The organism is Serratia sp. 14-2641 (genome assembly GCF_001692375.1).
GTDB lineage: Bacteria > Pseudomonadota > Gammaproteobacteria > Enterobacterales > Enterobacteriaceae > Chania > Chania fonticola_C.
Genome location: NZ_LXKR01000021.1, coordinates 56482 through 114152 on the forward strand (window position 1 = coordinate 56482; position 57671 = coordinate 114152).

The 57671-nt window shown below is 52.5% G+C and carries 46 protein-coding genes and 1 pseudogene (1 of these 47 running past the window's edge); 33 read left to right on the forward strand and 14 right to left on the reverse strand.

Features of this window, described 5'->3' with window-relative positions; translation table 11 throughout:
• The 6 genes from efeU to A6U95_RS09045 form a co-directional block, all read left to right on the forward strand.
• Positions 1–396 carry the end of an iron uptake transporter permease EfeU gene (gene efeU, locus A6U95_RS09020; protein ID WP_065684221.1) on the forward strand. Its footprint begins 450 nt before the window's first position, so only the last 396 of its 846 coding nucleotides appear in the window; its start codon lies beyond the left edge, outside the window; the stop codon is at positions 394–396.
• 18 nt (positions 397–414) lie between these two features.
• Positions 415–1548, forward strand: a complete 1134-nt coding sequence (gene efeO, locus A6U95_RS09025) for an iron uptake system protein EfeO (protein ID WP_065684222.1) — start codon at positions 415–417, stop codon at positions 1546–1548.
• Between the two features lie 11 nt (positions 1549–1559).
• Positions 1560–2855 (forward strand): iron uptake transporter deferrochelatase/peroxidase subunit, encoded by a 1296-nt coding sequence (gene efeB, locus A6U95_RS09030; RefSeq protein ID WP_065684223.1) that lies wholly within the window; start codon positions 1560–1562, stop codon positions 2853–2855.
• Positions 2856–3488: 633 nt separating this feature from the next.
• The gene (gene phoH, locus A6U95_RS09035; protein WP_021180979.1) at positions 3489–4277 is read left to right on the forward strand and encodes a phosphate starvation-inducible protein PhoH; all 789 of its coding nucleotides are present in this window, start codon (positions 3489–3491) and stop codon (positions 4275–4277) included.
• A gap of 362 nt (positions 4278–4639) precedes the next feature.
• Positions 4640–5041: an SIR2 family protein gene (locus A6U95_RS09040; RefSeq protein ID WP_065684224.1), complete on the forward strand. Its 402-nt coding sequence runs from the start codon at positions 4640–4642 to the stop codon at positions 5039–5041.
• Positions 5042–5462: 421 nt separating this feature from the next.
• Positions 5463–6617 carry an IS30 family transposase gene (locus A6U95_RS09045; RefSeq protein ID WP_065684225.1) on the forward strand — a complete coding sequence of 385 codons (1155 nt, stop codon included), beginning with the start codon at positions 5463–5465 and terminating at the stop codon, positions 6615–6617.
• 180 nt (positions 6618–6797) lie between these two features.
• Here the strand turns inward: A6U95_RS09045 and A6U95_RS09050 are convergent, their stop codons facing one another.
• The 5 genes and pseudogenes from A6U95_RS09050 to A6U95_RS09070 all read right to left on the reverse strand — a co-directional run.
• Complete coding sequence (locus tag A6U95_RS09050) at positions 6798–8549, reverse strand: hypothetical protein (RefSeq protein ID WP_065684226.1); 1752 nt, start codon at positions 8547–8549, stop codon at positions 6798–6800.
• 215 nt (positions 8550–8764) lie between these two features.
• Complete coding sequence (locus tag A6U95_RS09055) at positions 8765–9367, reverse strand: site-specific integrase (protein ID WP_065684227.1); 603 nt, start codon at positions 9365–9367, stop codon at positions 8765–8767.
• Between the two features lie 265 nt (positions 9368–9632).
• Positions 9633–11306, reverse strand: coding sequence for a hypothetical protein (locus tag A6U95_RS09060; protein WP_139102348.1), 1674 nt, complete (start codon positions 11304–11306; stop codon positions 9633–9635).
• A 48-nt stretch (positions 11307–11354) separates the two neighbouring features.
• A complete protein-coding gene (locus A6U95_RS09065; RefSeq protein WP_065684229.1) occupies positions 11355–11558 on the reverse strand; it encodes a helix-turn-helix domain-containing protein in 204 nt (67 codons plus the stop codon).
• A 251-nt stretch (positions 11559–11809) separates the two neighbouring features.
• A pseudogene (locus A6U95_RS09070) lies at positions 11810–12225 on the reverse strand (Presumed portal vertex protein); the annotation flags it as partial.
• A 381-nt stretch (positions 12226–12606) separates the two neighbouring features.
• Here A6U95_RS09070 and A6U95_RS09075 point away from each other — a divergent pair.
• Positions 12607–13278: a hypothetical protein gene (locus tag A6U95_RS09075; RefSeq protein ID WP_065684230.1), complete on the forward strand. Its 672-nt coding sequence runs from the start codon at positions 12607–12609 to the stop codon at positions 13276–13278.
• A gap of 469 nt (positions 13279–13747) precedes the next feature.
• On the forward strand, positions 13748–14227 hold the full coding sequence (locus A6U95_RS09085) for an Hcp family type VI secretion system effector (RefSeq protein ID WP_065684232.1): 480 nt from the start codon (positions 13748–13750) through the stop codon (positions 14225–14227).
• A 203-nt stretch (positions 14228–14430) separates the two neighbouring features.
• On the opposite strand, the gene A6U95_RS09090 is transcribed toward A6U95_RS09085, so the two are convergent.
• Positions 14431–14904, reverse strand: a complete 474-nt coding sequence (locus A6U95_RS09090) for a GNAT family N-acetyltransferase (protein WP_065684233.1) — start codon at positions 14902–14904, stop codon at positions 14431–14433.
• Positions 14905–15038: 134 nt separating this feature from the next.
• On the opposite strand from A6U95_RS09090, the gene A6U95_RS09095 reads away from it, so the two are divergent.
• Positions 15039–15611 (forward strand): tyrosine-protein phosphatase, encoded by a 573-nt coding sequence (locus tag A6U95_RS09095; protein ID WP_065684234.1) that lies wholly within the window; start codon positions 15039–15041, stop codon positions 15609–15611.
• Between the two features lie 626 nt (positions 15612–16237).
• The gene (lpxO, locus tag A6U95_RS09100; RefSeq protein ID WP_065684265.1) at positions 16238–17140 is read left to right on the forward strand and encodes a lipid A hydroxylase LpxO; all 903 of its coding nucleotides are present in this window, start codon (positions 16238–16240) and stop codon (positions 17138–17140) included.
• Between the two features lie 53 nt (positions 17141–17193).
• Here the strand turns inward: lpxO and chaA are convergent, their stop codons facing one another.
• Both chaA and A6U95_RS09110 read right to left on the reverse strand, forming a co-directional pair.
• A complete protein-coding gene (gene chaA, locus A6U95_RS09105) occupies positions 17194–18294 on the reverse strand; it encodes a sodium-potassium/proton antiporter ChaA (protein ID WP_024529765.1) in 1101 nt (366 codons plus the stop codon).
• 309 nt (positions 18295–18603) lie between these two features.
• Complete coding sequence (locus tag A6U95_RS09110) at positions 18604–19422, reverse strand: siderophore-interacting protein (protein ID WP_065684235.1); 819 nt, start codon at positions 19420–19422, stop codon at positions 18604–18606.
• 506 nt (positions 19423–19928) lie between these two features.
• Here A6U95_RS09110 and A6U95_RS09115 point away from each other — a divergent pair.
• From A6U95_RS09115 to A6U95_RS09125, 3 genes are all read left to right on the forward strand, one after another.
• The gene (locus A6U95_RS09115; RefSeq protein ID WP_024529763.1) at positions 19929–20624 is read left to right on the forward strand and encodes a gamma-glutamylcyclotransferase; all 696 of its coding nucleotides are present in this window, start codon (positions 19929–19931) and stop codon (positions 20622–20624) included.
• A gap of 308 nt (positions 20625–20932) precedes the next feature.
• A complete protein-coding gene (gene cbl / locus A6U95_RS09120; RefSeq protein WP_065684236.1) occupies positions 20933–21886 on the forward strand; it encodes an HTH-type transcriptional regulator Cbl in 954 nt (317 codons plus the stop codon).
• Between the two features lie 419 nt (positions 21887–22305).
• The gene (locus tag A6U95_RS09125) at positions 22306–24150 is read left to right on the forward strand and encodes a YchO/YchP family invasin (RefSeq protein WP_241810634.1); all 1845 of its coding nucleotides are present in this window, start codon (positions 22306–22308) and stop codon (positions 24148–24150) included.
• On the opposite strand, the gene narL is transcribed toward A6U95_RS09125, so the two are convergent.
• On the reverse strand, positions 24147–24797 hold the full coding sequence (narL, locus tag A6U95_RS09130) for a two-component system response regulator NarL (RefSeq protein WP_065684237.1): 651 nt from the start codon (positions 24795–24797) through the stop codon (positions 24147–24149). The genes A6U95_RS09125 and narL overlap by 4 nt on opposite strands.
• A gap of 9 nt (positions 24798–24806) precedes the next feature.
• Positions 24807–26591: a nitrate/nitrite two-component system sensor histidine kinase NarX gene (gene narX / locus A6U95_RS09135; protein WP_065684266.1), complete on the reverse strand. Its 1785-nt coding sequence runs from the start codon at positions 26589–26591 to the stop codon at positions 24807–24809.
• A 353-nt stretch (positions 26592–26944) separates the two neighbouring features.
• Here narX and A6U95_RS09140 point away from each other — a divergent pair, with 353 nt between their 5' ends.
• The 14 genes from A6U95_RS09140 (at position 26945) to A6U95_RS09205 (ending at position 45106) form a co-directional block, all read left to right on the forward strand.
• Positions 26945–28342: a NarK family nitrate/nitrite MFS transporter gene (locus A6U95_RS09140; RefSeq protein WP_024529759.1), complete on the forward strand. Its 1398-nt coding sequence runs from the start codon at positions 26945–26947 to the stop codon at positions 28340–28342.
• 540 nt (positions 28343–28882) lie between these two features.
• Positions 28883–29629: a winged helix-turn-helix domain-containing protein gene (locus A6U95_RS09145; RefSeq protein WP_065684238.1), complete on the forward strand. Its 747-nt coding sequence runs from the start codon at positions 28883–28885 to the stop codon at positions 29627–29629.
• Between the two features lie 396 nt (positions 29630–30025).
• Entirely contained in the window at positions 30026–33787 is a 3762-nt protein-coding gene (locus A6U95_RS09150) for a nitrate reductase subunit alpha (RefSeq protein WP_065684239.1), read from the forward strand.
• On the forward strand, positions 33784–35328 hold the full coding sequence (gene narH, locus A6U95_RS09155; RefSeq protein ID WP_065684240.1) for a nitrate reductase subunit beta: 1545 nt from the start codon (positions 33784–33786) through the stop codon (positions 35326–35328). The genes A6U95_RS09150 and narH overlap by 4 nt, the downstream gene beginning before the upstream one ends.
• Entirely contained in the window at positions 35325–36047 is a 723-nt protein-coding gene (gene narJ / locus A6U95_RS09160) for a nitrate reductase molybdenum cofactor assembly chaperone (protein WP_065684241.1), read from the forward strand. The genes narH and narJ overlap by 4 nt, the downstream gene beginning before the upstream one ends.
• Before the next feature lie 2 nt (positions 36048–36049).
• A complete protein-coding gene (gene narI / locus A6U95_RS09165; protein ID WP_024485415.1) occupies positions 36050–36727 on the forward strand; it encodes a respiratory nitrate reductase subunit gamma in 678 nt (225 codons plus the stop codon).
• 369 nt (positions 36728–37096) lie between these two features.
• Positions 37097–38104 (forward strand): 3-oxoacyl-[acyl-carrier-protein] synthase III C-terminal domain-containing protein, encoded by a 1008-nt coding sequence (locus A6U95_RS09170; protein WP_065684242.1) that lies wholly within the window; start codon positions 37097–37099, stop codon positions 38102–38104.
• On the forward strand, positions 38101–39117 hold the full coding sequence (locus A6U95_RS09175; protein WP_065684243.1) for an NAD(P)-dependent oxidoreductase: 1017 nt from the start codon (positions 38101–38103) through the stop codon (positions 39115–39117). The genes A6U95_RS09170 and A6U95_RS09175 overlap by 4 nt, the downstream gene beginning before the upstream one ends.
• Complete coding sequence (locus A6U95_RS09180; RefSeq protein ID WP_065684244.1) at positions 39110–39916, forward strand: MBL fold metallo-hydrolase; 807 nt, start codon at positions 39110–39112, stop codon at positions 39914–39916. Before A6U95_RS09175 ends, A6U95_RS09180 begins: the two co-directional genes overlap by 8 nt.
• On the forward strand, positions 39913–41199 hold the full coding sequence (locus tag A6U95_RS09185) for a F390 synthetase-related protein (protein ID WP_065684245.1): 1287 nt from the start codon (positions 39913–39915) through the stop codon (positions 41197–41199). The genes A6U95_RS09180 and A6U95_RS09185 overlap by 4 nt, the downstream gene beginning before the upstream one ends.
• Positions 41196–41813: a phosphatase PAP2 family protein gene (locus tag A6U95_RS09190; protein WP_065684246.1), complete on the forward strand. Its 618-nt coding sequence runs from the start codon at positions 41196–41198 to the stop codon at positions 41811–41813. The genes A6U95_RS09185 and A6U95_RS09190 overlap by 4 nt, the downstream gene beginning before the upstream one ends.
• Entirely contained in the window at positions 41810–42928 is a 1119-nt protein-coding gene (locus A6U95_RS09195) for a sterol desaturase family protein (RefSeq protein WP_065684247.1), read from the forward strand. Before A6U95_RS09190 ends, A6U95_RS09195 begins: the two co-directional genes overlap by 4 nt.
• Positions 42921–44015 (forward strand): acyl-CoA desaturase, encoded by a 1095-nt coding sequence (locus tag A6U95_RS09200; RefSeq protein WP_065684248.1) that lies wholly within the window; start codon positions 42921–42923, stop codon positions 44013–44015. The genes A6U95_RS09195 and A6U95_RS09200 overlap by 8 nt, the downstream gene beginning before the upstream one ends.
• Entirely contained in the window at positions 44012–45106 is a 1095-nt protein-coding gene (locus A6U95_RS09205; protein WP_241810635.1) for an acyl-CoA desaturase, read from the forward strand. The genes A6U95_RS09200 and A6U95_RS09205 overlap by 4 nt, the downstream gene beginning before the upstream one ends.
• Before the next feature lie 2 nt (positions 45107–45108).
• Here A6U95_RS09205 and A6U95_RS29665 read toward each other — a convergent pair whose 3' ends face one another.
• From A6U95_RS29665 to A6U95_RS09215, 3 genes are read right to left on the reverse strand one after another with little or no spacing between them, the layout of a single operon-like run.
• A complete protein-coding gene (locus tag A6U95_RS29665; RefSeq protein WP_074028769.1) occupies positions 45109–45252 on the reverse strand; it encodes a DUF2474 domain-containing protein in 144 nt (47 codons plus the stop codon).
• 11 nt (positions 45253–45263) lie between these two features.
• Entirely contained in the window at positions 45264–46271 is a 1008-nt protein-coding gene (gene cydB, locus A6U95_RS09210) for a cytochrome d ubiquinol oxidase subunit II (protein WP_065684249.1), read from the reverse strand.
• Between the two features lie 2 nt (positions 46272–46273).
• Positions 46274–47674 (reverse strand): cytochrome ubiquinol oxidase subunit I, encoded by a 1401-nt coding sequence (locus A6U95_RS09215; RefSeq protein WP_059201082.1) that lies wholly within the window; start codon positions 47672–47674, stop codon positions 46274–46276.
• Positions 47675–47815: 141 nt separating this feature from the next.
• On the opposite strand from A6U95_RS09215, the gene A6U95_RS09220 reads away from it, so the two are divergent.
• Positions 47816–49225 (forward strand): PLP-dependent aminotransferase family protein, encoded by a 1410-nt coding sequence (locus A6U95_RS09220; protein ID WP_024529744.1) that lies wholly within the window; start codon positions 47816–47818, stop codon positions 49223–49225.
• On the opposite strand, the gene A6U95_RS09225 is transcribed toward A6U95_RS09220, so the two are convergent.
• The gene (locus A6U95_RS09225) at positions 49222–50196 is read right to left on the reverse strand and encodes an alpha/beta hydrolase (RefSeq protein WP_065684250.1); all 975 of its coding nucleotides are present in this window, start codon (positions 50194–50196) and stop codon (positions 49222–49224) included. The genes A6U95_RS09220 and A6U95_RS09225 overlap by 4 nt on opposite strands.
• 829 nt (positions 50197–51025) lie before the next feature.
• Between A6U95_RS09225 and A6U95_RS09230 the strand changes: the two genes are divergently transcribed.
• Genes A6U95_RS09230 through astE form a run of 5 tightly spaced genes read left to right on the forward strand, consistent with a single transcriptional unit; the run spans position 51026 to position 57176 of the window.
• Positions 51026–52240 (forward strand): aspartate aminotransferase family protein, encoded by a 1215-nt coding sequence (locus tag A6U95_RS09230; RefSeq protein WP_065684251.1) that lies wholly within the window; start codon positions 51026–51028, stop codon positions 52238–52240.
• A gap of 50 nt (positions 52241–52290) precedes the next feature.
• Positions 52291–53325, forward strand: coding sequence for an arginine N-succinyltransferase (gene astA, locus A6U95_RS09235; RefSeq protein ID WP_065684268.1), 1035 nt, complete (start codon positions 52291–52293; stop codon positions 53323–53325).
• On the forward strand, positions 53325–54797 hold the full coding sequence (astD, locus tag A6U95_RS09240; protein ID WP_065684252.1) for a succinylglutamate-semialdehyde dehydrogenase: 1473 nt from the start codon (positions 53325–53327) through the stop codon (positions 54795–54797). The genes astA and astD overlap by 1 nt, the downstream gene beginning before the upstream one ends.
• A gap of 42 nt (positions 54798–54839) precedes the next feature.
• On the forward strand, positions 54840–56180 hold the full coding sequence (gene astB / locus A6U95_RS09245) for an N-succinylarginine dihydrolase (RefSeq protein WP_065684253.1): 1341 nt from the start codon (positions 54840–54842) through the stop codon (positions 56178–56180).
• Between the two features lie 12 nt (positions 56181–56192).
• The gene (gene astE / locus A6U95_RS09250) at positions 56193–57176 is read left to right on the forward strand and encodes a succinylglutamate desuccinylase (RefSeq protein ID WP_065684254.1); all 984 of its coding nucleotides are present in this window, start codon (positions 56193–56195) and stop codon (positions 57174–57176) included.
• The last annotated feature ends 495 nt before the right edge of the window (positions 57177–57671 follow it).

Genomic DNA, 57671 nt, shown 5'->3' on the forward strand with positions numbered 1-57671 from the left:
CCAATCGGTGCCATGCTCGGCCTGGCGTGCGCCATCGTGGTGGGCATGCTGATCTATTGGGGCGGCATCAAACTGCATCTGGCCAAGTTCTTCAAATGGACCAGCCTGTTTATTCTGTTCGTGGCTGCGGGCTTGGCCGCCGGGGCGATCCGTGCCTTCCACGAGGCTGGATTATGGAACCACTTCCAGGATATCGCGTTCGACCTCAGCAACCAGCTATCCACGCATTCACTGCTGGGCACCCTGTTAGAGGGAATGTTTGGCTATCAGGAAGCGCCATCGGTCAGCGAAGTGGCGGTCTATTTCCTGTATCTGATCCCTGCTCTGATTTTCTTTTTCCTGCCGCAGCGTACGGAGTCCTCTGCGATCCCGGCGCAACGCAAGACACATCACTAATTTAATAGGGAATTCCGTATGTCTACTCCGTTATTTCGCCGCAAGGCATTGCACGCCGCATTACTGGCCGTTCCTGCTTTCGCGCTGAGTCTCAACGCGCTGGCTGCGGATATCCCTCGGGTTTTGGTGACCGTTAACGACAAACAGTGTGAGCCGATGCAGTTGACCCTGCCCGCCGGTAAAACCCAGTTTGTGGTGCATAACACCAGCCAAAAAAACCTGGAGTGGGAAATCCTCAAAGGCGTGATGGTGGTGGAAGAGCGTGAAAATATCGCGCCAGGTTTCACCCAGAAAATGACGGCAAACCTCGAGCCGGGCGAATATGACATGACCTGTGGGCTGTTGAGCAACCCGAAAGGCAAGCTTGTCGTCACGGCTGCGGGTGCGGTAGCTGATGGCAAACCAAATGTGATGGATTTGGTTGGCCCGATTGCCGAATATAAAGTCTATGTCACCAAGGAAGTTGAAGGGCTGGTCAAGCAGACCAAGCTGTTTACTGATGCGATCAAAGCCGGTGATGTGGCCCAGGCCCGCAAGCTTTATGCGCCAACCCGTCAGCACTACGAGCGTATCGAACCTATTGCCGAGCTGTTCTCCGATTTGGACGGCAGCATCGACGCCCGTGAAGACGACTATGAGAAAAAAGCCGAAGATCCAAAATTCACCGGTTTCCACCGTCTGGAGAAAGCGCTGTTCGCCGACAACACCACCAAGGGCATGAATGAGTATGCCGATGGTTTGTACAAAGACACGCTGGAGTTGCAAAAACGTATCGGTGAACTGACCTTCCCGCCAAGCAAAGTGGTGGGTGGTGCTGCTGGCCTGATTGAAGAAGTGGCGGCCAGCAAGATCAGCGGTGAAGAAGATCGCTACAGCCGGACCGACCTGTGGGATTTCCAGGCCAACGTTGATGGCGCCCAGAAGATTGTGAACCTGTTGCGTCCGCTGTTGGAAAAGGCCAACCAGCCGCTGCTGGCGAAGATCGACGCCAACTTTAAAACCGTCGATACCATCCTGGCTAAATACAAGACCGCAGAGGGTTATGAGTCTTACGAGAAGCTGACCACCGCGGATCGTAATGCGATGAAAGGGCCGATCACTACGCTGGCAGAAGACCTGTCACAGTTGCGTGGCGTACTGGGTCTGGATTAAGGCTGAGCATGATGAACTACAAGACCGGCCCGCAAAACGGGCCGTTTCCTCAAGATGAGCAGGCCGCTTCGCCTTCGCGCAGGCGGTTGTTGCAGGGTTTGGGCATGATGGGCGGTGCTCTGGCGTTGGCGGGGCCATCCCTGGCACGGGCTGCAGAAGAGCCGCTGGCTACCTCGCAGGACGAACGCTGGCAAAAACAACCGTTCTATGGCCAGCACCAAGCTGGTATTTTGACGCCACAGCAAGCGGCCATGATGCTGGTGGCTTTCGATGTGTTGGCGACCAACAAACAGGATCTTGAACGGTTATTTCGTCTGTTGACCAGCCGTATCGCGTTCCTCACCAGCGGCGGTAAGGCACCGGAGGTCGATCCCAAGCTGCCACCGTTGGATTCGGGCATCATGGGGCCGGAAATTTACCCTGATAACCTGACTATCACCGTTTCCGTTGGCACCTCGTTGTTTGATGAGCGCTTTGGCTTGCAGGCGCAGAAACCGCTGCACCTGCAAACCATGACGCGTTTCCCCAACGATTCACTTGATGCTGCCCTGTGTCATGGTGACTTGTTGCTGCAAATCTGTGCCAATACCAATGAAACGGTGATCCACGCGCTGCGCGATATCATCAAGCATTCGCCAGACTTGCTCAGCGTGCGCTGGAAGCGGGAAGGTTTTATCTCGGCACACTCGGCCCGCAGCCGGGGTAAAGAGACGCCGATTAACCTGCTGGGTTTCAAAGACGGCACCGCCAACCCAAAAACCAGCGATAAGCCGTTAATGGATCAGGTGGTGTGGGTCGGCGATAAGGTGGGGGAACCTGCGTGGGCCGTTGGCGGTAGCTATCAGGCCGCGCGTATCATTCGCTTCCACGTCGAATTTTGGGATCGGACTCCGTTGCAGGAGCAGCAAACCATCTTTGGCCGTGAAAAACACAGCGGCGCGCCGTTGGGGATGAAGCACGAGCATGACGAACCGGACTATGCCAAGGATCCGGAAGGTAAGCTGATCCGCATGGATGCCCATATTCGGCTGGCCAACCCTCGCACACCGCAAACCCAGAGCAGCCTGATGCTGCGCCGTGGCTACAGCTATTCGTTGGGCGTTTCCAATTCGGGGCAACTGGAGATGGGCCTGTTGTTTATCTGTTACCAGGCAGACTTGGAGCAGGGTTTCCTGACAGTGCAGAAACGGTTGAACGGTGAAGCGCTGGAGGAATACGTCAAGCCTATCGGCGGCGGCTATTTCTTTGTGTTACCGGGCGTCAAGACGAGTGGTGATTATTTGGCCAGCGGCTTGCTGCAGGTATGAACAGCTAAGTTTTTCAGCAAAACAGAGAAGCGCAGCGCAAAAGCTGCGCTTTTTTTATCTGCTCAATTTTTAATCCGGAAACCTAAATGTCATTCGCCGGGATTAATATCAATGCATTGATATTTAACATTAAAATAATTTAATGCCAAGTCGTTTTCGCTTTGATATAGTGGTGTTGCAGCGGGTTAAAACAAAAAATATTAAATTTTTTTACATTTTAGCAACGCGGCGCGGTTGAATGTCATTATACTGTAATCATCTGGCGGTAGTTTTCACACGGTGCACAGCTCAATGCTGTAAATATCACTGCGGGGATCGCTAATGGTAAAGTCCTTGGTTGGGCTACAAACAACAAATAACATACCTTCCCTGATTTCTCGTTGTAACGAGGGCTCTCTCTACGACTCTCAATTTCTGACCGACTCTTGGCTTTCCTTTCGCATTAATCCGGCTGACACACACTCTTGTTTTGTACCAACCTCGTTGTTCTGTGAAAAAGAGCCGCGCCTTTTGGCGGCTAGGTGTTCACGTCATTCAATGGCTTTAAAGGGGGCCACAACCTGATACGTGTGTAACATAATCGCTCGGTGTTAGCTGCCCTGCGGTAGGTGAAACAAACTGTAAGGTGCCACTATGGGAAGACAGAAAGCAGTGATCAAAGCACGTCGTGAAGCCAAACGCGTCATTCGTCGTGACGCTCGTAGTCATCGCCAGCGTGAAGAAGAAAGCGTGACCTCGCTGGTACAAATGGGTGGTGTGGAATCTATCGGCATGGCTCGTGACAGCCGGGATACTTCTACCATCGAGGCTAGAACCGAAGCTCAAGGTCATTACTTATCAGCCATAGAAAACAAGCTGTTGATATTTGCTACGGGTGAGGCCGGTTGTGGTAAAACCTTCATCAGTGCAGCCAAGGCAGCTGAAGCCCTGATACATAAAGAGGTGGATCGGATTATCGTCACTCGTCCGGTTCTGCAGGCGGATGAAGATCTTGGCTTTTTGCCGGGGGATATCTCTGAGAAGTTCGCCCCTTATTTCCGGCCGGTGTATGACATTCTGCTACGCCGTTTAGGATCGTCGTTCTTGCAATACTGCCTGCGCCCGGAAATTGGCAAGGTAGAGATCGCGCCTTTCGCCTATATGCGTGGGCGTACCTTCGAAAATGCGGTAGTCATCCTGGACGAGGCCCAGAACGTGACGGCCAGCCAGATGAAGATGTTTTTGACCCGTCTGGGCGAGAACGTCACGGTGATCGTGAACGGCGATATTACCCAGTGCGATTTGCCACGCGGCGTGAAATCCGGCCTTAGCGATGCGCTGGAGCGCTTCGAAGAGGACGAGATGGTCGGCATTATTCGTTTCGACAAACAGGACTGTGTGCGCTCTGCCTTGTGCCAACGCACGCTTAATGCTTACGATTAATTTGTCTGAAAGCTTGCAAAAGGCCACTTCGGTGGCCTTTTTTATGCCATGAATGACATGGAATATAATGTAAAACAATGAGTTAAATTCCACCGTAGGTGCCTGTAAGACCTTAAAAACGACTCAAGTGTGGACACTATGTGGATGCTCTATTCTTGACTGAGGTGTTTAGTGCTGCCGTTGATGAAGGTGGTTTAGCGGCGTACAACGTTGGGCAAGTTGGAGCACAGACGTGCTGCGTGATGTTCGGCTCGTGCTTGTTGTGCGTTGATTAGGCTCTTTTGAAGTTAAAAAGTGCCTTTGGCATGACTCGGAGTTCTGTCAATAACTGTGGGAAGGTTCAGCGAGAACCGAGACCAGATATGCAGGTAGCAACGCCTGAGTACGTCACGGTGGTGATGAAATTGATTGGGGGCGGGGATGTTAGTTGGAATGACCCAGACGTCACCAAGGTGCTCCTTAATGCGCTGAGTCTGACACATACTTTCTTATTCATTGGGTGTGGTGTTAATGATCCTGATATTAGGCTCCTTTTAGAAGACTCATTTTTTAAGCACGATGCAACTAAACCCCATTTCATGGTGACATCAGATAAAGGTATTCATAAAGAGATGAAACCGATTGTTGAGAACACTCTAAATTTAAATATTCTACAATATAAGAATTCTAAAGGGTCTCATGATGTGTTGACTAATAGTTTAAATCAGCTCGTACATTTAGTTGATGAGCATAGGCAAGGTATTAAGGAAACAATGAATTGGTAACTGATGAATGAGAGCACATGAATTTTCATGTGCTCTTTGATATTACTCTTTCGGGATGAAGGTAATGCTGGCGCGGGTTTTTCTGGGTCATACAACTGCATGAAAACCGACCCATGAAGCGGGCAGGCGTGGTGGGGATAGCATTGTGCGGAGAGTTAATTTTTTTAAAAAATAATTGTTTTTTCGCGTTGTGGCGGCGTTGGATTTGTGAAATTAAATCAGAGGTGGGGTAAAGGATCACGCATCGTGACGGGCGTCTGAGAGCGTTACAGAGTGGTATAGAAAAGCCGCCTAAATTGTATCAATTCAAACTAGATCTGACAGTTACCGCGTATAGAACCAACCTTATCTGACAGTCGGCTTTGAGCTGTGAGTTCAATGGGTCGAAGCAACGCTATCCTTAAACGAGGGGGACGTTGCCATGAAACGAAGAACGCGCATTTACTACACGCCAGAACAGAAAGCGATTATCTGGGATAGGTATAAGCAAGGTGATTCCCTGCATGATATCGCCAGAATGTTCGACAGATATCATTCTTCTATCATGCCCACTATCCACCAGACTGGTGGATACCGTCCCCCTGTCCGAAAGAGGCACCGGTTAGCGCTTTCGCTTGATGAGGAGATATCCAGAGGACTGGTAGAAAAACGCAGTATCAGGGACATTGCTTATAAATTATCAAGAGCCCCCTCAACGATTAGCCGCGAGATCAAGAGGCACGGTGGTGCAAAACAATACCGTGCAGCAAAAGCGGATACTGCTGCGTGGGAAAGTGCCCTGAGACCAAAACCTTGCAAGCTAATTGAAAGCCCCACATTGTGTAAAATCATTGCAGAGAAGATGCATCAGGACTGGTCGCCGGAACAAATCGCCGGTTGGCTGAAACGCTGTTATCCGGATAATCAGGAAATGCATGTGTCACACGAAACGATTTATAAAACGCTTTTTATACAAACCCGGGGAGCATTAAAAAAAGAACTGCAGCAATGCCTCAGAAGCGGAAGAGTAGTGCGTAGATCCAGAACGTCATCGCTAAAAGGGAAAGGATTAGGGTCAATCCCTGATGCGATACCTATCAGCGAAAGGCCACCTGAAGCCGCAGAAAGAGCTATACCAGGTCACTGGGAAGGTGACCTGATCCAGGGCTCGAAAAACTCCTATATCGTCACCCTCGTAGAACGCCATTCCCGCTTTGTTATGCTGGCCAAAATCAGGGACAACAAGACCATAACGGTCATATCTGCACTTATCAAACAAGCCCGGGAATTACCTGTTGAACTTTATAAAACATTAACATGGGATCGGGGCGCTGAAATGACCAGCCACACCCGGTTTACTGTAGCCACAGATATACAGGTTTACTTCTGTGATCCTCAATCCCCCTGGCAACGTGGCTCAAATGAAAACACGAACAGATTGCTCAGGCAGTATTTTCCAAAAGGAACTGACTTATCGGTTCACAGCCAGCAAAGACTAAACAGTGTTGCCAGGCAGCTCAACGAGAGGCCAAGAAAAACGTTAGACTATGAATCACCCGCTGAGCGTTTTAACCAATGTGTTGCATCCATCGGTTGAACTCACAGCGAGGAGCGGACATTGGCAATTAGTCCGCAACTATTGAATGTATTACTAACGACCCTTTTATCTTCAAAAAGATTCCAGAAGACATAAAAATTATTTGTTAATAGCACCAATAAGTATTAACTGAATAAAAAGCTTTAGAATATCATCTAAAGCTTATATTGCACTCTAACATTAATGCAGTACTTTATTTAAAGTTGCATTAAAATTCTTCAAGCTCTCAATGACTTGATCAAATATAAAATCTAAAGCATGGCTATAACCTGATGCCAAAGTTGCGCTATCAAAACCAAGACTAGCTAAATGTTCAATGGATTTATTGACTGCTTCATGAGCTTCAGCGTTCCTCAAGTCATTATTTATAAATAGAGCTGCTAACGTATGATTGGATGAATTATAATTTGCAAGTTCATTGGCATGTTTTAGCGCGGATTGATCTTCATTTTGTTCATTAATAACCTTTGTAAGGTTTAATATTCCTTGCAATAACTTTAGCGTTTGCAATCTTTCAATATCCTTAGCCTTTACACCCATAGCAATACTTAATTTCTTTAATGAACCAGTTTTAATCTTATTAATGATCTCGTTTATAGTCTTGCATCTAGCCAGGAAATCTTGCTCTTGCATATCGCTTGAGGCTACATGAGCAAGCTTTTGCAGTACAGGATAGTTTCTAATACCTTCATCATCAAGTTCATCTCTGTTGTATTCAAAAATATCAGAACTCGACAGGGGAACATCTAAAACTCTACCTAGAGTTACTAGGTTTTCATTAAGCTCAGCTAGTTCTCTAGCAAATCTAAAAGTCTTAGAAACAATATGCTCATCATCTAATGAATTAGCATCAATAAGGCTTTGGTCTTTCGCATAATCAAATACATGATATATTTCCTTTTCTGGAACTCCTCGGTAAAGCTCATAAAAAGGTATTTTCACTAAGTTTCTTCCGACTCTGACACAGTCTCTAAATGCCCATTGCCCGCCATAGCTAGGGTCTGCATGATAGTGATTACCATCAAAAAATGGAATGGCTTCGTATGTCTTATCTTTCTCATATTTAGTAAGAAAAGCATCATCAACATATACGTATTCGCCACTACGATAATCGGTAGCTTGTGACATTGTCATCGGTGACTTGTGACCGGGCCATACTAATGTGTTGACGTCTAATTCAAAGCAAAGCTCTGGCTGAACAGATTGAACAGTTCCCCATGCTTGAAGCAATATCCTATCTGTATGATCAACTATTTCAAATTCAATCCAAGGAAGTTTGATTCTAAAGTGATTAGAACCTGATAAGAGTTCGAGTACCTCTTTAGTTCGTTCGATATAGGCTTCGAAGAAGAAAACTTTTACTCCAACACAACCTTTCATCCATAAATATTTTCTGAGGTAATCATTCCTCATCGTCCATTTAACATCTTTGTTGCTTTTGAAATAATATTCGCTTGAGACATCGCCTTGTGCGACTCCATATGATGGCGAAGAAACCTCATCAAAAATTACTTTTTGTTCATCATCCCCTATGAGCCTTGGTTTCAATCCCAGTTTCATCCAGACATCTTCGGCCAAAAAAAAGGAGTAGTGAAGACTTGAACCCCAAGAAGCTACAATATACCCATAACCGGAGATAGATATATCTGTACCCCAAGCCCCACCTTTCTCTGTGCAGTCCAGCGTGGAAAATGTGACGACACCTTCACAGGATTCACGTAACACACTTAGATTTGCGACATCATCCTCGGGAACTACGGCCATGATCATATGAGTGTAATCATAATCATCTTGATATTTATTTCTTTCGTACCGATGGGTTACAGTAACATCTCGCTGGGGGTTAGAATTGTCTTCAACAAATAATAGATCCTTTAAACCCTGAGGTATTTGCTCAGCCGGTAAAGGAAGCTTTGATAAATAATCAAGCACTTAATAGCCCTCCGTGATAACCATGAGTATTTGCTAACACAGTAATCATATCCATTTTGGATGGTATGTGTCTAACCTACTTTTGTCCATAGAATCATTGCAGGGCTGTAAAATTTATAAAAGCAGAAACTACTATGTACCTGTTGCTGAGTAGCACAATTATTTTTCAAACCGTCCGCTCTTGGCACAGGGCTGCTGTTGCAGCCCTGACAACTTTAGACTTCAATCGATTCAGAGATCTCTAAAGCATCATCTACTTCAATGCCCAGATAACGGACCGTGCTTTCCAGTTTCTTATGGCCCAACAGAAGTTGGATCACCCGAAGATTCTTGGTTTTCTTGTAGATCAGGTAAGGTTTTGTTCTTCTCATGGAATGTGTGCTGTAAAGCGAATCTTCGAGACCAAGCTTTTCTACCCACCCATGAAAGATTCGGTTGTATTGTCGGGTTGATATGTGCTGGTTAGTTCCGACCCGAGACCGGAACAAGAAGTCTTTACTGTGCAAATTGCCAAGCTTTATCAATGCAGCCACAGCTTCTCTTGTCCCTTTGGTTATCTCAAATTGCACAGGGCTGCCGGTTTTCTGTTGCAACACCGTTGCTCTGCTTGAAACCGAGCTACCATATGCCACATCAGATACTTTGAGTTTGACCAGATCACAGCCTCGAAGCTTACTGTCCAGGGCCATATTGAACAGAGCTAAATCGCGCGTTTTACCTTCCAGTTCAAGCCGAATTCGGATCCCCCAGATATGAGATATCTGAAGTGGTCTTTTTTGGCCGATGATACGGTCTTTGTTCCACGGTGACGTGTTCATACTCAAATCTCCTGCAATGTGGGAGATTTGAGTATGGTTGTCCCTTATGAGCGAAGAGCGGAAATTCATATTATTATCACCGTTGGCGCATTACTAACATGATCCTGAGTTAATCAACGGGGTGCAGGTCATGAGTTCTTAGCCCTATCACTGCAAATGAAAATTTCTGCAATTGCAGAAATTAAACACTATAAGGAGATATGATACTTTATGGCTTAGAAGTAATAAACAACTTAACTTTAAATATATTACTCTTAAGGTTAAATTAATTTTTTTTATCTAGTGGGCTCCAATATATATATTTTCTTACTTTGTGATTATAAATTGCCATTTCGTTACCAATAGATCTAATAAATTTTTGATCAATGGAAAATGGCTCATGTAGGATTTCCCCAAAAAAAACATCTAAAACAGAAAGGCAACTTATATGGTCAATGTATCTTAACTTGGAAATAATATCTGAAATTGTATCAAACAAAATATCTCTAAAATGATGATAATCAGAGTTGATAAAGTTTTTATTAAATTTCCTTAGTTCAATGCAATCCATGTTCCAAATGGATTTCCCAAAGATGTATATAAAGAAATGTATAGAAGTTGGTCTCATCAAGCTTAAATGATGCTTACTTTCGATATTTGGATCATTTTTCATCAACCATTCATGTGCGCGTTCCAATTCTTTCATAATGTCGTATTCATTATGTTTTTCACCTTGGATTTTGCTTTTAAGTTGAACCGTTTCAAGTAAATTAAAACGCGCTATTAGTATACAACCTATGTTCCGAAATACGTGTTGCTCTTCAGGAGGAATATGCCCGGTTTTAATTACAATTTTAGCAAGAGTATCAGCGAGTGATAACCAGCGTTGATTGAATTCTCCCTCTGACAATCCTAGTTCAACTTCAACCAATTGAGGTATATCAGATGTATTGGATTTGCAATCTACAATCCAATTATTAAGGTTTTTTATTCTGCAATCATATCTCTCTAGTTTTTCTTCAAATTTTTTTCTGGCTAATAGTCCGTTAGAGTAAATATTTTTTAATACGGTTAGTTGTAACAAATCGAATAACTCTTGGTTTTTGTCAGTATAATGTATATTGTTACCAACAAGTAGTAATTTATCAAATCGTGAGATAAGGCAATCAAAATATAACTTTATAGAGTTTAAATCAGAGTAAGTATAAAAAAGCTGATATGCTTTATTTTGTAGTAGCTTAAAAAGTAAATCATAAGCAAATGGTATAATCATTATGCGACGAGACTCAGTATCATCGCCGTCCTTTTTTCCTTGGTCTAGCTCAAAATAAAACATTTTGATAATAGCACTATTCTCTCTTGCTTTATCTAATTCTAGCATGTTGAAATCCACAATATTATCCATGCTTGCTTTATTTGACAGTTCAGGTTCAATATATTGAATTAGATCTTTCCATCTGTTATTTATTGATGAGAGTTTGTAGGATAAAACCAATAGCTTATATAAACCTGACTTTGCTTGATCCTTAAGATGAGTAGCTTTTTCTATCTGAATAAGGCTTAATATTTTTTTTACTTCTCTGTCATAGTTATAAGAGTCTCTATTATTTGCTGTTTTACCATATTGATTATGAAGGTAGTCTACTAATGACTCAACATTTAGATCGGATGGGCTTAATGGTAGTGGATTTGAAGCTTCATAGCGACTAGGATAAAGTAACACTAGATATCGATCAAATGATGTATTACATAGAAGAATATCTTTCTCCAACTGGTCATCAAAATCTTGAATTCGAGCATCATAGAACGGTGGGTTTTGTCCTTCAATAAGATGATCGTAAAGCGATCGATATAGTGGAGAGTAGTATTCTGGAGCAGAAAAATGACTTGAATCATTTTTTTTCAAATATCTTTCTATACATTCATTTCTTAATTTTTCATTAATCTTTGATTTTTTCATAATCATATCCATTTAAAAATGGCTGTAGTTACCTACAGCCATCAATTACTACGCATTAAACGCCGGGCCTCGGCCACGATTTGCATTAATACGGCTATAAACCGATGCTTGGCTGAGGTTAAATTTCTTTGCAATTGCTGGCACGTTATGCCCTTTATCATAAAGGTACTGCATACAACGATCTTGTTCAACTCTTGTAAGACCTTCGATAAAAAGGGCCTCGAGAACATCATCATTCATTGTTCGAAACATTTCTTAGCTCCTGTTACGTTTGTGTGTCGAGATAATCTTACTTAACAGAAAAAAAAATCATATAGACAGCTTTTTCCGGAAAAAATTAATATTTAAAATCAATGAATTAACATGTGTTTCGTCACTCTAAGTTGAATTGCGGGATCTTAGTAACGTCCGTTAATGGCACAGAGCTGCCTGTCAGATTGGCTCTGTGTCGTACCCGTGTCAGGTCAAGTCGTGACTAATACACCTAAATTGGGGCTGTAGGGTTACTTGTCGTTGTTGTTGAAGGTGTATTTTTTAAACCGGATGACCTCAATCCCAAGCCAGTCATTAACCTCCTTGATGCGCTCCTGAAGCGGTGTCAGCTCGTTGCGCACAAAGACCTTTGCCGCTTTCTCTACGTCTCCAGTTGACCCGACGTTTTCCGGCTTGCCACCCATCAACTGATAGGGGGGGATACGGTGGGCGTGCTTCAGGTCAGCCGCGCTGACTTTTTGATGTTAAAGAAATCGTCTTTGGTGGCCACTTCACTGAGCAGCACGATTTTAATCCCGTCGTGCTTTCCGTTCGGCACATAGAAAAACAGGTTCTTGAAATTACCCAAACCCTTTGAGTTACTCATCGCTTCGCGCAGCGCATCGACGTCGTTGGTGCCCTTGGCCACATCAGTGACCTATATGATGCAATCAGTATGCGCAACCGCGGGTGTGTACTCTAGGTACTGGCTTGAATGCTGTGTTTAACGTAAATCAGTTAGCGGTTAGCTGCAATAGAGTGAGAGGTTTCAGTACCAGTGACGGCTAGCCAGTGGCCTGCGCGGGTTAGGTTGCGGTGTTTTTGATCTTGTAAGTTAAGTCAAATAAGCAATAAATATTAAGCATTAATGATTGCAAGTTTATTTATTTAATCAATAACCTAGTTATATCACGCTAATTTTATTTAGTTGGTTGATTTTAATAGGGTTTTGCCAATTAAGTATGGGGGGCGAGTTTTAGTGTATGGACATAATTATTAATATATAGTAATACTGATATTAATAAGGGACCTGACAGGAGTTAGGGATATGACAACCAGGGCAGACATAGAAAAAGGCCGATTAATCTACACCGAGCATCTTGGGTGGATTGATAAAGGGCATGCTAAAGGGGATGATGCCAGAGCATTATGGGGGCAGTTGCTTAGTGAGCCACACAATCCCTTGCTAAAGAATTATTTTTTGGTTAATTACTCCCAGGCCATGGGGAAAGCATTTGCTGGTGTCAGTATTCGCACTGGCGTTCGGGCACAATGGAAAGTCAAGAAGGGATTGTCGATAGAAACCAAACGATCCATAGCACTTTCAATAATGTTTTATGTTTCGCTAAAATTTGAAGGGCTGCAATCGAACGCTTTGTTTTCCCGCGTGACGGACAGTGGTTTTAGCTGTGAGGATCTGGTATCAAACCTTTTGGGATTTTACTCCGTAGTTCTTCCCCGTAACTACATGGCACTCATTAGGCCAAAGCCAAAGGAATATGCACAGAAAATATGGGACTATTATGGCCCTGTTGGTCGGTATAAAAATAATGAGTTAAAAGCGATTGTTTTCCCCGATCCTGAAAGATTTCCCAATAATGCATACCCTTATAAAAAAGGGCTCCCATCTTATCTGTCGTCTATCAAGCCATTCTCCTCCTATGAGAGTGATTTAGTAATAAATACGCTTGATGCTAACGTATTCTTAGGTGTGCGCTAATTGAAAACAATGATGGCTTTTATTATAGCGGTGTTTTTTGTTATTTTTTATTTGGTGTGGTTATGGACTATGCCTAATGTTACTTACACTGATAAAGAATTCTTAAAATACTATCTTCTGACGTATGCGGAGATAAGAAATGCCCCGAGGCTATCAGAGGATTATTACTTTGAGTATGGGCCCAGTGATGAGTCCGATCCTCAGACTAGCATCATGTATACCTGTGGGCTAAGCAATGTCGATGAGAGCTATGGGAAGTTACTTTCATATATAAAAAGTACGGGAAAGGATCTAAGTGCTGGATATTCATGGGGGAATCATCCGAAACGTGGTGATGAGTATTTTTTTCTGAGCGAGACGAGTCTCCGAGGTGGTGAGAAGTGCTTAATGTTATCCTTCTCTAAGGAAATAAATTGATGAGTGACTCCGGGTAAGGAGTATTGCAACATTCAACTTTAAGGGAATAATTATGGCAAATCTGATTTATTTGACAGCAAAAGGGCGTACGCAGGGTTTGATTTCCGCTGGTTGCTCGACATATGCCTCGATAGGGAATAGGTATCAAGTCGGGCATGAAGATGAAATTCCTATCTTTTCCTTTGATCATGATCTTACACGCGAACAGCATGTAAACCATCAGCCTATCGATTTTGTCAAAGCGATTGATAAGTCATCGCCTCTGTTTGGAATCGCAATAACTAATAATGAGTTGCTGACGCTTCGTTTTGATTTTTATCGCACAGCGGCAGATGGCACTTTAGAACTGTATTACTCCATAGAAATCACGGGTGCGACAATCGTTGGTTTTTCTAGCCATTATCCAAATTCGCTAACCCATAATGATGCTCAACCCTATGAGTCGGTGTCGGTAAAGTATCAAAGTGTTACTTGGAAGCACCATGCAGCAGGCACCTCAGGTTATAGCATCTGGGCAGACAATGTTTATTGAGAGTGCCATCTGAACCATGACTCGATCAGTTTGCGAAAGTGGCATGATGATGACAGTGAAGCCAGAGGTACTGGCCTGCGGTGAAGGCTGAGTAATTTGCGAGACAAAGGGGGGGATTGGCTACGGCGATCGTCCCGTCACTCTAACCTTCAGCCAAAGGCTTGCCATGCCACCATTAGCGTATCGTCCGCCAGTGTGGATTTTTACCGTTTAGGGGCGTGTAATCGATAGCGAATAAAATGAACGCCGTCATATTCAATGTCACCATCAAACTGAAATCCCAGCCGAAATATTGCTTTAATTTTCAATCGTGTTGGGGGCAGCAGGATTGTGATTGACTTGAACCCCATCTCACTGAAAGCATAAGATAAAATTTTGTCATAGATTTTTTTTCCGAGCCCCCAATGATCAGGGTGGAGCACTAAAGCCAAGTCAGCATCTCCGTTTTCGTATTGCAGGCCTCCCCAACCGACAAACTTGTCGCTTACTGTAAAAGCCCAAGGCCCATATCCGTATTCATCCCATTGGGATTCTTTGCTTGTTACCCATTCCAGACATTCAGCATCGCCAAAACTCGAATCACCCAAGGGCATCTGGCGTAAAACCATTGGGTTAGTGTTGAGGGCAATAATTTCGCTTCGATCGATATCGCTAAGGCGTTTAAATACAATATCCATTACTAACTCTTTGTATATGTGGTAGAAACTATGGTGTGCTGGTGGGCAACAGTAAATGGGATGATACCAATAAAGCTGCGCCATTGCGGCCAATTTGAGTACAATAAATCGCAGGATCACTAAGGAATACTATTATGGACGATATTCAGCGCTGGCGGTCCAGCGTAGGGAAAACGTGGTTACTGGGCGCGATGCTGCTGGTGGGGAGTTTTACTGCCTCGGTAAATGCCACGACCCCAGAGAACTACCATCAGGTCTCTCCAGAACTCTACCGCTCCTCTCAGCCCTCCGCTGCCCAGATGCAAACGCTCGAGCAGCAGGGCATCAAAACCGTACTCAGTTTACGCCAGTGGCACGACGACGACAGTGAAGCGAGAGGCACAGGCTTGCTTCTGCGCCGGGTAGCGATCAATGCCGCCGTAATTAATGACGAGATCGTGGTGACGGCGCTCAGAGAAATTCGTTTTGCCCTGAAACCTGTGTTGGTTCACTGCTGGCACGGCAGCGATCGTACCGGGCTAGTGGTGGCAATGTATCGCCTGGTATTTGAAAATGCGGATAAGCCTGCGGTGCTGGCCGAATTGAGAAAGCCGGAGCATGGCTATCATGAAAAATATTATGCCGGGATTGCGCGCTATATTGGTGATGTCGATGTCAGCAAGATACGGCAGCGGGTTTTTGCCGATAACCTTGGCAAGGGGAAGTGATTTGCTAGAAAAGGGGGGGATTGGCTATGGCGACCGTCCCCTCACCCTAACCCTCTCCCACAGGGAGAGGGGACTGGCCGTGCTACCAATTGGCCTCTTTATCGGTTTACAACACCGTATCGATTTCCTTCGTAAATAAGCTGCAGATGGCTTCCTATAACTAAATACAAGACCGTATCAATTCCTCTCCCAAAGGGAGAGGGGGACCTACCGTGCCACGGATTAGCTCCTGCCTCCCACCTCCGCACTCGCTTAACGCCCCACGTTCTGACCAGTCAAAATGCCAAAACACAGCACCGTTGCAGCTCCCTCGCCCTGCGGGAGAGAGTTGGGGTGAGGGGGGACCCGATTGCCTGACCGACAATCCTGCATCTCTCCCCGTATATTCATTTACTCCACCCAATCCGACTCTGCTAAATCGTTAGCTCCCTCCCTAGCGTAAATCCCATTCTCGTTTAAGCTTTGTGTAAATTTTTGCGGCTTTTTGTATAGAATTTTGGTTTCAATAACGTTAATTATTGGTGTCTTGCGGCCGTTAAACCGATCTTAACGGAGCTAGGGAAATCGTTGGGTTGTGTGCCGTGCTTGGCATACTGATGGTCGTATTTTGGGGTTCTGAAGTCATCATGAAATATATCATTCTGATCTTATTGATTTTGTGCGTTATTTACATTCATTTTCGTGGCCGTGTTCGCTATCCTTTCTGGCGTCAGCTTTCCGACCATTCCACCTTTACCGCGCCGCTGAACGTGTTTATGTACCTGTTCTCACGGGTGCCGACCACGCCTTACCTGCAACCGGAGCAGTTCCCCGATCTCATTATCCTGCGTGACAACTGGCAGACCATTCGGGAAGAAGGGAAGCAATTGATGGAGATCCAGCAAATCAAAGCGTCGGACAAGTTTAACGACGCCGGATTCAACTCCTTCTTCAAAACCGGCTGGAAGCGCTTTTACCTGAAGTGGTATGAGGATAACCATCCTTCGGCAATGGCGTTATGCCCGCAAACCACTGCGCTGTTACGCAGCCTGCCTTCGGTGAAGGCCGCGATGTTTGCCGAATTACCCCATGGCAGCCGCTTGCCACGCCACCGCGACCCTTATGCCGGTTCACTGCGCTATCACCTGGGGTTGATCACCCCAAATGACGACCGCTGCTTTATCGAAGTGGATGGCGAACGTTACAGTTGGCGTGACGGCGAAGGGGTGATGTTCGATGAAACCTATCTGCACTATGCCGAAAATCAGAGCGGGGAAAACCGTTTGATCCTGTTTTGCGACATCGAACGGTCAATGCGTTACCGTTGGGCTCAGGCGGTGAATCACTGGTTGGGGCGTAATTTGATGAGTGCTGCGACAGCACCGAATGAAGAGGGCGATCGTACCGGCGGCGTTAATCGGCTGTTCAAATATATCTATGCCGTGCGTAAGGTTGGCAAGCGATTAAAAGCCTGGAACAAGACGGGCTATTACATTATCAAATGGCTGCTGTTTGGCGGGATCGCCGCACTGATTTTCTTCGCATTTTAAATAGAACGGGGCGCAAATAATGCGCCCCGCTGATGTTTCGTAACCAACCGGTATCAGGCAAATATCGTCATCATATAAGCGGCAAACAGCGCCAGGTGCGCGGTGCCGTTCAACACGTTGGTTCTGCCGGTAGAGAACGAGATATGGCACAATATCAACACCGTCAGCATTACGACCATATGCGGTGGCTGCAGGCCGAAGATTAGCGTCTGGCCAGTCAGGGTGGCAATAATCGTTACCGCTGGCACGGTCAGTGAAATGGTGGCCAGCACCGAGCCGAAGAACAGGTTCATGGCGCGCTGCACCTGATTGTTCAACACCGCTCGCAGAGCGCCCAACCCTTCCGGGGACAGGATCAGCAATGCAACCAGGAAACCGGTGAACTGGGTTGGTGCGTTCAGCTTGGTGAGCAAGCCCTCCAGCGGGTTGGCGTTGAATTTGGTTACGGCAATTACCGCGACCAGATGCACGATCAACCAGGCGGCATGCCACAGGCTGCTGTGGGATGAGGGTTTACCGTGGTGCGGGTCGCCATCGTCATCTTCATGTTCATAAACAAACAGGCTCTGGTGGGTCTTGGTCTGGATCAGCAGAAACACGCCGTACATTGCCGCTGAGATGGCCGCAACCAGCAGTGACTGGCCCACGCTGAAGTTGCCCCCAGGCAAGGCGCTTGGCAACACCAGCACGATGACCGCCAGTGGGAGGATCGCCATCAGGTACTGTTTGATACCGCCCAGGTTAACGTACTGGGTAGCAAACTTGCGCCCGCCGAGCAGCAGGGCAACCCCAACCAGTCCGGCAGTCACAATCATGATGATTGAATACAGTGTGTCACGCATCAGGGCCGGGGCCGCGTCGCCGGTTGCCATCAGGGCAGAAATCAGGCTCACTTCCAGGATCACTACTGAAAGGCTGAGGATCAGCGATCCGTAGGGTTCACCCAAGCGGTGGGCCAGTACGTCTGCATGGCGTACCACGCTGAAAGCACTGCTGAGGATACCGACCAGGGCAATAATGTTGATGGCTACGATCAGTGGGAAACTACTGGTACCGCTCCACAAGTTGAGCACAACCAGCGCGGCGATAGGGAAAATCAGGGAATACTCTGTGTGGCGAGATTTGGATCGGCCAGGATCGTTGTGCGACTTCATTACGGTACATCTCCTTCTCAAACTGCGTGGCCCGTCATCGCTGTTCACCTGCAGTTAGGGTCAGCGTATCCAGAAAGTTGTTAATAATAATAGGATACACTCTGCGCATGACGCTGAGTAATAATGTGATGTTGTGTTTAGTTTTTAGAAAGCAAAACTATGCTTTATGCGATAAGAGTAACAAAAAAACCGCATTTGATGCGGTTTTTTTTACTTACTTTTACGTTAAACACCAGACATTACTTGTTAAACGCCTATAAATGGGGCTTAACCGGCATTTTCAACGGAAAATAAGGCAGATAATGGCGATCAGGAGTCAATGTTATCCATGATATCGTGCCTTTTCTGGTGGTAACCCTCCTCATTTAACCCTTCACGCCAGTAAGGCACCGCATAAAGCTGATTACGCTCACATTGGCACTCCCGACGTAGGTAACGACGCAATTCGACCACCAGGCGATCCTCACCTGCCAGCCAGAACTGGGTGCCGCTTTGTGGCAGCGGCAAGGCGCAGAATTGCGTGATGAGATCGGCCGTTTTCTCCGTGCCACCAATGATCCAGCTTAGCTCAACACCGGCAGGTTTTTGCAGATCGATAACGTCCGCAGGGGTATCGACACGGATAAAAGCGTGGCCTTCGCTACGTGCAGGCAGGTTTTCCAGCAGTGCGGCGATGGCCGGTAACGATGAAGGATCGCCTGCTAGGCAGTAAAAGTCGGCTTCTGGCAACATTGGCTTGGGGCCGCCAGGGTTGCTGATACCAATTTTATCCCCCGGCTTGGCCTGACGTGCAAAGTTCACCGCTGGCCCGCTGTGGTCGTGCAGGGCAAACTCAATATCAATCTCACCCTGTTGCGGGCGAACGGCTCGAATAGAGTAGGTGCGAATGAGTGGACGTACGGCATCGGCGGCCCACACCGGGCCCTTCTCGGTGAGCGTGGGCAGGTCTGGCTGCGTTTGGCCTGCGAGCGGTAAGAACACCTTGATATGTGCGGCGGCGGCTTCAGCAGGGTAAAAACGCAGGTCTGGCGCGCTGAAGGTGATACGGCGCAGGTGCGGCGTGATGTCGCGTAAACGGGCAACTTCGATCAAATAGGGGGCGCGGCTGCGTGGGGTTTCGGTTGTCACAGGACTCTCCTTTATCATTCTGCGGCTAGTATATCACGCCATTTGATAATGAGAATTGTTTGCTGGTTGGTGTGGCGCATCAGGTCAAGCGGCGTGATCCGCCCGGATTGTATTTTTTTGCGGTTAAAACGCTGAGCTCTGTTAACAAAACGCAGGGGAAGAGTAAAGTTTTACGTCTATAATTATTATTGCTTCTGGGTACAAATACTTTTTCACATTAAATATGCTTGGAAACTTGATTGAAAGGTCAGAAAAGAATATGGTCATTTATACCCGTCGTCTTTCAAGTTGCAGCGTTGTTATCTGCACTTACCCACCCCAGTCACTTACCCAAAAGTAAGCTCCTGGGGATGAGTAAGCTTGTTGCCTAGCTGCAACTTGAAATCCATAGGGTATATATTTTTTGCTGGGCGGTGGAAATAAACCCGCCCCGAATCCCAAAAAAGAAATTGCATACACAGTGGCGAAGGGTTTAGGGCAATCCTATTCCCAGGAGGTTGTATTAGGTGTTAACTCGAGATTTTCTGCAAAAAGCAGACTGCAAAACGGCATTCGGCACGATCGAAGAGTCGCTGTTGCTGACACCGGAACAGCGCTCGGCCTCACTGACATGTACGCTCTCCAGACGGCCGGATAATAGCCCGGTATGGGTTTTCGGCTATGGTTCACTGATGTGGAACCCGGTATTTGAATCCGAAGAGGTGCGCCCGGCGACGCTGCAAGGCTGGCATCGGGCATTTTGCCTGCGTTTGACCGCCGGGCGTGGCACGCTACATCAACCAGGGCGCATGCTTGCTCTGCAGGAAGGGGGGCAAACCACCGGTCTGGCTTTCCGCTTGCCGGAAGATAAGCTGCGTGAAGAGCTGGAACTACTGTGGAAGCGTGAGATGATCACCGGTTGTTATCTGCCAACCTGGTGTGAGCTGACGCTGGACGACGGCAGCGTCGTTACCGCCTTGGTGTTTGTGATGAACCCGCAGCATCCGCTATTTGAAGCGGATACCAGCCATCAGGTGATCGCTCCGCTGATCGCCAGCGCCAGCGGCCCGTTGGGCACCAATGCGCAGTATCTGTTTGCCTTGGACAACGAGCTGAAAAATCACGGCATGAAGGATGACTGCATCGGCGATCTGGTCGGCTATGTCCGTCAGTGGCTGCAACAAAACACCTCAGGGCCAATAGGTGGCGAAGCCACGGCCTGACCCTCAGTTACCGCCGGGGCGTCGTATTGCGCGCCCCAAAGGCTTCAACAACTCTCGCGTTGATATATCTTATCCCTCTAGGTAATAACTTTTTGCTGCATAAGTTATTTAACCATAATAACAAGGCGGTTATTTATCTTGTTAATTTTAAAGCCATTTATAATTTTAAGAAAAGCAGCGATGAATTTTTAATGATAAAAAATGCACTTAGCATGAAAAGCTATAAGTAAAGATTATTCCTTATTTGTTCTGTCTGCGCAGACTCCGTATCAATATTGTTAACGGTTTTGGGGAGAGAAGGAGACGGAATGAATTTTCAGCAATTAAAAATCATTCGTGAGTCAGCGCGTTGCAACTACAACCTGACTGACGTCGCGAATGCGTTATTTACCTCACAGTCTGGGGTTAGCCGTCATATTCGTGAGCTGGAAGAAGAGCTGGGGATAGAGATATTTATCCGCCGTGGCAAACGGTTATTAGGCATGACTGAACCAGGCAAAGAGCTGTTGGTGGTCGCGGAGCGTATCCTCAATGATGCCAATAATATCCGCCGTCTGGCCGATGTGTTCAGCAGTAAAGATGCGGGGCAACTCCATATTGCCACTACACATACCCAGGCCCGCTACAGCCTACCGGGGGTGATTAAGGAGTTTCGGGCGCTGTATCCGCAGGTGCGCGTGGTGCTTAATCAGGGGAGCCCGGAGGAGATTGCCGCCATGCTGGCCTGCGGCGAAGCGGATATCGGTATCGCCAGTGAACGCCTGATGAGCGAAGAGTCGTTGGCTGCTTTTCCCTATTACCGCTGGAACCATGCGATCCTGGTTCCGGAAGGCCACGAGTTGACACGCCAGCCGCTGGTCACGTTGGAAATGCTCAGTACGTTACCATTGATTACCTACCGCCAGGGGATCACCGGGCGCTCACGGCTGGATGCGGCATTTAAAGCTGCGGGGCTGACGCCGGATATCGCGCTAAGCGCCCAGGATTCTGACGTTATCAAAACCTATGTTGAGTTGGGGCTGGGTGTGGGCATTCTGGCAGATATGTCGTTTGAAAAAGAGCGCGATCGTGGGTTGGTGAGCCTCAATGCCGAACATTTGTTTGAGCCTAATACCGTCTGGTTGGGCCTGAAACGCGGTCAGTTACAACGTAACTATACCTGGCAGTTTATCCAGCTATGTAATCCCACTTTGTCGCTCACGGAAATTAAAGAGAAAGTGTTCTCCGATCAGTTGGAACCGGTTATCGACTATCAGATCTGAGGCTGTAATGCGCTGGAATGGTGCAAACGCGCCATATCACTGTGCAATAGTGAGGGGTGGATTACAGATTGCACGGCAATAACCTTCTAAAATCTGTAGCTTGGCAAACTGGCATGCCAACTGCTTACTTTAAAACGCGGAAACATTGAATATCCGCGATGAATTTCAACAGGCGTCCGTGCAGCACGTTTGCCCCAATGGTGGAATGTGCTGTTCGGACGTCTTTTTTATCGCGGGTAATACCCCTTGGTTGAAAGCCTCGATTACAGCTTTTTCCGATGGCTTCTTTTTGCCGATCGCTTACCCTATGGCCTCAGGTTGCATTATGCTGTGCGACAGTTTTTTTCTACCGGCCGGAACGGTAGCGCCAACGAGGTGAGTTTGCCATGCGGCAAGGAAGACGAAGGGCAAACGTGGTTATGACCAAGGTTATTCAGCAAAAGATGTCACAGTTGTTATCCAGCACGCGCTTACTCGGGTTATTAGCTTTACCGGTGATGATGTTTAACGCCCAGGCGGAAGCTCCCCCGGCAGGAGCTGGCGTGCCTGGCGCCCAGGCAGAGGCACCCGTTGCAGCGAAAAGCGAAGCTGAGTCCACGGTGGAAGCTCCCTCTATCGGGACGAGCGTGATTGACGATCTGGCTAAAGCGCCACCGACAGCAACAGTAGAAACCCAGACGGTAGTACCACCGGCGGCGGTAGCAGAAGTTCAGGCAGTAGCACCTGCAGCAGAAGCCCAGACGGTAGCGCCACCGGCAGCGGTAGCAGAAACCCAGGCAGCACCACCACCCGCAGAGGCTCAGACCATTGCCCCACCGGCGGTGGCAAATGCGGCTGACATCCCGGCGCAAGTGCCTGCGGCCGTGACCCCGATAGAAAAGCCAGCGGCAGTGGTCAGTGAGGTCAAGGCGCAGGCATCTCCGGCGCAAGAGCTGCCGGAACTGGGCAGCGCTGGCGTCAACGATGCCGAAAAAGAAAAAGAGTGGGCTACGCGGGCGAAAAAGCTGGCAGAGCAGAATCTTAACCAGATATCCAGCGAGCGGGCGCGCGCCGATACCAAAGATTACCTGACCAACCAGGCCAGCTCTGTCCTTCAGCAGGAGACCGAGGAGCTACTTTCACCACTTGGCACCGCTAAACTGTCGCTTGCGGTTACACCTGAAGGGGATTTCACCGGCAGCAGCGGTCAGTTGTTCAGCCCGCTCTATGACGTGGATGGCTTGTTGACCTACAGCCAGGTGGGTTATCTGCAAAAGGCTAACGGTTCTCAGGGTAATTTTGGCCTGGGGCAGCGCTGGATGGTAGGGGATTGGCTGCTGGGCTACAACTCCGTGCTCGACACTGATTTCCAGAATCAGCGCAACCGTGGCAGCATCGGTGCCGAAGCCTGGGGTGACTATCTACGCTTATCGGCCAACTATTACCACCCGCTGTCGTCATATTCTCCACAAGCAAATAATGCCGTCTTTCTCGGCCGTCCGGCGCGTGGCTACGACATTACCACCCAAGGTTATCTGCCGTTTTACCACCAGCTTGGGGCCTCACTCAGCTTTGAACAGTATCGCGGCGCCAGTGTCGATCTGCTAGGCAATGGCAACAAACAAACGGATCCTAGCGCTATGCAGGTGGGGCTCAACTATACGCCGGTCCCGTTGGTCACGGTCAAAGCCTTGCACAAACTGGATAATGTGGGCGAAACCCAGGACAAGGTCGAGCTGGCCATGACCTACCGCCTTGGGGTGCCGCTGCTCAAACAGATTTCTCCGTACTACGTGGAACAGGCCAAATCTTTGCGCGGTAGCCGCTATGACAGCATTGAACGTAATAATGTGCCGGTGCTGGAGTTCCGTGAAAGTAAAACGTTGCAGGTGTTTCTGGCGACGCCGTCATGGAGCCTGAATCCAGGGGAAACGCTGCCGTTGGTGCTGGAAATCAAAGCGGCCAATAAGATCACTGCGGTCAACTGGCAAGGGGACACTCAGGCAGTCAGCCTGACGCCGCCGGCGAATACCAACGATCCGCAGGGGTGGACCTTGACGGTGCCCGAGTGGGATGAGACGCCAGGGGCCAGCAATCACTACCAACTGTCCGTCACCCTTGAGGATGAAAAGCAGCAGAAAGCCACCTCTAACTGGATCACGCTTCAGGTTACCGCTCCCCTGAGCTTGTCTATCGAAGGGGAGCCTGGGCTACCGCCGCCGCAAACCCTGCAGCCACCGGCAATCCCTGCGGTTACCGGGCCGTTGCACCCACAGGGTAACTAATCTTTCTTATTGCCCAACACCCAAACGGCGGCTTCTACGCGGGATTTCAGTTTCATCTTCTTCAGCAGGTGTTTCACGTGCACCTTGACGGTACTCTCGGTGATGGTCAGTTTACGGGCGATCAGCTTGTTTGGCAGCCCCTGCGCGATCAGCTTGAGGATATCTCGCTCGCGCGGGGTTAACTGCTGGATGTCGCGTTCTACCGCCGGGCGGTTTTCCCGCAGGCTGGCCGCCAGCACTGGCGTCAATGCGTCGCTCAGTACCATTTGCCCTGCCGCCGCCTGATGCAGCGCTTTGAGCAGTTCCTCTGGTTCCATATCTTTCAAGAGATAGCCATCAGCACCGCGTTTTAGCGCGCTCACCACATCGTCTTCATGGTTGGAGACGCTGAACACCACCACGCGGCCGGAAAGGGCGGTTTGGCGCAGGCGATCCAGCGTTGCCAGACCGTTCATTCCGGGCATGTTCAGATCCAGCAGGATCAGGTCGGGATCGTGCAGCTCCGCCAGTTCCACCCCTTGTTCGCCATTGCTGGCTTCGGCGATGACTTGTAGCCGCGGATCCATGCTAATCAACTGCTTGACGCCGTTACGCAACATGGGGTGATCGTCAATCAGCAGTATGGTGGCAGCTTCTTCGGTTGTCATAATATTTCCTTATTCGATAGCAGAGTTATCCGGCCGGAACGTTACCCGTACTTCGGTGCCGCCGCCGCTGCACGGCAAGATTTCGCACTGGCCCCGCAGGCTTTTGGCGCGATCGCGCATGATGATCAGGCCGTAGTGATCGGGCCGTTCGCTGATATCTGGCAGGCCACGGCCATTATCGCTGACGCTCAAGGTGACTTCGCCCTGCAGGTTTGTCACCCGAATCGCGACCTGGCTGGCCTGCGCGTGTTGGTGAATGTTACTCAATGCCTCACGCGCGATCTGCAGCAGGTGGATCGCCTGGTAGGCCGGTACGCTACGTGGGCCTAACTGATAATCCAGTTCGATGGTGATCCCCAGCCGCTGATTGAATTCTTGCACCGTAGACTGTAGTGCCGCCAGCAGGCCAGGTTCGGTCAATCGCAGGCGGAAGGTGGTTAACAGCTCGCGTAACTGGCGATAGGCGGCACTGATCTCTTCACGCATCTGTTGCACCAGCGCCAGGCTGGCCGGAGGGAGTTCCCCCCCCTGCATTTGCAGGCAACTGGTCTGCATTTTCAGGCAGGTGAGGGATTGGGCGATGGAGTCGTGTAACTCACGGGCAATCGCGGCGCGCTCTTCCATCAACATCAACTGCTGCTGGTGGTCAACCTGGCGTTCTATCGCCAATACGCTGGTCAACTGCTCCATCAGGGTATTCATCAACTGACATTGCTCATCGCTTAGCCGTTGTTCTGGAGCATGTTGAGCGACGACGATGCCATAATTGCCCAGTTGGTCACTCAGGCTCCAGCTGAGAGAAGGATGGCCCTGACTGTGCGGCTGATGTTCGCTTAAGCAGGCGCTACAGACCGGATTATGGCAATACTCCGGCCTCAACGGCTGGTTACCGCTTAATTGCAGAAACTGTTCCTGACTATTGTTTTCATACAGCCGTACCTGGATGCTGTGTAGCGGCGTCAGCGTTTGTAACTGGTTGAGGATCGGCGTCAGGCGGCTACAGATCGGCTCGCTGGTGTGTAACTGGCGGCTGGTGCGATACAGAAAGCCCAGCACCTGGTTTTTCTGTTGCAGGTCGGCGGTCTTTTCTGCGACACGTTGCTCCAGCCTGGCATAGATGGTTGCAAGCTCGTCGGACATGGTGTTGAGCGCAGCGCCGAGGGAAGACATCTCGTCCTGATGCCCACGTTGGGCAAAGCGGTGGCTGAAATCACCGCGGCCAACCGCCAGTGCCAATGCCACCAATTGACGCCAAGGGTGCAGCAAACGGCGGCGTAGATAACAGATGGTGCCGACCAGCAGCAACAGCGTCAGGGCGATAAATCCCCCCTGAACCAGCGTCACCATCAACAAGCGCCGTTCGGTTTGATGATCGATATCGGAAACCAGCTTGTCCAACAGGCTGACAAAATGGGCCACTTGGGGGGCCGCATCGGCGGGGCGTTGCGCCTGACGCAGCCGTGGTTGCAGCTGGTTTAGCCAATAGTCACGTAGCGTCAGTAACTGCGTGGTTAGTCCTTCGCGCTCCAGCGCCTGCTGCAAGTCGCGGCTGGTTTCATCCTGATCCAATCCCTGCATGAGTATGTCACTGTGGGCATCCAGAGGAACCTGGGAGAGCAGACGGTAGCTCTGCATCCTTAGGGAGCCTGCTTTGTTGATGGCATGAGCATTGCCCTGAATGCTTTGCGACATCCAGGCGGAAATACTCATTCCAGCGATACCCAGCACTCCCAACAGTAGCATTAACAGGGCAACCTGGTTAACGATGGAAAGCGGGGCCAGCAAGCGTTTCATCGAATACGCATCTCCCATAGAGCAGCAGAAACCAGAGAGGAGATACCTGCAACTCCGGCCGCCAAATTACGTCAATAGCAGCCATTTTTCCTCATCCCCCGGCGTAACCCCATACCCCTAACGAAGTACCCCTTAGTTTCCTGCAGCCTGAGCCATTGCCAAACCTTTCTCACTACTGTGGTATAACCTGCTGAATACCAATAGATTAGCTAACCTTGATTGGCTACTCACTAAGGGATGTATGCGGTTTTTCCGCCATGAGCTACCTGCTTGCTCATTGATTTGCGTCAACTTTACCGCTTGAGGGGATCAACTAGGGTGTGCGCAGTTATCACCGTGTTTCTGAGGTTATTATGTCACAATCTGCAACGCCTTTAGCAAAAAAAACGGGTGCGGTTATTCAGGACTGGCAACCTGAGAACAGCGAATTCTGGCAGCAGAGTGGGCACCGCATTGCCCGCCGCAACCTGTGGATCTCCATACCCTGCCTGTTGCTCGCCTTCTGCGTATGGATGCTGTTCAGCGCTGTGGCGGTTAATCTGAACAAGGTGGGTTTTAACTTCACCACCGATCAGCTGTTTCTGTTGACCGCATTACCTTCGGTTTCCGGCGCGATCCTGCGCGTGCCGTATTCCTTCGTGATCCCGATGTTTGGTGGCCGCCGTTGGACGGCTATCAGCACCTGTTTCCTGCTGGTACCTTGCCTGTGGCTGGGTTATGCGGTGCAGGATCCGACCACCTCATTCAACGTATTTATCATTATTGCGCTGTTGTGTGGGTTTGCTGGGGCCAACTTTGCCTCCAGCATGGCGAACATCAGCTTCTTCTTCCCAAAGGCGAAGCAGGGTGGCGCGTTGGGGCTGAATGGTGGTCTGGGAAATCTGGGTGTTAGCGTGATGCAACTGGTGGCTCCGTTAGCCATCTCGCTCGCCATGTTTGGCTTCCTGGGCGGCACTGGGCAGACACAGCCAGACGGCAGCCAGCTGTGGTTGGAAAACGCCGCCTGGATTTGGGTGCCTTTCCTGCTGGTGGCAACGCTGGCGGCCTGGTTCGGTATGAACGATTTGGCCGCCTCAAAGGCTTCTTTGCGCCAACAGTTGCCGGTACTCAAACGGGGGCATCTGTGGGTTTTGAGCCTGCTGTATCTGGCAACTTTTGGTTCCTTCATTGGTTTCTCTGCCGGTTTTGCCATGCTGGCGAAAACCCAGTTTCCGGACGTGGTGATCCTGCATTATGCCTTCTTCGGGCCGTTCCTTGGGGCGCTGGCTCGTCCCGTGGGTGGGGCGCTTTCCGATCGCTTTGGCGGTATTCGTGTGACGCTGCTGAACTTTATAGTCATGGCTATTTTCGCTGCCTTGCTGTTCATGACCTTGCCGGGTAGCGATCATCAGGGTTCATTTATGGCCTTCTATGGCGTGTTTATGGTGCTGTTCCTCACCGCCGGGTTGGGCAGCGGCTCGACCTTCCAGATGATCGCCGTGATATTCCGTAAAATCACCGTGGACAGAGTGAAAGCCGAAGGAGGAAGCGATGAGTTGGCGCAGCGTGAGGCAGTAACCGATTCGGCTGCGGCTCTGGGCTTTATCTCGGCGATTGGTGCGGCAGGGGGGTTCTTTATTCCCAAGGCGTTTGGTACTTCGCTGGCGTTGACTGGCTCACCGGCTGGGGCGATGAAGATCTTCCTGGTGTTTTATATTCTGTGTGTCGTGGTGACCTGGGGCGTTTACGGCCGTAAAAAGGTTTCACGCTAGTTTAGTTAAGCGGAGGCAGCCTGCGGCACCCCTTCGGTCGAACATGTGGACGCCTACCCATTCAGCAACATTGCCTGTCCGTAATCTGACACTCCCCGCTTGCCGGGGAGTGTTTTGCTTCTCAATTCCTGCACGTTGTTTCACTGATAGCCAATCGGTGAATTCACCGCTATCTTGCCAGTACCACACTGTGTAATATTACCGACACTTGGCATTTCTCGGGTATATATTAATACCACCTTTATTTTGTTGAGTTGTTATAAGATTATTCCATGCTTATCTATTGTTAAATCTTGATGTCCACGGTGTCATTAGAAAAGAAAGCCCCAAATCCTTGGTGCGAGGTATTAATGTCTTAATTGCCCATGGACCAGGAGAGAAGTGGGTTTTTCTCGTTGAGTTGCATGATTTCACAAAGTTGTGAAAAACAGGTGAAATATAAATTAAGTCTATTTCACTGACTTTATATTTAAATTCTTGAACATTTTTTCATATGTCTATACAAATGAGGACGCTGTGAACTCATAAGGGAAATGAAAAGTGGACGCTGAACAGGAAATAAAAATCATAAATTTTGATGTTTTGCTCCCCTCCAGGCAGCGTTCACGCCTGCGTTGGAAAGAGCTTCAGATCCTTTCCCTGCTGGTTAACCGGTCGCCTGAGTTGGTGAGCCGCTCAGAAATCATTGAGACTATCTGGAAAGGCACCTATTGCTCAGACTCGACAATAAATCAGACGATTAAGTCCATTCGCCAGAAAATTGGCGACACGGAACATGCTCTCATCAGGACCATTCCTCGTCTTGGTTATAAGGTGGAAGATAAAACGATTTTTAACTTTATATCGACAGGGGAATCTGCCGTCGCCACGGAGATTATTCCTGGGAATGATGATGCTGAAACTTTCAATCGTGATCTATCTGAGGGTAAATTAAATCATATGGCTGATGAAATTATTGAAGATGCAACGGTGTCGGAAGGTTATTCCCTCATGAATCCGATATTAAGCGAAACGGTTTTGGCTGATTCCAGGCGAAACACGCTAACGCCGTGGGGCAGAATATTGAAGTATCTGGCGGCGTTTATTGCACTGTTGACGGTTTCACTTTTATCCTATGCATTGGGCAGCCGAACCAGGCCTGCAATACAGTATGAGCAGCCCAACAGCCCTCGTATGGTCCTCTCTTTTTCATTAAACACTTCCCCTGGTGTTAATCCCCAGGCGCTGAACTGCGTATATCTGGCGGGGAATGAAAAGGAAATGCGGGTTGAATGCCGCACTCGTTAGCAGGGATCCCCCTTCAAGCTGTTTAAGATAGAAGTATTAAACTGCGCAAGATTATCCCGATTAAGCTCGCTCACACATCCGTTTTACTGCCACTACCCCCAAATTTCCGTTTCAGGAGGTTCGCCAGGTGCTCATCCCTGTAAATCTATTATTCTTGTTTTATTACAGTTAGATAGCGTTATTTTTAACGCTCATCCTTTAGTGGTATTTTCACCTTCCCCCACGTTTTCCCTCACTGATTCCCTTGATCGCAATCAAGTTACGCCCGGCAGAGCATCAGTAGCCTTGGCCGCAGATTGAGCAATGTCACTTGGCAACTTCTTACAACAACATACCCGTCGTCTTTCAAGCTGCGGCTTGAAATTCGAGTGTAACGAGCCTTCAGGAGAACTCCGGATGAGCAAATTTCTAGATCGGTTCCGCTACTTCAAGCAGTTGGCCGAACCTTTCTCTGGCGGCCATGGCCAAACGCTAAACACCAACCGCGATTGGGAAGACGGTTACCGCAGCCGCTGGCAGCACGACAAAGTGGTGCGCTCCACCCATGGTGTTAACTGCACCGGCTCCTGTAGCTGGAAAATTTATGTGAAAAACGGCCTGGTCACCTGGGAAACCCAGCAGACTGATTATCCACGTACCCGTCCAGATTTGCCCAACCATGAGCCCCGTGGCTGCCCACGCGGTGCCAGCTATTCCTGGTATCTCTACAGCGCCAACCGCCTGAAATATCCGCTGATGCGCAAACGCCTAATCAAGCTATGGCGCGAGGCTAAAGCCTTGCATAGCGATCCGGTTGATGCCTGGGGTTCGATCGTTTCCGACCCTGAAAAAGCCAAAAGCTACAAAGTGGCTCGTGGCCGCGGTGGTTTTGTCCGCTCCAGCTGGCAGGAAGTCAATGAACTGATCGCTGCCTCCAACGTCTATACCGCCAAGACCTTTGGCCCGGACCGTATTATCGGCTTCTCGCCGATCCCGGCGATGTCGATGGTGTCTTACGCGGCGGGGGCCCGTTACCTATCGCTGATTGGTGGCACCTGCTTGAGCTTCTACGACTGGTACTGCGATTTGCCACCGGCCTCGCCGATGACCTGGGGCGAGCAGACCGACGTGCCGGAATCCGCCGACTGGTACAACTCCTCGTACATCATTGCCTGGGGCTCCAACGTGCCGCAAACGCGCACCCCGGATGCCCACTTCTTCACCGAGGTTCGCTACAAGGGCACCAAAACCGTCGCAGTGACGCCAGACTACGCGGAAGTGGCCAAGCTATGCGACCAGTGGCTTAACCCGAAACAGGGTACCGATAGCGCAATGGCGCTGGCGATGGGCCACGTGATGCTCAAAGAGTTCCATCTGGATCGTGAAGTTGGTTATTTCCGCGACTATGTCCGTCGCTATACCGATATGCCGATGCTGGTGTTGCTGGAGCCGCGTACCGAAGGTTATTACGCCGCTGGCCGCCTGCTGCGCGCCGCCGATCTGGTGGATGGCCTTGGCCAGGAAAACAACCCCGAGTGGAAAACCGTCGCGCTGGATCAGACCAGCGGTGAACTGGTGGCGCCGCACGGCTCTATCGGTTTCCGTTGGGGTGAGAAGGGCAAATGGAACCTGGAACAGCGTGAAGGTAAAGCCCAGCAGGATGTGGAGCTGCAACTCAGCCTGCTAGGCAGCCATGATGAGGTGGTTGACGTTGGCTTCCCATACTTTGGCGGTGCCGAGAGTGAGCATTTCAACAGCGTGGCGTTGGACGACATCCTGCTGCACAAACTGCCGGTAAAACGCCTGCAACTGGCGGACGGCAGCCAGGCATTGGTGACCAGCGTCTACGACCTGACGCTGGCTAACTACGGCCTGGATCGTGGCCTGAATGATGCCAACTGCGCCAACGGTTATGATGAAGTCAAAGCCTATACGCCAGCCTGGGCAGAACAGATCACCGGCGTCTCACGCCATAACATCATCCGCATTGCGCGGGAGTTTGCCGAAAACGCCGAGAAAACCCACGGCCGCTCGATGATTATCGTTGGTGCCGGTGTCAACCACTGGTATCACATGGACATGACCTATCGCGGGCTGATCAACATGTTGATCTTCTGCGGTTGCGTTGGCCAAAGCGGCGGCGGCTGGGCGCACTATGTCGGTCAGGAAAAGCTGCGCCCACAAACCGGTTGGATGCCGCTGGCCTTTGGCCTGGATTGGCAACGGCCGGCTCGCCATATGAACAGCACCTCGTTCTTCTACAACCACTCCAGCCAATGGCGTTACGAAACGGTCGGCACCGAAGAGCTGTTGTCACCGATGGCGGACAAGAGTCAGTTTGCTGGCAGCCTGATCGATCTTAACGTGCGTGCTGAACGCATGGGTTGGTTGCCATCGGCACCGCAACTGGACACTAACCCGCTGCATCTGGCCGCTCAGGCCAAAGCGGCCGGTCAGACGCCGCTGGATTTCACCGTGGAGAGCCTCAAACAGGGCAGCGTTCGCTTTGCTGCCGAACAGCCGGATAACCCGCAAAACTTCCCGCGTAACCTGTTCGTCTGGCGCTCCAACCTGCTGGGCTCCTCCGGCAAGGGGCATGAATACATGCTCAAATACCTGCTGGGGACCGAGAATGGCATCCAGGGCCAGGATTTGGGCCAGCAGGGCGGCGTAAAACCGCAGGAAGTCGAGTGGTTGGATAACGGCGGCGAAGGCAAGTTGGATCTGGTCGTGACGCTTGATTTCCGCATGTCCAGCACCTGCCTGTATTCCGACATCGTGCTGCCTACCGCCACCTGGTACGAGAAAGACGATATGAATACCTCGGACATGCATCCGTTTATTCATCCGCTGTCTGCGGCTGTCGATCCTGCCTGGGATTCCAAGAGCGACTGGGAGATCTACAAGGGGATCGCCAAAGCGTTCTCCGAGGTGTGCGTTGGCCATCTGGGCCAGGAAACCGACATTGTTACGCTGCCGATCCAGCATGACTCCGCCGCCGAACTGGCACAGCCCTACGGCGTGAAAGACTGGAAGAAAGGCGAGTGCGAGCTGATCCCGGGTAAAACCGCGCCACACATCATGGTGGTTGAACGCGATTATCCCGCGACCTACGAGCGCTTTACCTCGCTCGGTCCGCTGCTGGACAAGCTTGGCAACGGGGGGAAGGGCATCAGTTGGAACACCCAGACCGAAGTCGACTTCCTGAAAAAGCTCAACTACGTGAAGACCGAAGGCCCGGCAGTTGGGCGGCCTAAGATCGAAAGTGCTATCGATGCGGCGGAAGTGATCCTCTCGCTGGCACCGGAAACCAATGGGCAGGTGGCGGTGAAAGCCTGGCAGGCGCTGAGCAACATCACCGGGCGCGATCACACCCATCTGGCACTGAACAAGGAAGACGAAAAGATCCGTTTCCGCGATATTCAGGCCCAGCCGCGCAAGATCATCTCCAGCCCTACCTGGTCTGGTCTGGAGGATGAACACGTCTCTTACAACGCCTGCTACACCAACGTGCATGAGCTGATCCCATGGCGCACCCTGAGTGGCCGCCAGCAGCTTTATCAGGATCACGAGTGGATGCGTGCCTTCGGGGAAAGCCTGCTGGTCTATCGCCCGCCGATCGACACCCGTGCCGCGCAGCCGTTGCTGAATAAAAAGCCAAACTGTAACAAAGAGAAGGCGCTGAACTTCCTGACGCCGCACCAGAAGTGGGGCATTCACTCCACCTACAGCGACAACCTGCTGATGCTGACCCTGTCACGCGGCGGGCCAATCGTCTGGCTGAGTGAGGACGATGCCAAAGATCTGGGCATTGAAGATAACGACTGGATCGAGGCCTTCAACGCCAACGGAGCGCTCACCGCCCGTGCGGTGGTCAGCCAGCGTATTCCTTCGGGGATGACCATGATGTATCACGCGCAGGAACGTATCGTGAACATTCCAGGTTCGGAAATCACCAGCCAGCGCGGGGGGATCCACAACTCGGTGACCCGCGTGTGCCCGAAACCGACCCATATGATCGGTGGCTATGCGCAGCTGGCCTACGGTTTTAACTACTACGGCACCGTAGGCTCGAATCGCGATGAGTTTGTGGTGGTGCGCAAAATGGACCATATCGACTGGTTAGACGGCGAAGGTAACGACTACGCGCAGGGCAGCCAGCAGGAGAAAGCCAAATGAAAATTCGTTCGCAAGTTGGCATGGTACTCAACCTGGACAAATGCATCGGTTGTCATACCTGTTCGGTGACCTGTAAGAACGTCTGGACCAGCCGCGAAGGCATGGAATATGCCTGGTTCAACAACGTGGAAAGCAAGCCGGGTATCGGCTATCCCAACGCCTGGGAAGATCAGGACAAATGGAAGGGCGGCTGGATACGCAAAATCAACGGCAAGCTGGAGCCGCGCATGGGTAACCGCATTGGCCTGCTGTCGAAGATCTTTGCCAACCCGGATGTTCCCGCGCTGGACGATTATTACGAGCCGTTCGATTACGACTACCAGAACCTGCATACCGCCCCGCAGGGCAAGCATCAGCCGATCGCCCGTCCGCGCTCGCTGATCACCGGCCAGCGGATGAACAAGATCGAAAGCGGCCCAAACTGGGAAGAGATCCTCGGCGGTGAGTTCGACAAACGTGCCAAAGACAAAAACTTCGACAACATGCAGAAGGCGATGTACGGCCAGTTCGAAAACACCTTCATGATGTATCTGCCACGCCTGTGCGAGCACTGCCTGAACCCGGCCTGTGTGGCGACTTGTCCGAGCGGTGCGATCTATAAACGCGGCGAAGACGGCATTGTGCTGATCGATCAGGATAAATGCCGCGGCTGGCGGATGTGCCTGACCGGCTGCCCGTACAAGAAAATCTACTTCAACTGGAAGAGCGGCAAATCCGAGAAGTGCATCTTCTGCTACCCAAGGATTGAGGCTGGCCAGCCGACCGTTTGTTCGGAAACCTGCGTGGGGCGTATCCGCTATCTCGGCGTGCTGCTGTACGATGCCGACCGCATTGAACAAGCGGCCGCGACAGAGAACGATAAAGACCTGTATCAGAGCCAAATGGATATCTTCCTCGATCCGCACGACCCGGCGGTGATTGAGCAAGCGTTGAAAGACGGTATCCCGCAAGGGGTGATTGAGGCTGCGCAGCAGTCGCCGGTTTACAAGATGGCGATGGACTGGAAGCTGGCGCTGCCGCTGCACCCGGAATATCGCACTTTGCCGATGGTGTGGTATGTACCACCGTTGTCTCCGATCCAGTCGGCTGCGGATGCCGGTGAGTTGGCCCACAGCGGCGTACTGCCTGATGTCGAAAGCCTGCGCATCCCGGTGCAATATCTGGCGAATCTGTTGACCGCCGGGGATACCGCTCCGGTGCTGTTGGCGCTAAAACGGATGTTGGCGATGCGCCACTACAAGCGGGCAGAAACCGTGGACGGCGTGGTGGACACCAGTGCGCTGGAGCAGGTGGGGCTGACAGAGGCGCAGGCGCAAGAGATGTATCGCTATCTGGCGATCGCGAACTACGAAGATCGTTTCGTCGTGCCTTCCAGCCACCGTGAACTGGCGCGCGAAGCCTTTCCGGAAAGCAAAGGCTGTGGCTTCAGCTTTGGCGACGGTTGCCACGGCAGTGACAGCAAATTCAACCTGTTCAACAGCCGCCGCATCGATGCCATCGACGTGACGCAGAAAACCCCGCGCAAGGAGGATGCCTCATGATCGCTCTGCGAATTATTGCCCGCCTGCTGGATTATCCTGAGCAGGAATTGTTTGACCATCAGCAAGAGCTGGTGGAAGCCCTGGAACCGGCCTGTGAACTGGACTTGCATCACAGCGCCCAGTTGATTCTGTTTATCCGCCGCTTCTGTGCCCGTCCGTTGCTGGATGTGCAGGCGGAGTATTGCGAGCTGTTCGATCGTGGCCGTGCGACTTCACTGTTGTTGTTTGAGCATGTTCACGGTGAATCCCGCGATCGAGGCCAGGCTATGGTCGATCTGATGGCGCAATACCGCGAAGCCGGGCTGGAGATCGACAGCCGCGAACTGCCGGACTTCCTGCCGCTGTATCTGGAGTATCTGGCTAGCCGCAACAAAGAGGAAGCTCAGGGCGGATTGCAGGATATCGCCCCCATTCTGGCTCTGCTGGGTGCTCGTTTGCAGCAGCGTCACAGCCCGTATGCGGTGCTGTTCGATCTGCTGCTGGTGTTGTCTGCTAGTGGCGTTGCAGCCAAAAGTTTACAGCCACAAGTTGCCGGTGAGACACGTGACGACACGCCACAGGCTCTGGATGCCGTCTGGGAAGAAGAACAGATCAAGTTTTTGGGTGAGCAAGGCTGTGCTTCGGCGCAGCAGGCCACCCACCAGCGGCGCTTTGCTGGGGCGGTGGCGCCACAGTATCTGGATGTGGGTTCAATGACCACGGCAACCAAAGGACGCTAATCATGCACTTTCTGACGCTTTTCTTCTTCGATATCTATCCGTATATCGCCGGGGCGATCTTCCTGATCGGCAGTTGGCTGCGTTACGACTACGGGCAATACACCTGGCGTGCTGGCTCCAGCCAGATGCTGGATAAAAAGGGCATGCGGCTGGCCTCTAACCTGTTTCATATTGGCATTCTGGGCATTTTTGCCGGGCACTTCCTTGGCATGCTGACGCCGCACTGGATGTATGAATCTTTCCTGCCGATCGCCGTGAAACAGAAAATGGCGATGTTCGCCGGTGGGGCCTGTGGCGTGATGATGCTGGTGGGCGGTGTGCTGTTATTAAAGCGCCGTTTGACCAACCCACGTATCCGCGCCACCAGTAGCGTGGGGGATATCCTGATCCTGACGTTGCTGGTCGTGCAGGTGTGCCTGGGGCTGTTGACCATTCCGTTCTCTGCTCAACACATGGACGGTAGCGAGATGCTGAAGTTGGTCGCCTGGGCGCAAGCGGTGGTGACCTTCCATGGCGGTGCAGCTCAACACCTGGAAGGGGTTGCTCTGATATTCAAGATCCATATCGTGCTGGGCATGACCCTGTTCCTGATATTCCCGTTCTGCCGTCTGGTGCATATCTGGAGCGTGCCGGTGGAATATCTGACTCGCCGCTACCAGTTGGTACGTAACCGCCGTTAATTCCCCACGTTATCCAGCGGCAAGGTCTTTGGACGTTGCCGCTGTTCTATTTCCCTCGTATTGCTGCTTAACCTACACCCTTTTATCGTTGACTCAGCCTTTGATTCTGGCCTGCCTTAGCCTCCCCGAACCAGGCCAAACAGCTTATTCTTATAGATCTCTTTTCGGCGTTGATCTAGGCTGTGCCATTAGGTTAACGGCATGGTTTACCAGGTTAGTTAAGCGAACGGAATCAATCAGTAAAATTTCCTGTTAGGATTTTCATTATGCTGATGTTAAATAAGGGCTAGATCAAAAGAGCGTAAATGGTTTGATTAATTACGCTGGATGCTAAGCCAAACGAGTTAGGGATAAGCAGACTGAACACCTATGACCATTGATAACCTGTCCCACCCCGTCCTGCCGCTGAAAATCATCGCGACCGGTGCGGCGTTGCCTCCCGGCTGCATCGAATCTTCGGCGTTGGATCGGCAATTGAACAAACCCGTCGGCTATGTAGAAAAACGCTCGGGGATTGTTCATCGCTTTCATGCCAGCAATCAGGCCAGCCAGGCCGAACTGGCCGTCGCCGCATTGGATGATGCGCTGGCTCACCATGCTATCCCGCGTGACTCCATCGATCTGTTGATCTCGGCTTCGGCTATTTCCGTACAGGCATTACCCTTTAGTGCCGCGCATATTCTTAAAATCGCTGGCTTACCCTCAGGTACCGCAGGTTTTGATATCAATACCAGCTGCGTCAGCTTCATTAGCGCATTGCAGGTGGCGGCTGGGCTTCTCAACACAGGCGTTTACCGGCGAATTGCCATTGTCTCCGCCGATATCGCCTCGCGCGGTATCGACTGGGAAGATGAAGAGTCCTCACTGATTTTTGGCGATGGTGCCGCCTGTGCCATTGTGGAGCGCGGCGATGGGCGCAGCGGTATTTTGTCCTACCTGATGGAAACCTACCCGGAAGGCAGCGATTTGTGTGAAATCCGCGCCGGTGGCACGCGCTGTAACCCGCGCGCCGGGATGAACGACAGCGATTTCCTGTTCCATATGAAGGGCAAGCAGCTGTTCCGCCAGGCTTCGGCGCTGATAGAAGGCTACCTTGAGCGCTTGCTGAGCGCTGCAGGGCTCACCTTGACACAAATCGCCACCGTGGTCCCGCACCAGGCCAGTCATCTCTCGCTGGAACATATGCGCAAAAGGTTGCATGTAGCGCCAGAGGCGTTGGTGGATATCTATCGTTACCGGGGCAACCAGGTGGCGGCGTCAATTCCTTCCGCGCTGCACGAGGCGGCGATCACCGACAGGCTGAAGGCCAATCAGCCGGTAATGTTGATCGGTACCGCTGCTGGGCTGACCCTGGGCGGCATGGTTCTGCTGCCATGAAAGTCTTGGTAACCGGGGCGACCAGTGGGTTAGGGCGCAATGCGGCCGAGTGGCTGTTGGCTGCCGGGCATCAGGTGCATGCTACCGGGCGTGATGAGGCCGTTGGCCGTGAGTTGGTGGCACTGGGGGCAAAGTTTACCCCGTTGGATCTGACCCGTGCCGGGATGGAACAGTGCGAACAATTGATGAGGGGGTATGATATCGTCTGGCATTGTGCCGCCAAATCTTCCCCGTGGGGCGATCGCAAGGCGTTTTTCCAGGCCAACACCTATGTTACGGAAAAGCTCGCCAAAGCTGCCGGGCGCTGCGGGGTGAAACGCTTTATCCATATCTCGACGCCGGCGATCTATTTTGATTTCAGGCATCATCACAACATCACCGAAGGTGAACCTGCCCGCCGGTTTGCCAATCATTACGCTGCCAGCAAGTATGCTGCCGAACAGAGCATCAGCGCGCTGCTGCATCGCTATCCGCAAACCACCTACCTGATCCTGCGCCCGCGCGGCCTGTTTGGCCCGCATGACCGAGTGATCGTACCCAGGATCCTGGCCCAGATGCAGCGTGATAAAGGTGCTCTGCGCCTGCCCGGCGGCGGTAAAGCCTATCTGGACCTGACCTTTGTGCTCAACGTAGTGCATGCGATGGATCTGGCCAGCAACCGGGCGAATTTGCCTTCCGGCGGCATTTATAACATCACCAACCAACAGCCCCAGCGGCTGGAGGATATGCTGCACCAACTGCTGGCCCAGCAGCTAGGCTGGCAATATAAGGTGCAGGCATTGCCTTACCGGCTGTTGTGGGCGGTGGCAGGGGGGATGGAATTGATAGCCCATTTTACCGGCAAAGAGCCGATGCTGACGCGCTACAGCGCGGCGGCCGCCTATTTTGATATGACGCTGGATAACAGCCGCGCGATTGAAGATCTGGGCTACCGGCCACGTTATAGCCTGGAGCAGGGGATTGAGCTGACCGGGCAATGGATGAAACAGCAGGGGATGGCGGCGCATGGCTAACATCACCACCTTCGAAATCGGCTATTGCACCCACCTTGGCTGCATGGCGCTGCGTGGCTCGCCGATGCGTAGCTGCAAATTCCCCTCCCGTGCCTACCTGTTGGAGGTGGGCGAACGTCGCTGGCTATGGGATACCGGCTATGCCAGCTATTTCCAACAGTACACCGCCAGCGGTATTTTCCGGTTGTATAGCCAGATTACCCCGGTCTATTTCAGCCCACAGCAGGCGCTGCTTGAGCAGTTGCGTAGCCGGGGGGTAGGCGTGGGTGATATTGAGGCGGTGATTATTTCCCATTTTCATGCTGACCATATCGCTGGCCTGCGTGATTTCAGCAGTCTCAACATGATTTGTTCTGGTGAGGGCTGGCAGCAAACTCGTGAGCTGCGCGGTTTTGCCGCCCTGAAGCGGGCGTTTATACCGGGGTTGATCCCCGAGGAGTTTGAATCCGCATTGCAGTTTGTGGAGTCATTCCCGCTACAGAGTCTGCCAGCCGAACTGGCACCGTTCCAGCAGGGGTATGCACTACCAGGCAGCGAAGGGCAAATCCTCATTGTGCCTCTGCCAGGCCATGCGGCGGGCCATCTTGGTGCCTTTGTCCAAACCGACGCGGGCTGGACGCTGCTGGCAAGCGATGCCGCCTGGTCGCCGCTGAACTACCAGCAACTGCGTGGTCCTTCGCGGCTGGCGAACCTGATCATGGATAATCCGCGTAGCTACTACCAAACCCTTGAAGCGCTCAACCAGCTGCATCACGGCGGCGCGGCAGAGATCCTGTTGTGCCATGAGGGGGATTTATGATCCCGCTGATGACGCTGTGGCACTATCTGCGAGCGCGCAGGCTGCATTTCACCGAACGGGCAGAACTGGAGGCTTACCAGGCGCGTCAGTTAAAACGCTTCGCCCGTCGGGTATTGGCGTATAGCCCCTATTTCCGGCCATACTGTCTGTTACCTGTGAGCGAATGGCCAGAAATGGACAAAGCGATCATGATGACGCATTTTGATCGGATGAATACCGCTGGGCTGCAACTGGAGGCGCTGTTGGCCTGCGCCCGGCGCAGCGAAACCGATCGTGACTTTACCCCCAAAGTGGGCAAATACAGCGTAGGTTTATCGACCGGTACCTCCGGGCGACGAGGCGTGTTTGTGGTCAGCCCGCAGGAACAGCAGATCTGGGCTGGCGGCATGCTGGCCAAAATGTTGCCGCAAGGGGTGTTTGCCGGTGAGCGGGTCGCGCTGTTTCTGCGTGCGGACAACAATCTGTATCACAGCGTCAACAACCGCTGGTTGAGCCTGACGTTTTACGATCTGTTTGCTCCCTTTGCCGAGCACTTACCGCAGATTGAGCGCGAGCAACCCACCATCGTGGTCGCACCTGCGCAGGTATTGTGCGCGTTGGCTAACGCAGTTGAACGGGGCGAACTGCAATTGCGGGTGAAGAAAGTGATCTCGGTGGCCGAGGTGCTGGAGCCGCAGGATCGCCAACTGCTAAAGCGGGTATTTGCCGACGTAGGTGAAGTCTATCAGGCCACCGAAGGTTTTCTGGCAGCCACCTGTAGCCACGGCACCTTGCATCTGAACGAAGAGTTTATTCACGTGGAACCGCAGTGGATCGATGAGCAGCGATTTACCCCGCTGATCACCGATTTTACGCGCCGTACGCAGCCGATCGTGCGTTATCGGCTGGATGATATTCTGGTGCGGCGTGCGGAGCCTTGCCCATGCGGCCAGGCCAGCATGGCGTTGGATCGGATTGAAGGGCGCTGTGACGATCAACTCTTGCTGCCAGGATTGCAGGGCACAGCGCAGCGAGTCTTTGCCGATCTATGCCGCCGTGTGATTGCCAACGCGTTACCCGCCGTGGCCGATTATCGCCTAACCCAGTTGTCTAGCCAGCGGCTGCATCTGATGGCCGACTGTAACCCTGCCGAGCTGAAACATTGTCAGCAGCACCTGATGGCGCTGTTTACCCAGCAAGGTATCGCGGTGCAGCAACTGGAGTGGCAACTGACCGCACAGAGCATCATGCCGCAGTTCGATGCCAAACGCCGTCGCATCGTGCGTTTGCCGGAGGCATCATGAAAGAGGTGATCTATCGCCTATGGCAAATGCTGCTGGGCTGGGGCTTTGTTGGCCTGATTTATAACAGCACTGACCGATGGCAAGGAGCGGGTTATCAGCTGACGCCGAGTTGGCTGGATCGCGCAATTCCCTTTAGCCCGCATGCTATCTGGCTATACCTGTCTTTTTTCCTGATCGTTCCGCTGTGCTATCTGCTGTGCCCGCTGAGCCGGATCAAATGGCTTAGAAGCTCGATGCAGCTTGCCGCTATTGTTGCGGGGGCCATCTATCTGCTGTGGCCGACGACGATGGACTACCCGGTCGATCACGGTAGTTCACTCAGCTCCACCATGCTGGCGGCATTGATCGGGATTGATTCAAAACAAAACTGCTTACCCTCTTTGCATATAGCCTTGACGGCCCTGGCCGTGTGGGCCGTGGCGGACAGTCGGAAAAAATGGCGCAGCGTACTGTTGTCGGTTTGGGGACTGGCGATTGCTTTCTCTATTCTGCAACTGCGCCGTCACCTGCTGGTGGATTTGCTCAGTGGAGCGGTGTTGGCCATGGCCGTCGGCTATGCCTGCCAGCATGTTCGATGGATTGTCAGTGATTTTCGTCAGGGAGAACGACCATGACCGATCTGGTAATACCGATAGTCTTTATGCTGTGCGTGGTGCTGGGCGAAGCCCTATGGCTGCAAAAGCGCAACCGGGGCAGCGTTGATTGGCACGATGTGATCTTCAACCTCAACTCCGGGCATATCATGCTGTGGCTGTTCCGGGGGCTGGAGATCTTCTGCTATGGCTATGTGGCGACCCATTTCAGCCTGGGCCTGGTCGATAGCTGGCCGGTTGCGCTGGTGTGGCTGTTTGCCCTGCTGGCGTGGGACTTTGGTTTTTACTGGTTACACCGTCTGCATCACCGTTTCCGTTTACTGTGGGCGGTGCATGTGGTGCATCACCAGGGCGAGCATTTCAACCTTTCGTTGGGCGTGCGTAACTCGTGGTATTCGTCATTAACGTCGATCCCGTTCTTTATGCTGCTGGCGTTGGCCGGTGTGCCGCTTTCGGTGTTTATCACCGTTTCGATCCTGCACTACGGCATTCAGCTGTTTAACCATAATGCGCTGACCCCAAAACTGGGCTGGCTGGAAAAAATCTTTGTTACCCCAGCGCACCATCGGGTGCATCACGTCAACGATCTGGCCTATTCCAACCGTAATTTTGGCGGCAGCTTTATCTTCTGGGACAAGCTGTTTGGCACCTTTGGCCCGTCGCTGCCAACCGAGCCTTTTGCCTATGGCGTACGCGGGGAGAAATCTTCGGTTAATCCGTTCTGGGCCAGCAATCAACCGTTTTTGCGCTACTTCAAGCTGCCTTACAAACCTTCGGCCAATAGCGCCCGTTTCCGCAGCTCCGCGTGGTGTATGGTGAGTGGTGCGTTGCTGCTGTTCGCCCTGGTGCTGGGTTATGTGTATCGCTTTGGATATGGCTACAACGGCCTGACCGGCGAGCAGGCGGTACTGTTTATGCTGTTGGCGGTAGGCGCGGTAGCGCTGGGGGGGATTGCCGAAGGCCGTAGCTGGGGCGTCAAGGTCTGGTTACTGGTGGCGTTGGCCGCTCCACTGCTGTTGCTGTTGGCGCTGGGGTGGCACCAACCTTACTGGTGGCTGATGACTTGCGGCATTGCGGTGCATGGCTGCGCCGTCGCCGCGGGCTGGGGACGCCAGGAGGAAGCGGCCCATGGCTGACTCTCTGCCGCCACTCTCTTTCCCTGCGGATGGGGAACAGGCGTTTCATCGTGAACTGAAACGTCGGGCCCATGCTTATCTGAGCGGCCGTGACGATCACCGCTTTGCCGATGTGGCCCGTTGGGTCAAGGCTATCGTCCTGCTGTTGTTGTGCGTGGGGTTTTACCTGCTCAGCCTGATGCAGCAGCAGGGGCTGGCGTTTATGCTGTGTTACTTTGCCTTTGTCATGATGGGCATGTTGCTGAACGTTAACGTCAATCATGACGCATCGCATAACGCGTTCGCCCGCACTCCTTGGGTGAATCGCCTGGCGGGGCGTTTGGTGACGATCCCGCTGGGGGTCGATCCGGACTATTGGCGGACACGGCACGTCAGCTATCACCATGTGTATGCCAACGTCGAACATTACGATCTGGACACCGAAGAGAACGGCTTTTTCCGCCAGACACCGTTCCAGCAATGGCGAGCGCACATGCGCTATCAGCACCTTTACTGGCCGCTGATTGCCGCCTTGTCGCTGCCCTATATTGCGCTGGTGTTTGATTGGTCAGACCGGTTGGGCAAAACCCCGTTGGCCACTGAGGGTGTACTGGCCGGGCGCAAGGGCTGGGCGGTGTTTATTGCCAGCAAACTGTGCCACATAGTGGTGGTGCTGGTGGTCCCGTTGGTGGTTTGCCAGCAACACGGTATCGGCTGGCAAACGGTGCTGATCGCTTATCTGTTGAGCCAGATGCTGGCCTCGCTGCTGGTGGTGTTCTTACTGTTGGGTACCCACTGGGCGCAGGCCGAGTTTTACGCGGTTCCAGAGGGGGGACAAATGCCGCAAGGCTGGTATCGGCATAACTTTGCCACCGCCTGCGACTGGGAAACCTCGCCAAAGTGGCTGCATCACCTGACCGGCGGGTTGAATTATCATCTCACCCACCATCTGTTCCCCGGCTGGAATCACCGCCATTATCCCGCGCTGGCCGCCATCCTGGCTGAACTCGCGCCACGCTATGCCATGGATTATCGCTGCATCGGCTATCGCGAACTGTTGCAACAGCAGCAACGCTTCCTACGTACGATGGGGCAACAGCCACGATGAAAATGCCAGACACCACGCCGTTGCGGCCCTTGGCGTTCCAACGGGAGAACCGCGACATTCATCTGGCGCTGATGCGTGGCAGCCAGGCTTATCTGGCGGAGCGGGGCGACCACCGCTTTGCCGACCGCGGAATGTTCGCCAAAGTGTTGCTGCTGATCCTGGTGTGCGCGGGCTTTTATGCACTCAGTTTGCAACAGCAAAACGCCTGGGCCTATTTCGGCTGCTACGTCGGCTTTATTTTCTCCGCCATGATGTTGACGGTGAACGTGGTGCACGACGCCTCACACAATGCCTTTTTCAAACAGGCACGGCTGAACCACTGGCTTAACTTTATTGTGAGCATCCCGTTGGGGCTGGATGCGGACTGTTGGCGGGTGCGCCACGTCATTTTCCACCATGCCTACAACAACATTGAAGGTTACGATCCGGATATCGAGCCGAACGGCGTGCTGCGGCAAACGCCGTTCCAGCAGCGCAAAACCTTTATGCGTTTGCAGCAATACTACTGGCCGATAGTGGCGGCACTGACTTTCCCGTATTACATCTGGCTGTTTGACTGGTTGGATCGGGCTGGCAAAACGCGCATGACGCCCAAGATGATGTTGCAGGGGAGCAAAGGCTGGGGCGTTTTCTTGCTGAGCAAGCTGGCGCACTTCACGTTGGCGTTGGCAATCCCGCTATGGCTGATGCCGCCTGAGGTCAGTGCCACGGCGATCTGGTTGACTTACCTGCTGAGCCAGATGCTGTCGTCGTTGGTGTTTGTGATGTTGATTGTCGGTACCCATTGGGCCAAAGCCAATTTTTATCAGGTTCCCGAGCAGGGCAAGATGGTGCATGGCTGGTATCAACATCTGTTTTCCACCACCTTCGACTGGCAGGCCACGCCACGCTGGGTTGGCTACTGGCTGGGCGGTGCCAACCTGCACCTGACTCACCATCTGTTCCCGCATTGGAGCCATCGGCATTACCCGGCTCTGGCGAAGATTATTGCCGAAGTCGCTGCCCAGCACGGGCTGGATTATCAGTGCCTGGATCTGAAAACGCTGTTGCAGATGCAACAGCGTTTTTTGGGGGCGATGGGGAAGCCGTAAAGTTATTCCGGCTTCATCCCGGCGGCGGTCATCAGCAGGCGGAATAGCGAAGCGACCAAAAACAGCCCCAGAACGCTGGCACTCCAGATAATCACCAACCAGCCGACGCGTTTCCACCAGGGAATGGTGGCGGTGTTCTCATTCATCGTCTTATTCATCAATGATACCCATCCTCATGGCTCACCTTGCCGCGGAACACGTAGTAGCTCCAGAAGGTGTAGACCAAAATAATCGGAATAATAAACAGTGCGCCCACCAGCATGAAGCCCAGGCTTTGTAGCGGCGCAGCGGCTTGCCACAGGGTGATAGTCGGCGGGATCAGCAGCGGCCAGATGCTGATACCCAGGCCGCTTAGCCCCAGAAATACCAGCAACAGCGTCAGCAGGAACGGCGAATAGTGTGCATCGTGGCCTACGCCGTGCCAGATCCCCCATGCGCTGAGCAGCACCAGCAGCGGCACCGGCAGCAGCCAGAACAGGTTCGGCAGACTGAACCAGCGGGTCGCAATTTCAGGGTGAGCGATTGGCGTCCAGACGCTGACGGCCAGCAGGATTAGCAGCAGGCTAACCAACAGCGGTGTGGTCAGACGATGCATCCGGGCCTGCAGGCTTCCCGCTGTTTTCATGACCAACCAGGTGCAGCCGAGTAACGCATAGGTCACTACCAGGCCTAAACCGCAGAACAGGGCGAACGGAGTGAACCAGTCGAAGGGGCCGCCAACATAGGCGCGGCCTTCCACCGGGAAGCCGTCGATAATCGCCCCGACGACCACGCCCTGGCAGAAGGTGGCCAGGATTGAGCCGCCGATAAACGCCTTGTCCCAAATATGGCGTTTCTCCGGTTTGGCCTTGAAGCGGAACTCAAAGGCCACGCCGCGGAAGATCAGGCCAAACAGCATTAGCGTGAGGGGAATGGCCAACGCGTCCAGGATCACCGCATAAGCCAGTGGGAAAGCCCCAAACAGGGCGGCCCCGCCAAGCACCAGCCAGGTTTCGTTGCCGTCCCATACCGGTGCCACGGTATTCATCATTACGTCGCGATCGTGGCTGTCTTTCACCCACGGGAACAGAATGCCGATGCCCAGATCAAAGCCGTCCATGACCACATACATCATGGTGCTGAACACGATGATCACAAACCAAATCAGCGGAAGATCGATACCCATGTTCAGCTCCTGTCGTCCAAAGTTTCGTGTACCGCTGAGAGCGGGCGTGCCGGTGTGCCGTGGCCGCTTGGCTCGTCACCTTCATGGGCCTGTGGGCCTTTGCGGATCAGGCGCATCATGTAGGAGTAACCGACGCCAAACACCGAGCAGTAGACGGCGATAAAGGCCAGCAGGCTCACGCTCATATGGATGTCGCCATGGGCAGAGACGGCATCGGCGGTGCGTTGCAGCCCGTAGACGACCCACGGCTGGCGGCCAATCTCGGTGGTGAACCACCCCGCCAGCAAGGCAATCAGCCCTGAAGGCCCCATCCACAGAATGAAGTACAGGAAGGGTTTGGACTGATAGAGTCCGCCGCGCCAGCGTAGCCACAGGCTCCACACGCCAGCCAGGATCATCAGCATGCCCAGCGCCACCATGATGCGGAACGACCAGAACACCACGGTGGAATTCGGGCGATCTTCCGGTGCGAAGGATTTCAACGCCGGAACCTGCTCGGTGAGGCTGTGGGTGAGGATTAGGCTGCCTAGGTAAGGAATTTCCACCTTAAAACGGGTTTCTTCACGCTCCATATCCGGCCATCCGAACAGGATCAACGGCGTGGCCTCTCCTGGCGGGTTCTCCCAGTGGCCTTCGATGGCGGCGATTTTGGCCGGTTGATATTTCAGCGTATTGAGGCCGTGTGCGTCGCCGATCACCGCCTGAATAGGGGCGACGATCAGTGCCATCCACATGGCCATCGACAGCATCTTGCGCATGGCTGGCGTATCACGGCCACGCAGCAGGTGCCAGGCCGCCGAGGCACCGATAAAGAAGGCCGACGACAGGAATGCTGCGGTGGTCATATGCAGCAGGCGGTAAGGGAAGGACGGGTTGAAGATCACTTTGAACCAGTCAACCGGTACGACGACTCCATTGATGATCTCGTGCCCCTGCGGGGTCTGCATCCAGCTGTTGGAAGCCAAGATCCAGAAGGTAGAGATCAGCGTGCCGAGTGCTACCATACAGGTAGCGAAGAAGTGCAGGCCGGGGCCAACACGATTCCAGCCAAACAGCATCACGCCCAGGAATCCGGCTTCGAGGAAGAAGGCGGTCAGCACTTCATAAGTCAGCAATGGGCCGGTGATACTGCCGGCAAATTCGGAGAAAAAGCTCCAGTTGGTGCCGAACTGATAGGCCATTACCAGGCCGGAAACCACGCCCATGCCGAAGTTGACGGCGAAGATTTTGGACCAGAAGTGGTACAGGTCCCGGTAAGCCTGATTGCCGGTTTTCAGCCATAGGCCTTCGAGCACCGCCAGATAGCTGGCCATGCCGATGGTGATCGCCGGGAAGATAATATGGAAGGAAACGGTAAAGGCGAACTGGATCCGTGCCAGCTCCAATGCATCAAGTCCGAACATGGAGCCTCCTTGATTTGTTCATAATCGGCCTCTTAGGAAAGCGAAAGCTTGCTTATTAAAACTTGCGCTAAGTAGAGCATGGAGTAGAGTAACGATAACAGTGACAGTTATTTTACTTTTTCCTATAACAGTTGGAATTGTATGACCAGATATGAACAGCTTGCCCAGCAGATCCGCGAACAGATCCAGAACCGGGTATGGCGTGCCGGGGACAAACTGCCCTCGCTGCGGGAAAGTGGTAAACGTGCCGGGCTGAGCCTGATGACGGTGGTGCAGTCATACCAGCTACTGGAAAGCCAGGGCTGGATCGTAGCGCGGCCGCAGTCTGGTTACTATGTGGCGGCCCGTTCACAGGCGTTACCGCAGCCCATCCGGGGTGAGAAATTGCTGGTGAGCGAACAGGTGGATATCAACGCTTTTATCTTTGACGTGCTGCAAGCCTGTAAGGATCCAGAAATTGTCCCCTTCGGCTCGGCTTTCCCGGATGCCACCCTGTTTATGCAACCCAAGTTGGCCAGGGCGCTGAGCAGCGTAGCCCGGAAATTCACGCCTCACAGTTCGCTTGCTAATCTGCCGCCCGGCAACGAGGCATTGCGTCGCCATATTGCTCAACGCTATGCGCTGAATGGGATGCAGGTGTCCCCTGATGAGATTGTGATCACCGCCGGGGCGATGGAGTCGTTAAGCCTCAGCCTGCAAGCGGTGACGCAGCCGGGCGACACGGTGGCGATTGAATCCCCGGCATTTTACGGCGCGTTGCAGGCGCTGGAACGCCTGAAGCTGAAAGCGGTGGCGATCGCTACCCACCCGCAGCACGGGATCGATCTGGATTCGTTACAGCAGGCGATTGAGCAGTATCCGATCAAGGCCTGCTGGCTGATGACCCATTTCCAGAACCCGCAAGGGTCGAGCATGTCGGACGAGAATAAAAAACGGCTGGTGACGATGCTGCGCGAACATCAGATCTCGTTGCTGGAGGACGATGTGTACGGCGAACTCTATTTCAGCGCCGAGCGGCCCTTGCCTGCCAAAGCGTTGGATCAGGGCGGGCAGATTTTGCACTGCTCGTCGTTCTCAAAATGTCTGGCTCCAGGGTTCCGTGTGGGCTGGGTGGCGGCAGGGCGTTATGCGCCGCAGATCCAGCGCTTGCAACTGATGAGTACCGTTTCAACCAGCGTGCCGACCCAGATGGCGATCGCCGATTATCTGCTGCATGGCGGCTATGATACCCATCTGCGTCGCCTGCGGCGTTTATTGGCCCAGCGCCAAAGCGCCATGCATCAGGCGATCGCCCATCACTTCCCGCCAACGGTGAAGGTCAGCCAGCCGGACGGAGGCTATTTCCTGTGGCTGGAGCTGGAGGCGACACAGTCTTCCATGGAGCTTTACCAGCGTGCGCTGGCTGAGGGCATCAGTATTGCGCCGGGGCGAATGTTCACTACCGGCGATCGTTTCAACCACTGTTTTCGCCTGAACGCCTCTTTCGAGTGGAGCGACAGGCTTGAAACCGCCATCAAGACCTTGGCCAGGCTGATCCGTAACCTGGGCTAGGCCAGATAATGCTTCAATGCGCGTCCGGCCTGATGAATAGCCGAATGGACCGCCGGAACCTGGGCGAGCGGGTTTAACAGGCCGTAATCGTGGATCAGCCCATTGTAGCGGGTGGCGGTCACCTCGACGCCAGCCGCGTTTAGCAGGCGGGCGTAGGCTTCCCCCTCATCCCGCAGTACGTCCAGCTCGGCGGTTTGGATCAGCGCAGGTGGCAGCCCTTGCAGCTGTTCCAGGCTCGCATTGAGCGGTGAGGCGTAGATCTCCTTACGCTGGGCCTTGTCGGTGGTGTAGTTGTCCCAAAACCACTTCATCATATTGCGCGTCAGGAAATGGCCTTCGGCAAACTGATGATAGGAATCGCGATCAAAACTGGCGTGGGTGACCGGCCACAGCAGGATTTGGCAGCGCAGTGCCGGTGTGCCTCGCTCTTTAGCCATCAGGCTGACCACCGTCGCCATGTTACCGCCAACGCTATTGCCCACTACCGCCAGTCGGCTGCCATCGACGTTGATTTTCTCTCCGTATTCCGCCACCCATTCCGTGGCCGCGTAGGCTTGCTCAATGGCGGTGGGGTAGTGGGCTTCTGGTGACGGTGTGTAATTGACAAATACCGCTACCGCACCGGAACTGTAAACCAGATCGCGCACCAATCGTTCGTGGGTCGGGAAGTCACCCAATACCCAGCCACCGCCGTGGAAAAACATAAATACCGGCAATTTACCTTTCACTCGTGGCGGGCGCACTATGTGCAACAGGATGTCCTGACCGGCCACGTGAATGGTTTTCTCTTCGATCTCGACCTCACGCTGTACCACCTCCACGCTGCGTTGCGCGCCTTCCAACACCTTACGTGCCTCCTTCGGCTTCATCTGTTCCATCGGTTTGCCGCCGCTGGCATTCAACTCCGCCAGAAAGGCGGCTACGTCTTTAACCGCTGCGGGCTGGGTGGCATCAAAGGTTTTCTTGCTCATGTTGGGATCCTTAAGGTTGAGGAGGAACATTGAGTAGGGGGTAGCTTAACAGTGTAGTCAAAGACTGGAGGTTAACCCGTAATATGGTGCTCTCACCCCAACCCACTCCCAAAGGAGAGGGAGCTGATAGCTCCTGCTCTGGTGGAAGTGAAGAGATCCTCTCAGCAAACCCACCTCCTCATACATAGGTGAATCACCGCAGTTTCAGATCTACTCGATCGGTCCCCTCCCAAAGGACGAATACCTAGATAAATTGTGGCACGAACTGTTCCCTCTCCCTGTGGGAGAGGGGCATTTTGCTGCGCTAAATGAGGGCACATTGCACGCTCTCGGTGCAAAAGGGCGCCGATACCGCCATCTAACGTAATTATTTTTGCGAGCAGGATCAGAAAAGCGGAAGAATTTTGCGATTGAATAGGATTTCTCCGTCGCTGATGATTTTAGGCCCTATTTTTGCCTTTAATCATTACAAATGCATAATTATTGAATATTTATGCAATATAACTCCTTGTTTTAACGAAAAAAATTAGTAAATCCGTCAAAAAAACCGTTCTGGCACGATAGCTGCTCTACACTATTTATCAAATGGGCTGTATTTTAACTACTCATTAACATTTACTCCCCGCTCCGGGGCGCTAAATGCGGCATTAATAGTGAATAACCGATTTTATGTAACAGGTTTGTATCTGAATAGGCGGCGGTGAGCAGCATTATCGTCGGCCGGAAAAGACACCGAATAATAGGGTTAATTTGCTTTTTCGCCGGTCTTGCGCCGCCAGAGCGGTCCTTACCGCCAAAATTCAGCCTTTGCTGACGTTATGAGGTCATTATGGAACAGCCAATCGCAGTTACCCGCCAGTCTTTCGACGACTGGATGATCCCGGTTTATGCCCCTGCGGATTTTATTTTGGTGCGGGGAGAAGGCTCACAGGTTTGGGATCAGCAGGGGAAATCCTATATTGATTTCGCCGGAGGCATTGCCGTCAATGCTCTGGGCCACGCCCATCCGCAGGTGTTAGCGGCGCTGGTCGAACAGGCAGGCAAACTTTGGCATCTGGGCAACGGTTATACCAACGAGCCGGTGTTGCGCCTGGCCAAACAGCTGATTGATGCCACCTTTGCCGACAAAGTATTTTTCTGCAACTCCGGCGCGGAAGCTAACGAAGCCGCGCTGAAGCTGGCGCGCAAATATGCGCTGGATAGTGGCAACAGAGAAAAGAACCAGATCGTCGCGTTCAATAACGCGTTTCATGGCCGCACCCTGTTTACCGTATCTGCCGGGGGCCAACCAAAATATTCACAGGATTTTGCGCCACTGCCTGGCGGGATAACGCACACGCCGTTTAACGATCTGGGGGCGGCTGCGCAGGTGATTAACGACCGTACCTGTGCGGTGATCGTTGAGCCGATTCAGGGCGAGGGCGGTGTGGTTCCGGCACAAGCGCAATTCCTGCAAGGGTTGCGTGAACTGTGCGATCGCCACGGCGCACTGCTGATCTTTGATGAGGTGCAAACCGGCGTGGGCCGCACTGGCTCGCTGTATGCCTATATGAATTACGGGGTGGTGCCAGACGTGTTGACCACTGCCAAGGCGTTGGGCGGCGGTTTCCCGATTGGGGCGATGATCACCACCGACAAACTGGCGAAAACCCTGGGCGTTGGCACTCATGGCACCACCTACGGCGGTAACCCGCTGGCGGCGGCGGTAGCTGGGGTGGTGTTCTCGCTGATTAACACTCCGGAAGTACTTGATGGGGTGAAGCAGCGTCTCGAGTGGTTTATCGCCGGGCTGACGGAAATCAACCTACAGTATCCGATCTTTAGCGAAATCCGCGGGGCGGGTCTGTTAATTGGTTGCGCTCTGAACCCGGAATATGCCGGTAGAGCCAAGCAGATCACTCAACTGGCTAACGAGGAGGGGGTGATAGCCCTGATCGCAGGCCCGGACGTGGTGCGCTTTACGCCTTCGCTGATCATCCCTGAACAGGATGTGAAAGAGGGGCTGGCGCGATTCGCGCGTGCTGTGGCGCGGATTTGCAGCTAATCAAGGCGGCTGCGCCCGGTGCGCAGCCGATGACTTCCGAGGTTCGCATTATGATGATTATCCGCCCCATAGAGCGTCGTGACCTGGCTGACCTGCTGACGCTCGCCGGTAAATCCGGTATTGGCCTCACCTCTTTGCCGCAGAATGAAGAGACGCTGTCGGCACGTATTGAGCGGGCGTTAAAAACCTGGCAAGGCGAACTTCCCCAAAGCGATCGCTGCTATCTGTTTGTAATGGAGGATACCGAACGGCAACAGGTCGTTGGCGTCAGCGCGATCGAAGTCGCGGTTGGGCTGACTGAACCCTGGTACAGCTTCCGCGTGGGTACCCAAGTGCATGCCTCAAAGCAGCTTAATGTCTATAAATCGGTGCCAACGCTGTTTTTAAGCAACGATCATACCGGCCATTCGGAGCTCTGTACGCTGTTCCTCGATGCGGACTACCGCCATGGCGAGAATGGCAAACTGCTGTCAAAGGTCCGCTTCCTGTTTATGGCCGCATTTCGTAATCAATTCTCCCGCAAAGTGATCGCGGAAATGCGAGGATATTCCGATGAAAATGGCCGTTCCCCCTTCTGGGAAAGCGTTGGCCGCCACTTCTTTTCTATCGAGTTCGCCAAGGCGGATTATCTCAGCGGCACCGGGCAAAAGGCGTTTATCGCCGAACTGATGCCGAAACACCCGCTGTACGTCGACTTTCTGGCCGAAGATGCGCAGAAGGTGATCGGCGAAGTTCACCCGCAAACCGCACCAGCGCGCAAGCTGCTGGAAGCCGAAGGGCTGCGCTACCAGGGCTACGTCGATATCTTTGACGGGGGCCCGACGCTGGAAGCCGAGATCGACGAGATCCGCGCGGTCAAGCGCAGCAAACTGGTGAAGGTGGTGCTGGATGATGCACAGGTATTCAGCGAGGCTCCGGCCTACCTGGTGGCCAACGACAACTATCAGAATTATCGCGCCCTGTTGGTACATGCCCAACTGCATGATGATCGCCTGCGTATCAACGCCGAGACGGCTGCGGCGCTGGGCGTCGAACAGGGGAGCCCGGTACGGGTCATCAAGCTTATCGCTCAGGAGAAAGTGTAATGTCGCATCCTGCATTGTTAATTAATGGCGTCTGGCTGGCTGGCCGGGGCGCTGAATTCAGCAAAACCGATCCGTTGGATAACCTGCCGCTGTGGCAAGCCAATTCGGCTAATATTGACGACGTGACTGCGGCCTGCACAGCTGCACGCGAGGCTTTTCCTGCTTGGGCGCGCACGCCGTTTGCACAGCGCGAACAGTTGGTAAAACGCTTCGCGGCGTTGCTGGAAGAGCATAAACAACATCTGGCCGAGACCATCAGCCGTGAAACCAGTAAACCTCGCTGGGAAACCTTGACCGAAGTCCAGGCGATGATTGGCAAGGTGGGCATTTCATTACAGGCCTATCAGGCGCGTACTGGGGTGACGGAAACGGCGATGGCCGACGGAGCCTCGGTGTTACGCCATCGGCCGCATGGCGTGCTGGCGGTGTTTGGCCCGTATAACTTCCCTGGTCACTTACCGAATGGGCATATCGTTCCGGCGCTGCTGGCGGGCAACTGCGTGGTGTTCAAACCCAGCGAATTGACGCCGTTGACGGCGGAGGTGACGTTACAGCTGTGGCTGCAGGCGGGTTTGCCGAATGGGGTGATCAATCTGGTGCAAGGTGGACGTGAAACCGGTGAGGCCTTGGCAAGCTGTGCCGATATTGATGGGCTGCTGTTTACCGGCAGTGCTGGCACCGGCTATCACCTGCATCGCCAATTGGCCGGTCAGCCAGAAAAGATCCTGGCGTTGGAGATGGGGGGCAACAACGCGCTGATCGTCGAACAGGTAGAAGATTGTGACGCGGCGGTGAATCTGGCCATTCAATCGGCGTTTATTTCTGCCGGACAGCGCTGTACCTGTGCTCGTCGTATTTTGGTGAAAAACGGGCCGCAGGGCGATGCCTTTATTACACGCCTGGTTCAGGTGGCATCTACGCTGCGTATCGGCCGTTGGGATGCTGAACCTCAGCCGTTTATGGGCGGGGTGATTTCCTCCGCTGCGGCAGAGAACATGCTGGCAGCTCAGCACCATCTGTTGGCATTGGGCGGCAAAGCCTTATTGACCATGAAATCGCTGGAGAGCGGCAGCGCGTTATTAAGCCCTGGCATTATCGATGTGACCGGCGTGGCGGACGTGCCAGACGAAGAATATTTTGGCCCGCTGACCACGATCATTCGTTACGACCATTTCGACCAGGCGCTGCGCATGGCTAATAACACGCGCTATGGCCTGTCTGTTGGTCTGGTGTCCCCGCAGCGGGAGCAGTTCGAACGGCTGTTGCTGGAGGCGCGAGCCGGTATTGTCAACTGGAACAAGCCGCTGACCGGGGCTTCTAGTGCGGCACCTTTCGGTGGTGTAGGAGCTTCCGGCAACCATCGTCCAAGTGCGTTCTATGCGGCAGATTACTGCGCTTGGCCGATGGCTTCGCTGGAAAGTGCCAGTCTGACGCTGCCAACCAGCCTGTCACCGGGCCTGATATTTAACTGATCTGCCCCAGGCATTACCGTTCGCAGTCTACAGGAGAGCAAAATGTCCGGATATGAAGTCAATTTTGATGGGTTGGTTGGCTTGACGCACCACTATGCCGGGCTGTCGTTTGGCAACGAGGCTTCGACGCAGCACCGTAACAGCGTGTCGAACCCCAAGCTGGCGGCAAAGCAGGGGCTGCTGAAAATGAAAGCGCTGGCAGATATGGGCTTCCAGCAGGGCGTGTTGCCACCGCAGGAACGGCCTCATCTCCCTACGCTACGTAAATTGGGCTTCAGCGGCAGCGACGAAAGCGTACTGGCCCAGGCGATGCGCACCTCACCGCGCCTGCTCTCGGCGCTTAGTTCGGCTTCATCCATGTGGACGGCCAATGCCGCGACGGTTTCACCTTCGCCAGACAGTCAGGATGGTAAAGTGCATTTCACCGCCGCCAACCTGAATAACAAATTCCATCGCGCGATTGAGGCCGAAACCACCTCCAGCGTGCTGCGTGCCATCTTCAAAGATGAGCAATACTTTGCTCACCATGATGCCTTACCGCAGGTGGCACTCTTTGGGGATGAGGGCGCCGCCAACCATAACCGCCTTGGGGGCGACTATGCCAAACGCGGGGTGCAGGTTTTTGTGTATGGAAAGCAGGAGTTTGGCGGGGAAAGTGCTCCCACGCGTTACCCGGCTCGCCAGACGCGCGAGGCCAGTGAGGCGATCGCCCGTCTGCATCAGTTGCACGAGCAACACACGGTATTTCTGCAACAAAATCCGGCGGTGATCGACCAGGGCGTTTTTCATAACGACGTGATCGCCGTCAGCAATCAGCAGGTGCTGTTCCATCATCAGCAGGCGTTCCTGCACCAGCAGCAGGGGCTGGATCAAATCCGCCGTAAGATGGCGTCGCTGGAGACGGAGCTGGTGGCGATAGAAGTGCCAACCTCCCGTGTCAGCGTAGGGGATGCGGTGGCGACCTACCTGTTTAACAGCCAGATCCTGACCAAAGCCGATGGCAAGATGATGATCGTGGTGCCGGAAGAGTCCCGCCAGCATCCGGGCGTTTGGCATTATCTGTCGGAGATGGTGGCCAGCGGTGGGCCAATCGACGAGATCAAGGTGTTCGACCTGCGCGAAAGTATGCGCAACGGCGGTGGCCCGGCTTGCCTGCGTTTACGCGTGGCGCTGAACGGTGCCGAGTTGAGGGCGGTGAACCCACGGGTGATGATGAACGATACGCTTTTCGCCACCCTGAACGACTGGGTAGACCGCTATTACCGCGATCGCTTGGTACAGGAGGATCTGGCAGACCCGCAACTGCTGCATGAAGGGCGTGCGGCGCTGGATGCCCTGACTTCTATCCTTGGGCTGGGTAATGTTTACCCGTTCCAACAGTAACCGGAGGCAATAGTGAACAATTTATTGGCTCTGACGTTGGCAGGAACGCAACCCGCCACCACCCAGGGTGAAAACGCTGCACTGCGCTGGAAGTGGCTGGGGGAAGGGCTATTGGAGCTCAGTCCACAGCAAGGCTATCGGCAAGCCGTGGTGCTTTCTGCCGGTATTCACGGCAATGAAACGGCGCCGATCGAACTGCTTGACCGGCTAGTGAACGAGATCTTCGCAGGCGTGCGGCCATTGGCGGTGCGCTTGCTGGTGGTGTTGGGCAATCCACCGGCGATGCGAACCAATCAACGTTATCTGGCAAGTGATATGAATCGCATGTTTGGTGGGCGCTATCGGCAGTTTGAGTCCTCTGGCGAAACGGCGCGGGCGCAGCAGTTAGAACAAGCGGTCAGCAATTTCTTTGCCGGGGAGCAGGCCACCCGCTTTCATTACGATCTGCACACGGCGATCCGCGGATCGTTGCTGCCACGCTTTGGTATCCTGCCCTATCAACCACAAAGTTACAGCCCCGAGATGTTGGCGTTACTAGACGCCGCCGAGTTGGATGCTCTGGTGATACACCAGGCGCCCGGCGGCACGTTCAGCCACTTTTCCAGCGAGCATGCGCAGGCGGCCAGTTGTACCCTCGAATTGGGCAAGGCGCGTCCCTTTGGCAGCAACGATCTGCAGCAGTTTTCCGCTATCAATAAAGCGCTGCAGGCGCTGGTCTGCGGGCAATCCCTCCCTTTGCGGGGGGAGGCTCCGATTCGGGTGTTCCGTGTCGAGCGGTCGCTGATTAAACGCAGTGAATCGTTCAAACTCTATTTAAGTGACGATACTGCCAATTTTACCTCTCTGCCGCAGGGCACTTTACTGTATGAGCAGCCGGGGGAAAGCTATCGGGTGCAGCATGAAAAGGAGTGGGTCCTGTTTCCCAACCCCAAGGTGGCATTGGGGTTACGTGCAGGCATGATGTTGACCGAAGTCCCGCGTAGTACCCTGTTTTAATCTCACCCGTTTATTACGCCACAGGTAGGTGACCTGTGGCGACACTTTTCCTTTCAAACCTTAATAGCGTAATTTATTTAATCAGTTGATAGGGTATTTTGCCTGTTACGTGCCATTACTCGCTATGATTTAGCCCAATGAGTAAAAAACAGATTAAAGATAGAGTTATTCGCACCATTTCCGCTAATCAGATTGATATAAGTTAAAAGTGTGAAATAAGTAACGTTATTGATTAGCATGCTAATTTTGTGGTTATTCAAAATCGTAGGTTAATCACACAAAATGAAACGTGATTGCACCATTTTGGTGCTTTTCAACGTGAGTGTTATGGCTTATTCATTAAATATCTATTTAAATCATTATATTAGAATGGCACTTTTATGTAATATTTAGTTACAAATAAACATGCTTTATGCGCACTGTTTCATGAACTTTTTTATTTTAAGTTTTTATTCATGATGCTAATGTCACATGGCGCTTTATTAAGGGGCGTAG

What these genes read in the sequence shown, in the direction of transcription:
- A6U95_RS09190 (WP_065684246.1), top strand. Translation starts at nt 41,196, where the DNA reads ATGAAAGAGGTGATCTATCGCCTATGGCAAATGCTGCTGGGCTGGGGC.
- astB (WP_065684253.1), top strand. Translation starts at nt 54,840, where the DNA reads ATGTCCGGATATGAAGTCAATTTTGATGGGTTGGTTGGCTTGACGCAC.
- cydB (WP_065684249.1), bottom strand. Translation starts at nt 46,271, where the DNA reads ATGGGTATCGATCTTCCGCTGATTTGGTTTGTGATCATCGTGTTCAGC.
- A6U95_RS09200 (WP_065684248.1), top strand. Translation starts at nt 42,921, where the DNA reads ATGGCTGACTCTCTGCCGCCACTCTCTTTCCCTGCGGATGGGGAACAG.
- lpxO (WP_065684265.1), top strand. Translation starts at nt 16,238, where the DNA reads ATGAAATATATCATTCTGATCTTATTGATTTTGTGCGTTATTTACATT.
- A6U95_RS09205 (WP_241810635.1), top strand. Translation starts at nt 44,012, where the DNA reads ATGAAAATGCCAGACACCACGCCGTTGCGGCCCTTGGCGTTCCAACGG.
- narX (WP_065684266.1), bottom strand. Translation starts at nt 26,591, where the DNA reads ATGAAACGCTTGCTGGCCCCGCTTTCCATCGTTAACCAGGTTGCCCTG.
- cbl (WP_065684236.1), top strand. Translation starts at nt 20,933, where the DNA reads ATGAATTTTCAGCAATTAAAAATCATTCGTGAGTCAGCGCGTTGCAAC.
- astA (WP_065684268.1), top strand. Translation starts at nt 52,291, where the DNA reads ATGATGATTATCCGCCCCATAGAGCGTCGTGACCTGGCTGACCTGCTG.
- A6U95_RS09085 (WP_065684232.1), top strand. Translation starts at nt 13,748, where the DNA reads ATGGCAAATCTGATTTATTTGACAGCAAAAGGGCGTACGCAGGGTTTG.
- A6U95_RS09150 (WP_065684239.1), top strand. Translation starts at nt 30,026, where the DNA reads ATGAGCAAATTTCTAGATCGGTTCCGCTACTTCAAGCAGTTGGCCGAA.
- phoH (WP_021180979.1), top strand. Translation starts at nt 3,489, where the DNA reads ATGGGAAGACAGAAAGCAGTGATCAAAGCACGTCGTGAAGCCAAACGC.
- A6U95_RS09090 (WP_065684233.1), bottom strand. Translation starts at nt 14,904, where the DNA reads ATGGATATTGTATTTAAACGCCTTAGCGATATCGATCGAAGCGAAATT.
- narH (WP_065684240.1), top strand. Translation starts at nt 33,784, where the DNA reads ATGAAAATTCGTTCGCAAGTTGGCATGGTACTCAACCTGGACAAATGC.
- A6U95_RS09185 (WP_065684245.1), top strand. Translation starts at nt 39,913, where the DNA reads ATGATCCCGCTGATGACGCTGTGGCACTATCTGCGAGCGCGCAGGCTG.
- A6U95_RS09060 (WP_139102348.1), bottom strand. Translation starts at nt 11,306, where the DNA reads ATGAAAAAATCAAAGATTAATGAAAAATTAAGAAATGAATGTATAGAA.
- A6U95_RS09195 (WP_065684247.1), top strand. Translation starts at nt 41,810, where the DNA reads ATGACCGATCTGGTAATACCGATAGTCTTTATGCTGTGCGTGGTGCTG.
- A6U95_RS09045 (WP_065684225.1), top strand. Translation starts at nt 5,463, where the DNA reads ATGAAACGAAGAACGCGCATTTACTACACGCCAGAACAGAAAGCGATT.
- A6U95_RS09040 (WP_065684224.1), top strand. Translation starts at nt 4,640, where the DNA reads ATGCAGGTAGCAACGCCTGAGTACGTCACGGTGGTGATGAAATTGATT.
- A6U95_RS09055 (WP_065684227.1), bottom strand. Translation starts at nt 9,367, where the DNA reads ATGAACACGTCACCGTGGAACAAAGACCGTATCATCGGCCAAAAAAGA.
- A6U95_RS09075 (WP_065684230.1), top strand. Translation starts at nt 12,607, where the DNA reads ATGACAACCAGGGCAGACATAGAAAAAGGCCGATTAATCTACACCGAG.
- A6U95_RS29665 (WP_074028769.1), bottom strand. Translation starts at nt 45,252, where the DNA reads ATGAATGAGAACACCGCCACCATTCCCTGGTGGAAACGCGTCGGCTGG.
- A6U95_RS09215 (WP_059201082.1), bottom strand. Translation starts at nt 47,674, where the DNA reads ATGTTCGGACTTGATGCATTGGAGCTGGCACGGATCCAGTTCGCCTTT.
- A6U95_RS09175 (WP_065684243.1), top strand. Translation starts at nt 38,101, where the DNA reads ATGAAAGTCTTGGTAACCGGGGCGACCAGTGGGTTAGGGCGCAATGCG.
- narI (WP_024485415.1), top strand. Translation starts at nt 36,050, where the DNA reads ATGCACTTTCTGACGCTTTTCTTCTTCGATATCTATCCGTATATCGCC.
- astD (WP_065684252.1), top strand. Translation starts at nt 53,325, where the DNA reads ATGTCGCATCCTGCATTGTTAATTAATGGCGTCTGGCTGGCTGGCCGG.
- A6U95_RS09230 (WP_065684251.1), top strand. Translation starts at nt 51,026, where the DNA reads ATGGAACAGCCAATCGCAGTTACCCGCCAGTCTTTCGACGACTGGATG.
- efeB (WP_065684223.1), top strand. Translation starts at nt 1,560, where the DNA reads ATGAACTACAAGACCGGCCCGCAAAACGGGCCGTTTCCTCAAGATGAG.
- narJ (WP_065684241.1), top strand. Translation starts at nt 35,325, where the DNA reads ATGATCGCTCTGCGAATTATTGCCCGCCTGCTGGATTATCCTGAGCAG.
- chaA (WP_024529765.1), bottom strand. Translation starts at nt 18,294, where the DNA reads ATGAAGTCGCACAACGATCCTGGCCGATCCAAATCTCGCCACACAGAG.
- A6U95_RS09180 (WP_065684244.1), top strand. Translation starts at nt 39,110, where the DNA reads ATGGCTAACATCACCACCTTCGAAATCGGCTATTGCACCCACCTTGGC.
- A6U95_RS09065 (WP_065684229.1), bottom strand. Translation starts at nt 11,558, where the DNA reads ATGTTTCGAACAATGAATGATGATGTTCTCGAGGCCCTTTTTATCGAA.
- A6U95_RS09220 (WP_024529744.1), top strand. Translation starts at nt 47,816, where the DNA reads ATGACCAGATATGAACAGCTTGCCCAGCAGATCCGCGAACAGATCCAG.
- A6U95_RS09095 (WP_065684234.1), top strand. Translation starts at nt 15,039, where the DNA reads ATGGACGATATTCAGCGCTGGCGGTCCAGCGTAGGGAAAACGTGGTTA.
- narL (WP_065684237.1), bottom strand. Translation starts at nt 24,797, where the DNA reads ATGACAACCGAAGAAGCTGCCACCATACTGCTGATTGACGATCACCCC.
- A6U95_RS09225 (WP_065684250.1), bottom strand. Translation starts at nt 50,196, where the DNA reads ATGAGCAAGAAAACCTTTGATGCCACCCAGCCCGCAGCGGTTAAAGAC.
- efeO (WP_065684222.1), top strand. Translation starts at nt 415, where the DNA reads ATGTCTACTCCGTTATTTCGCCGCAAGGCATTGCACGCCGCATTACTG.
- A6U95_RS09125 (WP_241810634.1), top strand. Translation starts at nt 22,306, where the DNA reads ATGACCAAGGTTATTCAGCAAAAGATGTCACAGTTGTTATCCAGCACG.
- A6U95_RS09170 (WP_065684242.1), top strand. Translation starts at nt 37,097, where the DNA reads ATGACCATTGATAACCTGTCCCACCCCGTCCTGCCGCTGAAAATCATC.
- A6U95_RS09140 (WP_024529759.1), top strand. Translation starts at nt 26,945, where the DNA reads ATGTCACAATCTGCAACGCCTTTAGCAAAAAAAACGGGTGCGGTTATT.